Origin of the sequence: uncultured Shimia sp. (assembly GCF_947493595.1) — a bacterium.
Lineage (GTDB): Bacteria > Pseudomonadota > Alphaproteobacteria > Rhodobacterales > Rhodobacteraceae > Shimia.
Genome location: NZ_CANLRL010000002.1, coordinates 569,608 through 626,082, shown reverse-complemented (window position 1 = coordinate 626,082; position 56,475 = coordinate 569,608). Strand labels below are relative to the sequence as shown.

Annotated in this window: 57 protein-coding genes (2 of these 57 cut by a window edge); 19 read left to right on the top strand and 38 right to left on the bottom strand. The window is 58.1% G+C overall.

All coding sequences use genetic code 11. The annotated features are described in order from the left end of the window. Positions 1-453, top strand: partial view of a 4Fe-4S dicluster domain-containing protein gene (locus Q0955_RS08545; protein ID WP_299423030.1) — the 3' portion only. 309 nt of this gene lie to the left of the window's left edge; 453 of the gene's 762 nt are visible here — the last part of the coding sequence; the start codon falls outside the window, past its left edge; its stop codon occupies positions 451-453. Further along, positions 453-1,325 (top strand): DmsC/YnfH family molybdoenzyme membrane anchor subunit, encoded by an 873-nt coding sequence (locus tag Q0955_RS08540; protein WP_299423027.1) that lies wholly within the window; start codon positions 453-455, stop codon positions 1,323-1,325. The genes Q0955_RS08545 and Q0955_RS08540 overlap by 1 nt, the downstream gene beginning before the upstream one ends. On the opposite strand, the gene Q0955_RS08535 is transcribed toward Q0955_RS08540, so the two are convergent. From Q0955_RS08535 to Q0955_RS08480, 12 genes are all read right to left on the bottom strand, one after another. Then, complete coding sequence (locus Q0955_RS08535) at positions 1,322-1,972, bottom strand: DUF1523 family protein (RefSeq protein WP_299423025.1); 651 nt, start codon at positions 1,970-1,972, stop codon at positions 1,322-1,324. The two genes, Q0955_RS08540 and Q0955_RS08535, sit on opposite strands and share 4 nt — an antisense overlap. Before the next feature lie 14 nt (positions 1,973-1,986). Then, positions 1,987-2,253, bottom strand: coding sequence for a hypothetical protein (locus Q0955_RS08530; RefSeq protein ID WP_299423022.1), 267 nt, complete (start codon positions 2,251-2,253; stop codon positions 1,987-1,989). Between the two features lie 3 nt (positions 2,254-2,256). Beyond that, on the bottom strand, positions 2,257-3,606 hold the full coding sequence (locus Q0955_RS08525; RefSeq protein WP_299423020.1) for a DUF6638 family protein: 1,350 nt from the start codon (positions 3,604-3,606) through the stop codon (positions 2,257-2,259). Beyond that, a complete protein-coding gene (locus Q0955_RS08520) occupies positions 3,607-4,236 on the bottom strand; it encodes a hypothetical protein (RefSeq protein ID WP_299423017.1) in 630 nt (209 codons plus the stop codon). Next, a complete protein-coding gene (locus Q0955_RS08515; protein WP_299423014.1) occupies positions 4,237-4,488 on the bottom strand; it encodes a hypothetical protein in 252 nt (83 codons plus the stop codon). It lies immediately after the preceding gene. A 2-nt stretch (positions 4,489-4,490) separates the two neighbouring features. Next, entirely contained in the window at positions 4,491-4,871 is a 381-nt protein-coding gene (locus tag Q0955_RS08510) for a hypothetical protein (protein WP_299423012.1), read from the bottom strand. Further along, positions 4,868-6,808, bottom strand: coding sequence for an ATP-binding protein (locus tag Q0955_RS08505; protein ID WP_299423009.1), 1,941 nt, complete (start codon positions 6,806-6,808; stop codon positions 4,868-4,870). The genes Q0955_RS08510 and Q0955_RS08505 overlap by 4 nt, the downstream gene beginning before the upstream one ends. A gap of 66 nt (positions 6,809-6,874) precedes the next feature. Next, complete coding sequence (locus Q0955_RS08500; protein WP_299423007.1) at positions 6,875-7,222, bottom strand: hypothetical protein; 348 nt, start codon at positions 7,220-7,222, stop codon at positions 6,875-6,877. Between the two features lie 128 nt (positions 7,223-7,350). Next, a complete protein-coding gene (locus Q0955_RS08495) occupies positions 7,351-8,472 on the bottom strand; it encodes a hypothetical protein (protein ID WP_299423004.1) in 1,122 nt (373 codons plus the stop codon). Between the two features lie 271 nt (positions 8,473-8,743). Next, the gene (locus Q0955_RS08490; protein ID WP_299423002.1) at positions 8,744-9,073 is read right to left on the bottom strand and encodes a hypothetical protein; all 330 of its coding nucleotides are present in this window, start codon (positions 9,071-9,073) and stop codon (positions 8,744-8,746) included. A gap of 54 nt (positions 9,074-9,127) precedes the next feature. Continuing rightward, positions 9,128-10,204 carry a hypothetical protein gene (locus Q0955_RS08485; RefSeq protein WP_299423000.1) on the bottom strand — a complete coding sequence of 359 codons (1,077 nt, stop codon included), beginning with the start codon at positions 10,202-10,204 and terminating at the stop codon, positions 9,128-9,130. Between the two features lie 196 nt (positions 10,205-10,400). After that, a complete protein-coding gene (locus Q0955_RS08480) occupies positions 10,401-11,609 on the bottom strand; it encodes an aminopeptidase P family protein (RefSeq protein ID WP_299422999.1) in 1,209 nt (402 codons plus the stop codon). Between the two features lie 210 nt (positions 11,610-11,819). Here Q0955_RS08480 and Q0955_RS08475 point away from each other — a divergent pair, with 210 nt between their 5' ends. Then, positions 11,820-12,791: a P1 family peptidase gene (locus Q0955_RS08475; protein ID WP_299422997.1), complete on the top strand. Its 972-nt coding sequence runs from the start codon at positions 11,820-11,822 to the stop codon at positions 12,789-12,791. Here the strand turns inward: Q0955_RS08475 and Q0955_RS08470 are convergent. The 8 genes from Q0955_RS08470 to Q0955_RS08435 all read right to left on the bottom strand — a co-directional run bounded on the left by Q0955_RS08470 (position 12,788) and on the right by Q0955_RS08435 (position 21,325). Next, complete coding sequence (locus Q0955_RS08470) at positions 12,788-13,567, bottom strand: alpha/beta hydrolase (RefSeq protein ID WP_299422996.1); 780 nt, start codon at positions 13,565-13,567, stop codon at positions 12,788-12,790. The genes Q0955_RS08475 and Q0955_RS08470 overlap by 4 nt on opposite strands. Before the next feature lie 80 nt (positions 13,568-13,647). Then, entirely contained in the window at positions 13,648-14,850 is a 1,203-nt protein-coding gene (locus tag Q0955_RS08465; RefSeq protein WP_299422993.1) for an MFS transporter, read from the bottom strand. 140 nt (positions 14,851-14,990) lie between these two features. Then, positions 14,991-15,464 carry an Hsp20 family protein gene (locus tag Q0955_RS08460; RefSeq protein ID WP_299422991.1) on the bottom strand — a complete coding sequence of 158 codons (474 nt, stop codon included), beginning with the start codon at positions 15,462-15,464 and terminating at the stop codon, positions 14,991-14,993. A 135-nt stretch (positions 15,465-15,599) separates the two neighbouring features. Then, positions 15,600-16,418, bottom strand: a complete 819-nt coding sequence (locus Q0955_RS08455; RefSeq protein ID WP_299422988.1) for a trypsin-like peptidase domain-containing protein — start codon at positions 16,416-16,418, stop codon at positions 15,600-15,602. Positions 16,419-16,446: 28 nt separating this feature from the next. Beyond that, positions 16,447-17,217, bottom strand: a complete 771-nt coding sequence (locus Q0955_RS08450) for a trypsin-like serine protease (RefSeq protein WP_299422986.1) — start codon at positions 17,215-17,217, stop codon at positions 16,447-16,449. A gap of 126 nt (positions 17,218-17,343) precedes the next feature. Then, a complete protein-coding gene (gene glcF, locus Q0955_RS08445; RefSeq protein WP_299422983.1) occupies positions 17,344-18,666 on the bottom strand; it encodes a glycolate oxidase subunit GlcF in 1,323 nt (440 codons plus the stop codon). Position 18,667: 1 nt separating this feature from the next. After that, positions 18,668-19,807: an FAD-binding protein gene (locus Q0955_RS08440; protein WP_299422981.1), complete on the bottom strand. Its 1,140-nt coding sequence runs from the start codon at positions 19,805-19,807 to the stop codon at positions 18,668-18,670. A 78-nt stretch (positions 19,808-19,885) separates the two neighbouring features. Then, on the bottom strand, positions 19,886-21,325 hold the full coding sequence (locus tag Q0955_RS08435; protein ID WP_299422978.1) for an FAD-linked oxidase C-terminal domain-containing protein: 1,440 nt from the start codon (positions 21,323-21,325) through the stop codon (positions 19,886-19,888). Positions 21,326-21,409: 84 nt separating this feature from the next. On the opposite strand from Q0955_RS08435, the gene Q0955_RS08430 reads away from it, so the two are divergent. Then, a complete protein-coding gene (locus Q0955_RS08430) occupies positions 21,410-22,108 on the top strand; it encodes a DUF599 domain-containing protein (protein WP_299422976.1) in 699 nt (232 codons plus the stop codon). A gap of 110 nt (positions 22,109-22,218) precedes the next feature. On the opposite strand, the gene rlmH is transcribed toward Q0955_RS08430, so the two are convergent. The 3 genes from rlmH to Q0955_RS08415 form a co-directional block, all read right to left on the bottom strand. After that, the gene (gene rlmH / locus Q0955_RS08425) at positions 22,219-22,689 is read right to left on the bottom strand and encodes a 23S rRNA (pseudouridine(1915)-N(3))-methyltransferase RlmH (RefSeq protein WP_299423229.1); all 471 of its coding nucleotides are present in this window, start codon (positions 22,687-22,689) and stop codon (positions 22,219-22,221) included. A gap of 50 nt (positions 22,690-22,739) precedes the next feature. Beyond that, entirely contained in the window at positions 22,740-23,093 is a 354-nt protein-coding gene (rsfS, locus tag Q0955_RS08420) for a ribosome silencing factor (RefSeq protein WP_299423226.1), read from the bottom strand. Positions 23,094-23,358: 265 nt separating this feature from the next. Beyond that, positions 23,359-24,780: a mechanosensitive ion channel domain-containing protein gene (locus Q0955_RS08415; protein ID WP_299422973.1), complete on the bottom strand. Its 1,422-nt coding sequence runs from the start codon at positions 24,778-24,780 to the stop codon at positions 23,359-23,361. Between the two features lie 260 nt (positions 24,781-25,040). On the opposite strand from Q0955_RS08415, the gene leuC reads away from it, so the two are divergent. From leuC to Q0955_RS08400, 3 genes are all read left to right on the top strand, one after another. After that, the gene (gene leuC, locus Q0955_RS08410; RefSeq protein ID WP_299422971.1) at positions 25,041-26,447 is read left to right on the top strand and encodes a 3-isopropylmalate dehydratase large subunit; all 1,407 of its coding nucleotides are present in this window, start codon (positions 25,041-25,043) and stop codon (positions 26,445-26,447) included. A 12-nt stretch (positions 26,448-26,459) separates the two neighbouring features. Beyond that, positions 26,460-27,065, top strand: a complete 606-nt coding sequence (leuD, locus tag Q0955_RS08405) for a 3-isopropylmalate dehydratase small subunit (RefSeq protein ID WP_299422969.1) — start codon at positions 26,460-26,462, stop codon at positions 27,063-27,065. A gap of 160 nt (positions 27,066-27,225) precedes the next feature. Beyond that, positions 27,226-27,516 carry a hypothetical protein gene (locus tag Q0955_RS08400; RefSeq protein ID WP_299422966.1) on the top strand — a complete coding sequence of 97 codons (291 nt, stop codon included), beginning with the start codon at positions 27,226-27,228 and terminating at the stop codon, positions 27,514-27,516. A 127-nt stretch (positions 27,517-27,643) separates the two neighbouring features. Here the strand turns inward: Q0955_RS08400 and Q0955_RS08395 are convergent, their stop codons facing one another. Continuing rightward, complete coding sequence (locus Q0955_RS08395) at positions 27,644-28,858, bottom strand: hypothetical protein (protein WP_299422964.1); 1,215 nt, start codon at positions 28,856-28,858, stop codon at positions 27,644-27,646. A 428-nt stretch (positions 28,859-29,286) separates the two neighbouring features. On the opposite strand from Q0955_RS08395, the gene Q0955_RS08390 reads away from it, so the two are divergent. Both Q0955_RS08390 and Q0955_RS08385 read left to right on the top strand, forming a co-directional pair. Further along, positions 29,287-30,132: a hypothetical protein gene (locus Q0955_RS08390; protein ID WP_283424190.1), complete on the top strand. Its 846-nt coding sequence runs from the start codon at positions 29,287-29,289 to the stop codon at positions 30,130-30,132. A 92-nt stretch (positions 30,133-30,224) separates the two neighbouring features. Continuing rightward, positions 30,225-31,145, top strand: a complete 921-nt coding sequence (locus Q0955_RS08385) for an endonuclease/exonuclease/phosphatase family protein (protein ID WP_366140667.1) — start codon at positions 30,225-30,227, stop codon at positions 31,143-31,145. Here Q0955_RS08385 and Q0955_RS08380 read toward each other — a convergent pair. Then, on the bottom strand, positions 31,115-32,011 hold the full coding sequence (locus Q0955_RS08380; RefSeq protein ID WP_299422958.1) for a sugar nucleotide-binding protein: 897 nt from the start codon (positions 32,009-32,011) through the stop codon (positions 31,115-31,117). The two genes, Q0955_RS08385 and Q0955_RS08380, sit on opposite strands and share 31 nt — an antisense overlap. Before the next feature lie 97 nt (positions 32,012-32,108). Between Q0955_RS08380 and Q0955_RS08375 the strand changes: the two genes are divergently transcribed. The 3 genes from Q0955_RS08375 (at position 32,109) to Q0955_RS08365 (ending at position 34,931) form a co-directional block, all read left to right on the top strand. Continuing rightward, positions 32,109-33,005, top strand: coding sequence for a LysR family transcriptional regulator (locus Q0955_RS08375; RefSeq protein ID WP_299422956.1), 897 nt, complete (start codon positions 32,109-32,111; stop codon positions 33,003-33,005). Positions 33,006-33,063: 58 nt separating this feature from the next. Further along, positions 33,064-34,167 (top strand): 3-isopropylmalate dehydrogenase, encoded by a 1,104-nt coding sequence (gene leuB / locus Q0955_RS08370; RefSeq protein ID WP_299422953.1) that lies wholly within the window; start codon positions 33,064-33,066, stop codon positions 34,165-34,167. Positions 34,168-34,292: 125 nt separating this feature from the next. Then, on the top strand, positions 34,293-34,931 hold the full coding sequence (locus tag Q0955_RS08365) for a PEBP family protein (protein ID WP_299422951.1): 639 nt from the start codon (positions 34,293-34,295) through the stop codon (positions 34,929-34,931). On the opposite strand, the gene Q0955_RS08360 is transcribed toward Q0955_RS08365, so the two are convergent. From Q0955_RS08360 to Q0955_RS08340, 5 genes are all read right to left on the bottom strand, one after another. Beyond that, positions 34,928-35,590, bottom strand: coding sequence for an ABC-type transport auxiliary lipoprotein family protein (locus Q0955_RS08360; RefSeq protein WP_299422948.1), 663 nt, complete (start codon positions 35,588-35,590; stop codon positions 34,928-34,930). The genes Q0955_RS08365 and Q0955_RS08360 overlap by 4 nt on opposite strands. Beyond that, the gene (locus Q0955_RS08355) at positions 35,587-37,701 is read right to left on the bottom strand and encodes an MlaD family protein (protein ID WP_299422946.1); all 2,115 of its coding nucleotides are present in this window, start codon (positions 37,699-37,701) and stop codon (positions 35,587-35,589) included. Before Q0955_RS08355 ends, Q0955_RS08360 begins: the two co-directional genes overlap by 4 nt. 3 nt (positions 37,702-37,704) lie before the next feature. After that, entirely contained in the window at positions 37,705-38,508 is an 804-nt protein-coding gene (locus tag Q0955_RS08350) for an ATP-binding cassette domain-containing protein (protein WP_299422943.1), read from the bottom strand. Positions 38,509-38,510: 2 nt separating this feature from the next. Next, positions 38,511-39,641 carry an MlaE family lipid ABC transporter permease subunit gene (locus tag Q0955_RS08345; RefSeq protein WP_299422941.1) on the bottom strand — a complete coding sequence of 377 codons (1,131 nt, stop codon included), beginning with the start codon at positions 39,639-39,641 and terminating at the stop codon, positions 38,511-38,513. An 87-nt stretch (positions 39,642-39,728) separates the two neighbouring features. Beyond that, positions 39,729-40,517, bottom strand: a complete 789-nt coding sequence (locus tag Q0955_RS08340; protein ID WP_299422938.1) for a PaaX family transcriptional regulator C-terminal domain-containing protein — start codon at positions 40,515-40,517, stop codon at positions 39,729-39,731. A 134-nt stretch (positions 40,518-40,651) separates the two neighbouring features. On the opposite strand from Q0955_RS08340, the gene Q0955_RS08335 reads away from it, so the two are divergent. From Q0955_RS08335 to Q0955_RS08310, 6 genes are read left to right on the top strand one after another with little or no spacing between them, the layout of a single operon-like run. After that, positions 40,652-42,271, top strand: a complete 1,620-nt coding sequence (locus Q0955_RS08335; protein WP_299422936.1) for a carboxyl transferase domain-containing protein — start codon at positions 40,652-40,654, stop codon at positions 42,269-42,271. A 2-nt stretch (positions 42,272-42,273) separates the two neighbouring features. Then, entirely contained in the window at positions 42,274-44,229 is a 1,956-nt protein-coding gene (locus Q0955_RS08330) for an acetyl-CoA carboxylase biotin carboxylase subunit (protein WP_299422933.1), read from the top strand. Beyond that, positions 44,226-45,026, top strand: a complete 801-nt coding sequence (locus Q0955_RS08325; RefSeq protein ID WP_299422931.1) for a TIGR03084 family metal-binding protein — start codon at positions 44,226-44,228, stop codon at positions 45,024-45,026. The genes Q0955_RS08330 and Q0955_RS08325 overlap by 4 nt, the downstream gene beginning before the upstream one ends. A 1-nt stretch (position 45,027) precedes the next feature. After that, positions 45,028-45,885, top strand: coding sequence for a 3-keto-5-aminohexanoate cleavage protein (locus Q0955_RS08320; protein WP_299422928.1), 858 nt, complete (start codon positions 45,028-45,030; stop codon positions 45,883-45,885). 39 nt (positions 45,886-45,924) lie between these two features. After that, positions 45,925-46,671 carry a sulfite exporter TauE/SafE family protein gene (locus tag Q0955_RS08315; RefSeq protein WP_299422925.1) on the top strand — a complete coding sequence of 249 codons (747 nt, stop codon included), beginning with the start codon at positions 45,925-45,927 and terminating at the stop codon, positions 46,669-46,671. Between the two features lie 59 nt (positions 46,672-46,730). Further along, positions 46,731-47,639 carry a rhodanese-related sulfurtransferase gene (locus Q0955_RS08310; protein WP_299422923.1) on the top strand — a complete coding sequence of 303 codons (909 nt, stop codon included), beginning with the start codon at positions 46,731-46,733 and terminating at the stop codon, positions 47,637-47,639. A gap of 53 nt (positions 47,640-47,692) precedes the next feature. Here Q0955_RS08310 and Q0955_RS08305 read toward each other — a convergent pair whose 3' ends face one another. From Q0955_RS08305 to Q0955_RS08270, 8 genes are read right to left on the bottom strand one after another with little or no spacing between them, the layout of a single operon-like run. Next, entirely contained in the window at positions 47,693-48,169 is a 477-nt protein-coding gene (locus tag Q0955_RS08305; RefSeq protein ID WP_299422920.1) for a class I SAM-dependent methyltransferase, read from the bottom strand. After that, positions 48,166-48,921, bottom strand: a complete 756-nt coding sequence (locus Q0955_RS08300; protein WP_299422918.1) for a polysaccharide deacetylase family protein — start codon at positions 48,919-48,921, stop codon at positions 48,166-48,168. Before Q0955_RS08300 ends, Q0955_RS08305 begins: the two co-directional genes overlap by 4 nt. Then, positions 48,918-50,060 (bottom strand): glycosyltransferase, encoded by a 1,143-nt coding sequence (locus Q0955_RS08295; protein ID WP_299422915.1) that lies wholly within the window; start codon positions 50,058-50,060, stop codon positions 48,918-48,920. Before Q0955_RS08295 ends, Q0955_RS08300 begins: the two co-directional genes overlap by 4 nt. Continuing rightward, positions 50,057-50,644 carry a histidine phosphatase family protein gene (locus Q0955_RS08290; RefSeq protein ID WP_299422912.1) on the bottom strand — a complete coding sequence of 196 codons (588 nt, stop codon included), beginning with the start codon at positions 50,642-50,644 and terminating at the stop codon, positions 50,057-50,059. Before Q0955_RS08290 ends, Q0955_RS08295 begins: the two co-directional genes overlap by 4 nt. Beyond that, a complete protein-coding gene (locus tag Q0955_RS08285) occupies positions 50,641-51,720 on the bottom strand; it encodes a glycosyltransferase family 4 protein (RefSeq protein WP_299422910.1) in 1,080 nt (359 codons plus the stop codon). Before Q0955_RS08285 ends, Q0955_RS08290 begins: the two co-directional genes overlap by 4 nt. 4 nt (positions 51,721-51,724) lie before the next feature. After that, positions 51,725-52,963 carry a glycosyltransferase family 4 protein gene (locus Q0955_RS08280; protein WP_299422907.1) on the bottom strand — a complete coding sequence of 413 codons (1,239 nt, stop codon included), beginning with the start codon at positions 52,961-52,963 and terminating at the stop codon, positions 51,725-51,727. After that, positions 52,960-54,165, bottom strand: coding sequence for a glycosyltransferase (locus tag Q0955_RS08275; protein WP_299422904.1), 1,206 nt, complete (start codon positions 54,163-54,165; stop codon positions 52,960-52,962). Before Q0955_RS08275 ends, Q0955_RS08280 begins: the two co-directional genes overlap by 4 nt. 33 nt (positions 54,166-54,198) lie before the next feature. Beyond that, complete coding sequence (locus Q0955_RS08270) at positions 54,199-55,470, bottom strand: nucleotide sugar dehydrogenase (protein WP_299423221.1); 1,272 nt, start codon at positions 55,468-55,470, stop codon at positions 54,199-54,201. A gap of 202 nt (positions 55,471-55,672) precedes the next feature. Between Q0955_RS08270 and Q0955_RS08265 the strand changes: the two genes are divergently transcribed. Beyond that, positions 55,673-56,475, top strand: partial view of a mechanosensitive ion channel domain-containing protein gene (locus Q0955_RS08265; RefSeq protein WP_299422902.1) — the start only. 1,549 nt of this gene lie beyond the right edge of the window; the window shows 803 of its 2,352 coding nt (coding positions 1-803); the start codon lies at positions 55,673-55,675; the stop codon falls past the right edge of the window.

Genomic DNA, 56,475 nt, shown 5'->3' with positions numbered 1-56,475 from the left:
GAGGACGGCATTGTGCTTGTCAACGAAGACCACTGCATCGGCTGCGGCCTTTGCGCCTGGGCCTGTCCCTATGGCGCGCGCGAGCTGGACCAAGCGGAAGGGGTGATGAAAAAGTGCACCCTCTGCGTGGACCGCATCTACAACGAAAACCTGCCCGAAGAGGATCAAATCCCCTCCTGCGTCCGCACCTGCCCCGCCGGCGCCAGACACTTTGGCGATCTCTCTGATCCCAACTCAGATGTCAGTCAACTTGTTGAAACCAGAGGCGGATTTGACCTTATGCCAGAAATGGGCACGCTTCCCGTGAACAAATACCTCCCGCCACGTCTCAAAGATTCGTGGGACGACCAAAGCCTGTTGGCCCCACTACTGGAACCCGTCGCCGAAGAACCTCAAGGCTTCCTTGGCTGGCTTGACAAAGCCCTCGACAAACTGCCTGGAGGGACCACCTGATGCATCCAGCCCCATCTGTCATTGTCTTCTCAACCCTCTCCGGCCTCGGCTTCGGTCTGCTGTTCTGGCTCGGCATTGACACCAATCCACCAACTGGCTTGCCAGCTTTCATTTTCTTTGCAGTGGCTTACGCGCTCTCTGTGGGCGGCCTGATCTCCTCAACTTTCCACCTCGGCCACCCAGAACGCGCCTGGCGCGCGTTCACCCAATGGCGCAGCAGTTGGCTATCACGCGAAGGTGTCAGCGCAGTTTTTGCTCTGCTCACCATGGGCATCTACGCCATCGACCTGATTTTCTTACAAATCCATGCCACAGCTTTGGGCCTGATCGGTGCCGCCCTGGCGCTGTTCACCGTCTTCACCACCTCAATGATTTACGCCCAGCTCGACACTGTGCCACGCTGGAAAACCCCTTTTACACCAGCGCTTTACCTCAGCCTCTCTCTGGCTGGTGGAGCCTTACTTTCGGGTCGTGTAAACATGGCCATCCTGCTGCTTGTGATCGCCGCGATCTTCCAATTCATCTGGTGGCAACGTGGTGATGCAGCCCTGTCCGACAGCGGAACCGACCTGGGCACAGCTACCGGTCTGGGCGAACGCGGCACCGTTCGCTCCATGGCACATCCCCACACCGCACCGAACTATTTGGTAAAAGAGTTCATCTTTGTGATCGGGCGAAAACACGCGCAAAAACTGCGCCGCATCGCCTTCGGCCTCACATTCGTGCTGCCCATCATCTGCCTGCTGTTACCCTTCAGCCACGTTTTGGCGATCATCGCAGTCCTCAGCCACGTTGCGGGTGTCGCAACTTCACGCTGGCTGTTTTTTGCTGAGGCCGAGCACGTGGTCGGCCTCTACTACGGCATGCGTTAACGTGCTTTTCCGCGCCAGGTGTCCAGCCAGGCGCGGAACCGTCCGCGCTTCTCTGCCAGATTGTCCCCGGCCGCTTCAAAGCTGTCCCCCATGTCTTCCAATACAGGATCAATCCGCGCCTGACGGAACCGACGCCAGCGCACATAAATTGCCCAAACAAAAGCGAAAAACACGGTCAGGATCAGGATGTTCAACCATGGAATGAACGTCACATCCGGACCATCTACAGGCTTCACACCCACCGCGTTTGGATAGATCGACAGGAACTTATTGCGCCAGCCGTAGTGCATGACCGCCACCCATTGCGGTGCATCGGCGGATGATTTCATATCCGCAGCCTCGGCCTGCAAATTCGCCGTGTCATATTTGAAGTAGGGAGGCCAGCCAGCCGAAGTATCTTCGTTGCGATAGACCATCACCTTTTCACTTGGCGATTTGGTCTGAATGAAGAACACATCGCGGTTCACATTGCCGGTTGCATTGCCGCTGTCTTCTTTCGCCCAGAAGATCGAGTTCTCGCCAAAATCGATCCGCTTTTCATAGGTATCTGTAATACGCACCACATCATGCTGCGGCAGCGTGTAGTGAAAGAACGCCGCCACAAACAGCCAGAACAGCGTCCAAAAACCCCATTTCACATAGACCATGTCTTTAGGTCCCCCTAGTGGAAATTCATAAAGTAGATCAACGCGATCACGATGGTCACAGGGATGATATAGACACCCCAGATCAATTTGCGACGCAATGAGCCGTCATAGTCCTGCAACCCCTGCTCGATAAACGCATCGCGATCGCCGCTCATGCCTTCATTGTCCCATTCCGCTTCCAGCTTGTCCCGCCGTTTGGCACGGGAATAAAGCGAGAGACAAATGTAAAAGATCGTAAGCACGACAAAGCCTACAACCCCCAATCGCCACAATCCGCCCATAGTCTACCTCCTCACCGCGCCCCACGGGCCAACCCGTGAGATCATATCCTCTGACGCCTGCCGCGTCACACGGGGCATTTCCAGCGGCGCGTCAAAGCCAAACAACGCCTCGCGCGCCCCCGCCTTATCGACCTGATACTCCCGTTCCAGAAAATCCGCCACAAAGCTTTTCTTGGTCTCCGACCAGCCTTGATAGAGGCGATAGAACACCTCCTTGTGACAGATAAACAGCTGCCGAATGTCCTTGGGCGCTAGTTCAGACAACAACATATTCACCAAGTCGCGCTGATCCGTGTCCGTGGCGCGTAGCGTGTAGAAATAGGCCGGATGGTCGCTGGTAATCTTCGGCCATTTGCCATCACTCTCCGCCCAATCCACCATCTTGCGCAGCTCATGGTATTCGGGGGGCAACTGCTCTGCATGGTTGCGGGCCAAACGGCGGATATCACTGCGCGTCGCGCCGGTCAGGTCCACGCCCGCTTCCTGCGCCGCATCCACGACGATAAAATCCATCTTCTGGCGCAGGATCGCCGCGCCATCCACGCCGCGCGCTTTCACAATTGGTTCGGCCAGATCGTTGTAGTCCAGAAACTTCGCGATCTGATTTCGGTCTTTGAAATCAAACGTGTACTTGATCGGCAGCTTGCCCAGCTCCGCCTTGTCGCCCGCCGTAATCACCGCCGGATGCGCCAAGCCGCGGAACAGGTAGACCCCGCCAAAATGCGCGGTCCAGTAGTCCTGCTGATCAAACTCCATATGTTTGAGTTTCACCGGATTGCGCGTCACATCGCCGGTGCGTTTGGCGAGCGTGATCATGTCGGCAATCAGCACATCGTCAAACCAGCCGTCTTCCTCCTGTTTGAACCGATCCGCCAACGCGCCGAGCTTCTCCGCATCGCGCAGCGTGCCTTCGGTGGTGTCCGCCTCAATTGTGACCTTGCGAATGTCCATCAGTTTTCTGGGCTGGCTCACCGAAAACACCGAGTTCACCAACTCGCCCGCCACCGCATCCCGCGCGGTCAGGGCAAAGAGCTGCGGCTCGTTTTCCTCAATGAAATGCCGCAAAATATCGCGGCTGGTGGAGAACTTGATGTTCAGAAGCGGAGCGGATTTCTGATCCGTGGTCAGCAAAATAAACTGCCGGTTGCAGCCCCCGTGGTTGAGGTAGAGATGATCGTCCAGCTCATCGCCGATCTCCGGCGAATAGCCCGAGATATCGATGTGAAAATCGGTGAGAGTGGTGGTCTTACCGGTCAAGTGTTTGAGCGCACGGTTATAGCGCTCCACCAATACCGGCGAGGCCACCTCGATCAGGTTGCCAAACATCAAGCCGCGTTGGATCAATCTATGCATTTAGTACCTCGCAGCTATATCTAGCGGAAAGCTATAGGAAAACTTGAGGATACGGCAATCCAACTTAGGACCACCAGAAACACCGAATTTGGCGAACCAACAGGTCAAAGACCCTCTTCGAAGTTGTCGGTATGCTGTAAGTTCCACCAATTCTCCGTTTTCCTTTGATCTTAAACGGAAGTAGTAATCCCCGTCTGTAGAATAGCCTTCTGTCTCGTTCGACGCGCGGATTTCGTTCATCTGAACCTCAGGATCGAGGCTCGCACTCAGAATGCAATCATCTTCGTTCGTCGCCTGAACTTTGAACAGTTGCCAGTCCCTCTCACCGGATTTGCCATCCCACTTTGGAATGAATGCTTCAGTGCGTCTAATCCCTGCGCAAAACTCTGTTGTCGTTTTGATGCTCTCCAGTTGGCGATCCAAGTCAATTATTACCCCAGTTGATGTTAGAAATGGCCTGCTAAGCTGGAACCTAGTGGCAAGTGTGCCGGACCCTCGTAGTTCAAGTATTTTTTCTTCGATGCCTCGGTATTCCTTGGAAAGTTCGGCGCGTGAAATCTGCTCTCCCGTTTGGGCACGACAAGAGATGAGAAACAACAATGCTAACAGCAGGCTGAAAATTCTGAACATTCACGCCTTCCACACATTACCCGCGACAGCTGGGTGACAGTCGTCAATTCTCTCCCGCCCGGCCTCAAGCCGGGCCGCGCCCCGCTGCACCGACAGGGTCTCGCGCAGCGAGATCCCGAGAGGTGACCTCCCCCCGGAGGGCGCGTTTGCACCGTCAGTCACACACACCAACACCTGCGCTCTTTGCACCAAACCACCAATTCCAAACCAATCCAAAGCGCCCACCAGATCGGGCACGGTCCTCATCGCCATCCTCACCGTTCCCCCGCCGCAAGGTCCTGCCCACGCCTCGCTTCCACGCCCTGCGCATGGCCAAACCAGACCAGCCCCAAAATCGGCGCCCAGACAATCGCTGCCATCAGCGACAGCCGGAGGTGCATCCAAAAGGCTGTGCCAAGTTCCGGCGAGGACCCAAGCGCCAACGCATGCACGCCGCGAGTGTAGGTCAACACATACGACATCAAAAATCCGAGGCTCAGCAAAGATATCGCCGTCCTGCAGATCCCACGAAACACGTCGCCATGCGACCTTGTCTCCCGATCAATCACAAGCCGCGGGATCAGCACGGCAAGAATGCCAAGCACAATCAATGGCAGCCCTGTGTTCACAAAACCGATGCTGTCGAGAACAATCACTTAGCTTTGCCCTCCAGATACCGCCGCTTCGCCGCCTCGGACCGCTGCATATCGCGCACCATACTGGAGATCGCGACCTCATCGGATTTGTCGGCATAGCGGAACTCGCTGTCCGCATAGCGGTTGATCTCCTGCACCACCATGTCGGTGGTGATCGGCACCCGCAGCTCGTTAATCATGGCCTTCTTGGTGTCGTAATCTTTTGCCAAGAATAGCTCCGGATTTTCCATCCATGCGTCCGGCAATTCAAAGTCCATTGCGCGCACTTTCACAGCGTCAGTGATGTTCTTGATCGCGCGGCCCGTAAAGCGCGGGTCGGCCTCCTGAATGGCTTTCAGATAGGTGCCCATCTTCGCAATCGTATCCAGTTCGCCAACTTGCGAGTGCACCTTGTCAAAGACGTTGAGCAGGCCCTCTTCATGCGGCCGGTTGTGGCTTTCAAAGCTCGCCGCCACGGCTTTCTGAATCGCCTGTGCTTCAAACAACTCGTGTTCGCCCAACGCGATGTCGTGGTTTTTGCCCATCAACAGCGCGAGAATGTCGATGTAATCCTCCCGCGTCTGTGGTCCATCCACCAAAAACCGCGCCCCGGCCCGCTGGCGCAGCGCATCGTCCACGTTTTCGGGATAGTTGGAGAACATGCCAAAGGTACAGTTGCCGCGCACCACGGTGTTGGCGCCCGCAAAGGCCTCCATGAACACCGCCGTGACCTCCTGCTGCCCCGCCGAGCTCTGCCGATCCCCACGCTTGCCGGCGATCTGATCGATGTCGTCAATGGTGCCAAAGCCAATCACCTGCGGGTCCAGAACGTTCTGCACAAAGGCCTTGGCGTTCTGCCCCGATTTACCCTGATAGCTGTCGATATTGTCGATGCCAAAGTTCTGATAGCGGAAGGCATAACCCGCGACCTGACAATAGTCGTTGATCAGCCCCGCCATCATCTGAATGAGCGTGGTTTTCCCGGTCCCTGGCGCGCCGTCGCCCATAAAGGTGAAAATGAATCCGCCCAGCTCCGCAAACGGGTTTAGACGCCGGTCAAAATCATAGGCCATCAGCATTTTGGCCAGTTTCATCGCCTGGTATTTGGCGATATGGTTGCCCACCACCTCGTTGGGTTTCTTGAAGGTCATGGTCAGCGTAGAGCCCTTCGCTGCCCGCGCTGGCGAAAAGCCGTTGATGGTCAGATCGTCGGCCTCAACCTTCCAACTCGCCCCAACAAAGGCCCCCAGTTGCGGCGCGTTCTGCGCCCGCAACGCGACCTTCTCCATCAACTGCTCAGCAAAGGCACAGACACAAGCAACCAGCCGATCCTCGTCGCTGACCAGCGCGGCAATGTCCTGATCCAACTCCCACAACGCGCCATGCAGCGCCAGCTGCGCATTGTCGGTCAGCACCTCCTCAACTTCGCCAACCTCAACCTGCGTCTCGCCCAGCAAGGGGGCCAACAGAAACGACGTCGCATTGGCAAAGACATAGGAGACCGCCAAAGCCTCTGCCGCCAACAACTCCGAAAACGCAATTTTCTTATCCGCGCCCAGAGCCCCGGCGAGATTCTCCCGCTTCAAATCTGCCAAACCGGAGGCTTCGGCGAAGTTTTCGCCCACCGCCAAAGCAATCGCCAAGGCCCGCCGCATGCCGTGCAGCACGTTGGCCTGCACCGGAGACACCAGCGGATCTTCCCCGCCCGCGCCTTCGATGCGCTCTACCAAATGCACACCTTCCGGCCGCGCAGTCGAGCGTGTCACCAACCCCGGTGTGGTACTGCGAAACCGCCGCCGCGTGCCAATCCCGCTGGAACGTTCCGGCACGGCCACTGGATCTTTGCCCTTGGCAATCCGCGGCGTGTGATCAAAGCCATCCAGCATTCCCACAGCCGCATCATAATGCTTGCGAATATCCTCTTCGCGCAGCTCCATCTGATCACTTGTCAGGCTCATCTAAATCTCCACCCCAAACTTCTTTCTTGCAAAAATACGCGCCGCAGGCTGCGTACTTTTGGCCATTTAACTCTGCTTCGCGGTATCAAAAACGCACCACTTCTGTTCATTATAGTCTTCAGGCAACAAAGCGCCTTCCCACGTTCCGGCGGGCCAGTCTTTGTCTACATGCGCAATTGCGAGGTTGTCATATCGCTGCTCAGAACGGGACAGGCAGACCAAAAGCACCTCGCCCATGTTGCGCGATCCAGTACCAACAGCGCGCTCGAAACAATCAACGCGGTCAGACTTTTCAAGCATCCAGTCAATAGGTTGCATCGAACAGGGCAGGCGCCAGCCTGCTTGCGCTTCATCATAGAACTCATTTGCGAGTTCAAATTCGTTCTCCACCGCCCAGCTCTCAAATTCCGTCACTGAGTACGTGTTGGCAAAAGCGAAAACGACATCCAACCGCAACCTTTGAACTTTTTTGCCAGACCAAAAAACCATACCACCAACGGCAATTGCCAATACAGACAGGCCTGTTATCCACTTAGACCGTCTCAATACCGCAACACCCGCCCCTGCGGGCTCACCACATATTTGGTCACACTGCCAAACCCCGGTGGGTTGAGCTCTTCAAGGGCCTGAAACGGCCGCTGTGGCAGGATAATTGACCGCTCCATACTCGTCGCCCCTGTGTCCGCGCCGTGCCCCGCAAAGGGATCCAAAGCAAAGACCTGCCGCTCCACCGTGCCAAACCAGCCAGAACGCTCATCGGTGACACGTTCACTCACCAGGTCTTCGCTGGTCCAGGCCAAGGTCCAATCCTCGCCATCCGGCGCCCGCGCGGCCTCCAACACCTCGCGGATCGGCCCCGACTGCCGCGTAAACGCACTCGAATACATCGGCCCCACATGAATGCGCCGCAGCCGTTTGGGGTGCAGGTCGTCAAAACTCTCGTCAAAGCCTTTGGCAATGGTCACCAGCTTCAAGCCGCCCACCGCCTGCGCCATGAGATGCGCCTGCACTTCCGGCCAGCGCCGCTCGTCTTTAGGCAAAGCCCGTCGCCCGGTGTCTTCCAGATCCATGAGGTAAATCGTCGGCAGGTTCACTTGACTGTCGTAGACCGCCCAATGCACCAAATACTGGCGCCGCCGCTCCGATAGATTGCCCTGCCAGCGCACCTCCGGATGGTTCTGCGCCCAGAACAGCTCGCCTTTGAGCAGCTCCTCATAGTAAAGCCGCTGGCTCAGCGCGAATTGCAGCTTCGTCGGGATCTCCTGATCGCCAATGATGGCGCGCAGCATGTCGTCCTTGAGCTGGTCTGTACTGGGCATATTGCGCAAATGGCTTTCCGCCTGCTGTGCGTCATTGGCCATCACGAGCAGCTCGTTGAACACCGGAAAGCCGCTCTCAACCGCGTCCATTGCAAGACTGCCAAAGAATTGGCCGGTCTGCCGACCAACCAGCAGATACTTCATGCTCAGCGCTTTGAAGGTGTAGCCAATCGACGCCAGATAGCGCGTGAGGATTTCCACCTCATTTTGGCCAATTGCGCCTTCCGCCGCCCGCGCCGCTGCCACCTGTGTCAGATGCTCGGTGATGCGCTCAAACTTCTGAAAATACCGCCGCGACGCGCGGGTCTCCATCAGAGCGGTGTGGTCTTTAGTTGTGTCGTTCATTTTCCTCCTCCGGGACACGCTGTGTCACGGATCGTGCCCGACCCCGCCCCCGTCAAACCAAAGGTTTGCCTTCGGCAAAACGGCGGGCGCGATTTTGCTAGGTTAGCCACGTTTTCACCCCCCAGAAATTGTGTCAAAGCCTGCGCCAGCACCTCGGCCGCCCTCAGGATCGGGCGCGCTCCTGTGTTGCATTCATATGTCGTAGCCAAACCAAATCCTTCGCCAGCCATATCCCAATCCAAAGTGCCCAGTTCGCCCAACACCAGCGACATTAGTGTTTAGCCTGCTCTGTCTCTGGAACTGGCGGCAAATCAAGCAGCCAAACCATCAAGCGACGAGAGAATCCATTCTCGAACATGCGCCATTTACTCTGGTTCAAGCGGTCCCAAAACCGGGGAGCGCTCCAAATCTTCAGCATGTTAGCCCGACAAAAGACCCCAAAAGCGCCCCCTATAAAGAACTGGACAAAAATTATGAGAGCAAAGAACAACTGACCATTACGTGTCGAGTTACCGGTAAACTGAATAGGCGCTCGCTCACCTAGCTCTGTAATCGTGAGTTCCCCCGAAAGCAGCCCATAGACCGCCATGGCGAAACCCATGATTACTGCCAGCGTTCCCCACCTTAGGAAAACACGAGACACCATCAACTAGCCTCAAGCCCCATACAGGTTTTTATCGTGCTTCTCGACAATCTTCTGGAACCGCCGGGCAAAGCGTTCATCCGCCTTGGCCTTCGCTTCCAGCACATCGCGGGCAAACACCATGTGCTCCTCATGGGCTTCCATCATGTCGGCCATCTTCTGATTCGTGGCAGTCCCAATCGCTGCCATCGACGCCTGTGCCTCTTTGTCGGTCTCCACACCAATCTCGTTGATCCGATGGGCCACATCCTGCTGTTGCGCGGTCTTCAATGATTTGGTCAGCGCATCATACAGCACCACACGCTGTTTGGTGTCTGTCTGCAACTTGTTGATCAGCACCATCTGTGTCGCTGCTTGGTTTTGCAGCGAGTCGACCCAGGTCTTGCCCTTCTCGATGTAGCGCTCGAGCGTCTGGCTCTTGGACAGTTTTACCTGCTCCTGCTGCACCAGCGCGTTGTAGGCTTTGTTCAGGTCCGCCAGCTCGGTTTCCAGCTTGGTCCGCGCCGCCGCGTCCTGCTCCACGGCAATCTTGTTCTCGATCTCGATAATCTTGGGATCCATACCCAAAATCTCTGCCCGCAGGCTTTCGAGCTCACCCACGGTGAACTCGCGCTCATCCAGCGTCTCACTCAGGTTCTGCTCCACCTTCACTTTCTGTTCTTCCAGCACAGCCAATTGGCTTTCGAGCAGCTTGGTGATCACGTCGGATTTCGCAATCAAGTCCTGCAGCTTGTCATCAATGTTGGCGGTCTTGATCCGCTCCGCCCGCATGGACTCAGATTTCCCACGGCTAAAAACACCAACAAAGCTCTCCCAGCCGGTCTTGTCTCGCATCTGGTCAAAGTCTTTGGAAAACGCTGCGGTGACGTCATCCAGCCCCATGATCAATTCAGCGATATTGGCATTCATCACGTCCGTGTGCGCGTGCACATCGTCCAGCGTCGCGTTCTCAATATCGATCGCAACATCGTCGCCGGTTTTCATCTTCGCCCGCGCCGCATCAATGCGCCCGGTCAGCTCAGCAATCTTGTTTTGTGCTTCGGCCACCTGCGCTTGAGACTCACGCACTTGGGTTTCAAAATCCGCCATAAAACACTCCCTATTTCCAATATGTTGAGACTGATATGGGGAATGTTACGCCCATTCACATCGATCTCAGATCCAATTTGGGCAGAGTGTTGCAAATGTGCACGGCAAAAGAAAGGGCTTGCTGAAGCGCACCCGCATTTCGCGAGGTTTTGGCCACGTAATCACGCAGCCAAAACCCAAGTTTTCTCACATCACCTTAACCGACGACATTGAACTCCGGCCCATAAGGGTAGCCTGTGATGTTCTCATTGCCATCTTCGTTGATCACCAGGATGTCATGCTCTCGGTAACCGCCGGCGCCGGGCTGCCCATCTGCAATGGTCAGCATCGGTTCCATGGAAATCACCATGCCCGGTTCCAGCACCGTCGGAATGTCTTCGCGCAGTTCCAACCCAGCTTCGCGGCCATAGTAATGGCTCAGCACGCCAAAGCTGTGGCCATAGCCAAAGGTGCGGTATTGCAGCAGGTCGCGCTCTGCGAAGAAATCATTGATCTGCTCCGTCACTTCGGCACAGCTCGCACCGGGCTTCAGCAGGGAAATCCCCAACTCATGTGCGCCAACGTTGGCCTCCCAGATTTTCAGGCTGGCATCATCCACCTCGCCCACAAAAAGCGTGCGCTCCAGGGCTGTGTAATATCCGGAGATCATCGGGAAGGTGTTCAGCGACAGAATATCGCCCCGCTGCAGTTTGCGCGCGGTCACCGGATTGTGAGCCCCATCGGTGTTGATGCCGGATTGGAACCAGACCCAAGTGTCACGATATTCGGCATCCGGAAAGCGCTTCGCAATCTCCAGTTCCATCGCATCGCGACCGGCCATGGCCACGTCAATCTCGCGCACGCCTTCTTTAATGGCATCCCGGATCGCATAACCGCCGACATCCGCCACCGCTGCACCAGCCCGGATCATCTCGATCTCCACCGCGCTCTTATGCATCCGCTGGCGCATGGTGGGTTCATAAAGATCAACCACTTTAGACGGTGCCAAGAAGCTCTCCAGCTTGCCCTGCTGCTTCACAGTCAGGTGATCGCCTTCAATGCCAATCACCGCGCCACCGCCCGTGATCGACTTGATCGCCCGCCAGTAATTGTCGCGCTGCCAATCGGTGTAGGTGATGTTGTCACCATAACACCGCCGCCACGGCTGCCCTGCGTCGATACCGGCCGAAATGGTCACACATTCGCTTGGCGTCACCACCACCGCATAGGGCCGACCAAAGGCGCAGTAAGTGAAGCCCGAATAGTAGGACACATTGTGCATGGATGTGAACACAGCCGCGTCGACACCATGCTCAACCATAATGGCCCGCAGACCGGCCACGCGGCTGGCATATTCAGCCTCGGCAAATTGCAACGGCGCTTTTTCGCCATTGTGGAAACGATAGAATTCTGGACGTGCAGTCATTTTGACCTCCGATAAAAGAGGTCCCGGCGTTCAGGACTGGAAAGATTTAGGCGCATTCCGGTTGGGAATGTGGCGACGCCATCGCCAGTGCTGCGGGTATTTTGCCAAAACAGACATGACTGCGACAAGCAGAATCCGACACAGATGTTTCAACCGCGACCTTGCGCTTAAGTTTTACGCACCTACTGTGACGACAACAGGAGACAATCCATGCAGACCGGACCCAAAAACCTGATCACTGATGTCGCTGGCTTGCGCGTCGGCAATGCGCAGGACGATCACATCAAAACCGGCACCACGGTGCTGATCGGCGATGCGCCTTTTACCTGTGGCGTCTCTGTGATGGGCGGTGCGCCCGGCACCCGCGAAACTGATCTTTTGGCCCCAGACAAAACTGTGCAGCAAGTGGACGCCCTCACCTTGTCCGGCGGTTCTGCCTTTGGTTTAGACGCCCCATCCGGCGTCGCAGATGCCCTCCGCACCCAAGGCCGGGGGTTCCCCGTCGGGGATCAAACGGTCCCAATAGTGCCCGGCGCAATCTTGTTTGATCTCCTAAATGGGGGAGATAAAAACTGGAATGAAAACCCCTACAAGACCCTTGGAGCAATGGCGCTGGCTAACGCCAGTGCGGATTTTGAATTGGGCTCAATTGGCGCAGGCACGGGCGGAACACTCGCCACCCACAAAGGTGGGCTTGGCTCCGCCTCGATAGTGCTTCCGTCCGGCCACTCTGTTGGTGCATTGGTCGCGGTAAATGCACTTGGTGACGCCTCGCCGGATGGCACACACTTCTGGGCTGCACCATGGGAAATAGACAATGAGTTTGGCGGCAATGGCCTCCTGCCATCCGCCCCATCTGCATTGCCCAACACCAAACTCTCCAGCCACAACACCACCATCGCCATTGTCGCAACGGACGCAGATCTCACGCAAGCTCAGTGTACGCGTATGGCAACCGCTGCGCATGACGGCATGGCCCGCGCATTGGTACCGTCACACACCCCCATGGATGGCGATCTCATCTTTGGTGTCAGCACAAGTGCCAAGCCGCTTGCCGATGAAATCTCGGACACGCTCTGGCTTGGTCACGCCGCCGCCACCTGTCTGGCCCGTGCCATTGCCCGCGGTGTTTGGCACGCCACCCCAAAAGAAGGGGACACGTTGCCCTGCTTCCAATCCTAGGAAAACAGCATCCGCGCCATGTCACTGTCCGGATCGGCAAAAGCATCAATAACATCAAAGTGATGCTTTCCGCCCGTCACAACTAAGTCACACTCCCAGGCCTCCGACAGCCAGCGCGCCTGATTCAAAAACACAGGCCGCTCATTCGCGCCCACCAAAACGGTCACAGAAACGCCCGCGCGCGGCGCTTGCCACATCGGGCTTTCCACGTCCGCTTCCGCCGCATCCAGTCGCAGCTTGTCATTCATCGCAGTCTTCATCAGCGGGCGCAGATCAGCCAACGGTGAGATCGGCACCACGCGAGACACCCGCGCAGCCACCTCTTCCGGTAGCACCCCGTCACAAATCATGCGCGCCACAAGATGCCCGCCAGCCGAGTGCCCTGCCAGCACAATTGACCCGCCAACCATCTCAGAGGCCCTAGTCACAGCCGCAGCAATCTGTTTGGTGATGTCCGAAATTCGCACTTCAGGCGCGAGGTCATAAGACGGGAGTGCCACTGCCCAGCCGTGCGCAACCGCGGCCTTCGCAAACTGGCTCCAGTAGGACTTGTCAAACGCCATCCAATAGCCACCGTGTACAAACACCAACAGCCCCTTGGCGTCGCAGTTTGGCTGGATCAGGTCAAATTTGTGCCGCTCACCATCCCCATAAGCAATATCTTCTTCGGCGTTAGACGCAGCTCGAAATGCCGCCGCTTCACTTGCCCAGCGCGGTGGATAGGCCTCCGCGCCCTCAATATAGGCTCCGTTGGAATATGCGTCGTCCCAATCCATAACTCTCTCCCCAGCGTTTCAAGGCACTCTGGGCGAAACTATTTCAAACCTCAAACATCTTTTGTGACCGATATCTGGGCTTAGGCTTTGAACCGCACCGTCAAGAGGTAGGCAGCAACGCTCAACGCCGCCACACTTCCGGTCCAAATCAATGCGGTCTGATAGCCCAGCCAATCCGCCAATAGCCCCATGGCGCCTGCGCCCAGCGCCGAACCACCAGCGGCAATCACCGCCCACAAACTCATCACGCGCCCCCGCATATCGTCCTCCAGATCAAGCTGAATGGCTGTCTGCGTAGAAATGGCCGTTATCGTGGTGACAAAAGACATACCTGCAGCCACAGCAAGCGCAACCTCCCACGTTGGTGACAGTCCCAGCATTGCGACCAGTATCAATCCAAAAACAATCGCCATCCGGGTGGTCAATGGTAGGCGTCCCGGCTCCTGAGGCCGCATTATCGCTTGTGAAAACCCGCCCAGGATCGCCCCAAACCCTGTCACACTCATCAGAATACCAAGCCCCTCCGCGCCGCGTTCGTATACCCCGTCAGCCAATGGCGGCAACACCTCAAGCGCCCCACGCGCCACCAACGCCAACACGCCCGCAATAAGCATTGCCTCTCGCACGGTTTGAGAGTGCCAAACATATCTGACGCCGGCCCCCAGTGCGCGAAGAAACGGTTCTTGCGCACTCCCGCTATCGCGCCGGGGTCGCAACGACAGCCGAGTGATGACAAACAGATAGGGCGCAAACAACATCGTCTGCACAAACAAGGTTTCAGCCACGCCAATTGTCGCAATCAGTACTCCGCCCAACGCCGGTCCAACCATCCGAGCGATATTGAAATTGATTGCCACAATTGTGACCACCGAACCCACTTGATGACGCCGCACAAGCCGGGGTGTCAGTGCCATCCGCACCGGATGATTGGCGGCAATCACCATGCCAATCATAAGGGTGATCAGAGCAATTAAGAACGGTGTTGCCCATCCCAGCGCCACCACCGCCCAAAGCACAGCACTGAGCGTCGCATTGATGCTTTGCAGAACCAACATAGTCTGCTTCACACGCCACCGATCCACCCAGACGCCAAACAATGGCGACAACACAATAGACGGCGCAAACAACAAAAACGCAACCGCACCTACAAAACTGGCGGAATCGGTCATGTCCCAGGCCAACCAGCCAATCGTGATGCGCTGCATCCAGATCCCCAACAGGCCAAAGGCAGAGCCAAAGACATAGGTGCGGAAATTACCCGACTTCAAAGCGCCCAGATTCACGCGCCACTCCCGATGTTGGAAAACACGCCAGCACCATGCCCTTCACAGGTTAAGAACACAACCAAACAAAAACGCGCGTTCCATGTGGAACGCGCGCCTGACAACAAGGGAAGATTTGTAGGCCAGTTTATGTTTGGGAGTCAGTTGACGGCTTTGGCGTCGACCACATCCTGCTCAACGGCAGTAGTTGCACCGCTGGAAATTTCAATCCGGCGCGGCTTCAACGCCTCGGGGATTTCACGTTCCAAGTTGATGTGCAGCATGCCGTCCTCATGGCTTGCGCCGGTTACACGAACATGGTCCGCCAAATGGAAGCGGCGCTCAAACGCGCGGGTGGCAATGCCACGGTGCAAATAGGTTTTGTCCGAAGCTTCGTCGCCTTTTTTGGCGGTGACAACCAAAGCGTTCTGCTTGACTTCGATGTTCAGATCATCAGCCGAAAAACCGGCCACAGCCAGCGAGATGCGATAGGCGTCATCAGCGGTTTTTTCGATGTTGTACGGGGGGTAGCTCGGCTGGGCGACGTCGTTGGACAAAACGCGGTCCATCATGTTTGCCAATTGGTCAAAACCAACGGTCGACCGGTACAGCGGAGCGAGATCAAAAGTGCGCATGGGTTATCCTCCATTGAGCGACAACGATATGTAGGTGCCTTCCAATTGGACAGGCGATGAATGTGTGAGACCCGATCATCGGCGCCTTACGCATACAGACCTATGATGGCAAAACACGGTTTCAACCCCTGCGCATCAGGGCTTCACAAATTTTGCGCCACCGCCGCTGCGGGTGCCAACTTGAATGCGTGTCACACCTGTGGCGGTTTTCACTGCCGGACGGTCACCCACACGCATCCGATGTTTGAGCTGCGCGACAACTTCCGGAAGTTCCATGCCAAACGCCACCTTCTGCCCATCCCCGTTGTCACCCGTCGCAGACACCACGGACAAAATCCGCACGCGGTTGCCATAGCGCACAAACACCGGCGCTCCAGACGAGCCAAAGGTCACGTTGCAATCAAAAGTCAGAATGCCCCATCCGCGCTCCAAAATGGAGCAATCGCGCTGCCAAGAAAGGTGCTCGCTACGACCACGACCATAACTCAGCACAGACACTTTCTCCCCTTCCTGAGGATCAACATGAATAGCAAACGGATCTGCCTCTCCCGAGGAAATGGGCGATTCCAGCCGCAACAAAGCCACGTCATGCGGGATCATCCGACCGCTGATTTTCCCATTGCCAGCATCTCGGTAACCACTGTCCACCACAACGCGATCAACCCGCCGCTCTGCTAGTGCCTCACCAGAAACATAGCCCGCCCGAAAGGTGATCTGTTCCGGCGGCACCGGCGCGCCACTGCTGTCAAACACACAATGGGCGGCAGTCAGCACCTGATCCGGCGCAATCAAAGCGCCTGAACAAAAGCCTGTGCCGCTCATATCAAGCCGTCCCAGGGCTTCCCAGCCCAACAGGTCACCGCGGCTGGTCAAAGGCTGCAACCGCTCGCCGGCCATCGCCTGCCCCGAACAAAGAACAGCCATAAGGAGACCTAATAATCTCGGAAAACGCATGATAAAACTTCCTCAACCCACCCGCAAATTAGGGGCGTACAAATTTCGCTCCGGTGCTGTTGCGCTTTTGTAATGACATCAATCCACCCGCTGTCGCCGACGACTTACCGCGCTCAGCAAACAACTCCGGCAAGGTGTGATCCAAGGCCGCGCCCAAGGCCACTTTTGCGCCTTTCACCTCTGCTTTTGCGGCAACCACAGATGCGATCCGCACCTCGCCATCTTCAAAAACAAAGACCGGCGCACCGCTGCTGCCAAAATCAATGTTGCAGGACAACACGTAGACGCCGCGCTGGCGCCCCATCACCTGACATACTTCTTGAAAAGAAGGGGCTTCTTCGCGGCCAACCGCATAAGACACCACGCCAATCTGCGACCCTTTGCGCAATCCAACGGCCGTTTCAAATGGCGCAACCGTGGTGTTCCGAATGGGGTGATGCAGCTCCAATAGAGCCAGATCATTCTGCACGTTCTCGATCTTGGCCTCGGGGCTGTAGCTATACTTGGGGTGTACGACGGCCCGACGCACCGACCTGTAAGCTTCTGCACGCCCATTGCGCCATCCCGCACGGAACTCAATTTGCCGCGCGTCATAAGCCGCACCGCTCGATTTCTCATAAAGACAATGCGCCGCAGTCAACACCAGATCGGGCGCCACCAATGCACCGGTGCAAAACCCACGACCGTCGATTTCCAGCCGCCCAACAGCCCCCCAATCGCGGCTGTCTTCTCCCGTATCTAAGCGCTGCAGCGCGGTGTCTTGAGCTGTTGCGATGCCCGCCCAAAATATCACGCTCAAAAATGTCAGTAGCCGCACCACGATCCGGGCCTCCACGCTCAGGTTTCCTCTGCTCTACCGCCCACCTACGGCGGAAATAGGGCGCGACCTTGTCACGCCTTTGATCAGAAGAACAAGCAGGGCAGCTTAGCGCAAAATGGGAATCTCAGGAACCTGCTTACCAGACTCGGGGAGCGCACGCGGCTGAGGCCCGCCAGTGGCCCAATCCAACAGCTCCACAGTGTGCACAATTGGCACCTCGGTGGCACTGCCAATCTGCATCATGCAGCCAATATTGCCTGCCGCAATGATGTCCGGATTTTTGGCTTCAAGCGTACGCACCTTGCGCGCCTTTAGCTGCCCGGAAATCTCGGGCTGCATCAGATTGTAAGTGCCAGCAGACCCGCAACACAAATGGCTATCCGCAGGCTCCACAACCGTAAATCCAACCTTCTTCAGCAACTCCTTGGGGTATGTTTTGATCTTCTGCCCATGCTGCAAGGAACAGGCCGCGTGATAGGCCACAACGGTTTCCTTTTCCGCACCTTCTGGCAGATCCAACTTCATCAGAATCTCAGACACATCCATCGCAATACCACTTACCCGCGCCGCATCGGCAGCGAGCGCATCATTGCGGAACATATGCCCGTAATCCTTGACTGTTGTGCCACAGCCCGACGTGTTGATCACAATCGCATCCAGCCCGTCACCATCCATCTCCGCACACCAGGCTTTGATATTTTTGGCGGCTGTCGCATGGCTCTCACTGGTCTTGCCCATGTGATGCGTTAGAGCCCCACAACAGCCTGCGCCTTCAGCCACCACAACCTCACAGCCCAACCGTGTCAGCAGGCGAATGGTGGCGTCATTGATGTCGGTGTTAAGTGCTTTCTGGGCACAGCCCGTCATCAAGGCCACGCGCATCTTTTTCTCAGCCACCGGCACGAAGCTTTGCGGATCGTCGTTCCGGCTCACCGGCGGGATCGACCTTGGCGCCATGTCCAGCATCGCGCGCAACCGCGCATCCGGCATCAAAAACCGAAACGGGCGGCCAAGCTTGGCCCCTATCAAAGCCCACCGAAACCGCATCGGATAGGGCAAAATCTGCGCCAGAACCCAGCGCAGCACCCGATCACTCAGCGGACGTTTGTAGGTGTTTTCAATGTATTCCCGCGCATGATCCACCAGATGCATGTAATGCACCCCACTGGGACAGGTGGTCATGCAGGCCAGACAGCTCAGACATCGGTCGATGTGTTTAACCGTCTTAGCATCCGGCACACGCTCGTTTTCCAACATGTCTTTGATCTGATAAATCCGCCCACGAGGGCTGTCGAGTTCATCACCCAGGACCTGATAGGTCGGACAGGTGGCGGTGCAAAACCCGCAATGCACACAGGCGCGCAAGATCTCATTTGCCCGCTGAATGCCGGGATCTTGCAGTTGGTCTTCGGTAAAGGTTGTCTGCATGTTACGCCCCCATCAATCCCGGGTTCAGAATGCCACGTGGGTCAAACTTCGCCCGCAACCCACGGGACAATGTGGCCAAGGGTGCCGGTTCCGGCTGAAACACAGACACCGTCGAGCGCGTCACATCCCCAGCCCCAATCAACGTCGCATGCCCTTGCAACGGCATCAGCCGCACATCTGTACCTTCAGGCACCTGTACCCAAACCAGCCCGCCACCCCAGTCATAGAGCACGGTAGCATCGGCAAAGACGGCGCGAAGTTGCGCCACAAGTTTTGGCCCATCACTTGGCTTCACGGAGATCCGCCAAACGTCTCCGCCACCGCCCTGCAAAACAGCCGCATCACGCACCCAAGCCCAACCAGCCGCGACTTTATTCGCATCGCGCTCGACAACCATGTCTCCGCCAAACTTGGCCAGTTCCTCCTTCAATTTTGCGGCCCGGTAGGCGACAGATGCCTCCAGCCCCTCAATCCGGATCATTGTCACCGGATGACCATCCACGCCACAGGGCGCATGCGCCGCGCCGCTTACATCATAGGGCGACCCAAGTGCCGCACTCATCGCTGCCACAGCATCCTCGTCGGACAATCCATTGACCAAAACACAGCCAACTGCCTCCGGCATCGCCTGCACCTTGAGACTCACTTCAGTCAGCACACCCAGCGTGCCCCAACTCCCAGCCATCAATTTGACCAGATCATAGCCGGTGACATTTTTCATCACCCGTCCGCCATTCTTCAGCACACGCCCCACGCCATCAACAAAGCGCACCCCCAACAGGCTGTCGCGACACGCACCAACTTGAATGCGCCGCGGACCGCTGATGTTACCAGCGACAACGCCACCAATTGTCGAGACACCTGTGGTGCCCAAAAGGCCCCGATGATCCATCGGCTCAAACGCCAATCTCTGGCCCTCTGCCGCCAAGGTTGCTTCGACGTCTGCCAGTGGGGTGCCGGCCCCAGCCACCACAGTCAACGCCCCCGGCTCGTACAACGACACGCCTGACAAACCGGCTGTGCTCAAAACCGCGCCCTGCACCGGCGTGCCAATATCCCGGGTACCGCCGCCTCGAATCCACAACGGATCCCGCGCATGTGCAATCAATTCCGCCAGCTCTGCTTCAGTTGTTGGTGTCATCATCTTCTCTTGGCCTTCAAATATCCCGGGGTGAATTGGCAGCTGGCTGCCAAGAGGGGCTGGCCCCTTCCTTATTTGTCACTCAGCAGCCATTCGGCGCGTTTCGCTGGCCGCCAAAGGAAACACCTTGGCAGGATTCAGCAACCATTTGGGATCAAACACATCTTTCACCGCCATCTGAATATCCAAGTCTTCAGGCAAATACTGATCCACCATCAAATCACGCTTCTCGATGCCCACCCCGTGTTCACCGGTAAGGCAGCCACCGACCTCCACGCAAAGCCGCAGAATATCCGCGCCAAAAGCTTCACATTTCTCCAAATCGCCCGGCTTGTTGGCATCAAACAGGATCAGCGGATGCATGTTGCCGTCGCCTGCGTGAAACACATTGCCGACGTCCAAACCGTAGTCTTTGCTAAGCTCCCCAATCCGGCGCAGCACATAGGGCAGTTGGCTTACCGGAATGGTTCCGTCCAAACACATGTAATCATTGATCTGCCCCATTGCGCCAAAAGCGGACTTCCGCCCCAACCAAATCCGAGCACTTTCATCCGCGCTTGTACTTTCGCGCAACTCAACCGGGTTATGCGTCCGCGCAATCGCCAGAATGCGCTCCAATTGCGCATCAATTTCCTCGTCTGAGCCCTCGACTTCAACAATCAACAACGCCTCGCAATCGGGATACCCCGCGCCGGCAAAGGCTTCAGTCGCACGAATACAGGGCCGGTCCATAAACTCAATCGCCACAGGCAAAATGCCTGCTTTGATGATGTCGGACACGCACTGGCCAGCCACTTCGTTGCTGTCAAAGCCCATCAACACAGGCCGTGCACCTTCCGGCATATGCAATATGCGCAGGGTCGCTTCGGTCACAACACCAAGCTGGCCTTCGCTGCCACAGATCACACCCAACAAATCCAACCCGCCTGCATCCAAATACGCGCCGCCAATTTCAACCACCTCGCCCTCCATGGTCACTATGGTCACGCCCATCAGGTTGTTGGTGGTCACGCCATATTTCAGGCAATGCGCCCCGCCGGAATTCATCGCTATATTACCCGCAATCGCACAGGCCAACTGGCTGGAAGGATCGGGAGCATAGAAGAACCCTTCCTCCTCCACGGCGCCAGAAACACTCAAATTGGTGCGGCCGGTTTGCACGCGGATGAAGCGGTTTTCATAATCTGTTTCAAGAACTTCACTCATACGCGCCACACCAAGGATCACGGAATCTGCCGTAGGCATCGATCCACCCGCTAATGAGGTGCCCGCGCCGCGCGGCACCACAGGGACATGCTCCGCGTGACAGATTTTTAGAACCGCAGCGACCTCCTCGGTAGAGGCCGGCAAGACCGCCGCCAATGGTGGGCAGCGGTAGGCGGTCAGTGCGTCGCACTCGTAAGCGCGGACTTCGACTTCGTCGGAGATCACCGCATCAGCGGGCAAGACCTCTTTCAGGCGCGCGACAATGCGGGCTTTTTTGGCAAGCACCTCGGGGTTTGGGGTTGGCATGTCCATGGCTGACCTCCGTTACAATTGGTAAACTAATATAACCAATAATCAAGACTGGCAAGCATCTCGGGTTCACGTTAGGGTACAGACATGACTACAAACATGCTTCTCGCCCAGTTTTCCACCCTCGATTTCATCGCTGTACTGACGATCCTGGCGGCCTGGGCACTGGCTACGCATCTCATTGAAAACCCGCCCAAAAACAGACCTTCTGTATCGCGCCTGATGGCGTTTTACCGACAAGAATGGATGGTGCATTATGTGCAACGCGAGACACGGGTTTTTGATGCACAGATCATGGGAAACTTGCGCCAAAGCACGGCGTTTTTTGCCTCGTCGTCAATGATCGCCATTGGCGGCCTGGTGGCATTGATCGGGAATACCGACCAAATTGCCGGGGTGACCAAAGACCTCACCCAAACCGCGGAACCGGCTTCGGTTCTGGAACTCAAACTGGTGCTGGTGCTTTTGTTCATCGGCAACGCGTTTCTGAAATTTGTGTGGTCTCACAGGCTCTTCGGCTATTGCTCGGTGCTGATGGCGGCTGTGCCAAACGACGCCAGCGACCCCACGGCACTATCGCGTGCCAAGAAGGCAGGGACGATCAACATCACCGCCTCGCGCAGCTTTAACCGGGGGATTCGGGCGATCTATTTTGGCCTTGCCGCAGCGGCCTGGATTTTAGGGCCTGTGATGTTGCTGTTGGGGGTTTTGGTAACAGTAATTGTCCTCGGACGGCGTGAGTTTGCCTCCCAATCTCGGGCTGCTTTGCTGCAGGAACCGCGATGAGTTAACCCCTCAAAATCCACGTCGGTATTGTGTCGGTATCACGACTGTTTTGCAGAGGTGCGCTTTCGCAGCACCAACCCACGTTAACGCTTCAAAAGATGAAGAGAAATTTAGACGCGATGGTAAGGTGCGCCGGCCAAAATGCTGGCCGCGCGATAGAGCTGCTCGCTTAACATAACCCGCGCCAGCATGTGTGGCCAAACCATTTTACCAAAGCTCAGCTTGGCATCGGCGCGCGCCCGCAGGGTTGGATCAATGCCATCCGCGCCGCCAATCACAAAGGCCAGATCGCCGCGCCCATCATCACGCCAGCCGCCCAGCATATTGGCAAAGTCAGGGCTGCTCATCAGCTTGCCGCGCTCATCCAGCGCGCAGATCACCGCGCCTTTGGGAATGACACCTTCCAGTAGGCCGGCCTCCGCCCCCATGCCGCCACCTTTGCGATCCTCTACCTCATGCACCACCACCGGACCAAGCCCCAAGGCCCGTCCGGTGCGGTCAAATCGTGTCAGGTAGTCGTCGAGAAGGTCACGTTCAGGACCAGACCGCAGCCGCCCAACGGCGCAGATGTGCACTTTCAGTGCCATGTCATGCCCTCCGGCCCGCAACACATCGCAGGCCGTCTGAAATCTTATGCGTCGCCGCCTGGCACCCACATTTTTTCAAGCTGGTAGAACTCGCGCACTTCCGGGCGGAAGATGTGCAAGATCACATCGCCGGTGTCGACCAGAACCCAGTCACCTGTGTCCTTACCTTCCACCTTGGCGCCGCGTCCAAACTCAGCTTTCAGCCGCTCGACCAGCTTTTCGGCAATCGCGGTCACCTGACGCGAGGAGCGCCCGGTGCAGATCACCATGTAGTCGCCAATAGAGGTTTTGCCGCGCAGATCGATCTGCACCACATCTTCGGCTTTGTCTTCATCCAGAGAGGTGAGGATACGGGCAAGCAGTGCCTCGCTTGTCGCATCTGATGAGTCCGACGTCACAATCGAACCGGAGTCAGTAGCATTGGCCACGTCGTTGTTCAGAGACAGAAGTCTGTCCTCCTTAAATCGCACCCGTAAGCCCCGGTGCCGAGCATAATGTCAAGATAGCACCGGTTGGCGCTTTTCTCAACGAAAGGCAAGGGGGATTCGCCAAGATTGGCCTCCAGGCGGGCGTAATTGCATGGTTTTGGGTGGAAAGGGGGCCAGCCCCCTCGCTTGGCTGCGCCAAGCTCAGCCCTAGTACATTTGAAGACTATGAATGTAGTTAAGCGGACGTGGTGTCGCCATCGCCTTCCAGCATACGCACCTCACGCTGTGGGAACGGCAGGGAAATACCATGCTCATGAAACGCATCCCACAACGCCAGATAGACATTGCCGCGAATGTTGGTCAGCCCGCCGGTGGGGTCTTCGATCCAGAAGCGCAGGATGTAATCCACACTGCTGTCGCCAAATCCAACGATGTGACAGACTGGCGTGTTGGGATAATGCAGCACGCGACCCACCGATTTTGCCGCCTCAATGGCCACCTTGCGCACCAGATGCGGATCATCGCCATAGGCGGTGCCAAAAAAGATATCGAGCCGCACATAGCTGTCAGAATGCGACCAGTTCACCACCTGATTGGTGATCAGGTCTTCGTTGGGGATCAGGAACTCTTTGCCGTCCCGCGTGACCACCGAGATGTAGCGCGCGCCGAGCGAATTGATCCAACCAAAGGTCTCCCCCAGGGAGATCACGTCACCGGGCTTGATCGATTTGTCCATCACAATGATCAGGCCAGAGACCAGATTGGACACCACTTTTTGCAGGCCAAAGCCAAGCCCAACGCCAATGAAGCCGGTCAGGAACGCCAGGCCTTTGAGGTCAAAACCAATGATGCGCAGCCCCACAAAGAAAGCGGCGGTGTACAAAAACACCTGCAACAGCTTGCCAAACAGCACCCGCATGGAGGGCGAGATGTCTTCACTGCGCTTCAGGCGGGCGTCCGCCTGGCGCGACAGAAGGCGGGTGATGGCGAAGGTGAGCCCAAGCAACACAAGCGCCTGTGCGATCATCCAAAGAGACAAGCGGGATTCGCCAAACACCAATGCCATGCTGTCCATCAGCTGCACCGCATCGTCGCGCAAACCGGTCAAAACCAGCGTGACCCAAATCCAAGCGCCATAGCGCAAGAAAGCCCGCAAGGTTGTGTTTTGCACCACGCGCAGCACCGCAACCACAACCAGCCAGGCCAATGCCAAGTTGGCCAACCCCACCAGCAGGTAAGACCGGCTCGGCCAGGTCACCGCCTGCATCAGCCAGACGGTGAACCAGATCAACAGGTTGAACACAAACAGCGGCATGCGCCGATGCACCATCATGGCATACCGGTAGCGCAGCTTGGACCAGCCTTCGCGTGATTTTAGCCAAGCGTAGAACCGTGGCTTGAGAAAGGCCGCAATGGCAAAGGCCAGCCCCAACAAACCCAGCGCGATGACCACCTGATAAAACGCCCAGGGCCGCAGCAGGCTTTCGCCAAACGCCACCAGCTGCTCCCAAATGCCCAGGGCAATTTCTGTGGTTTCGGTTGTGTCCTCTGTAGGCGGCTGGGACGCAACCTCGCGCTCGGCACCCGCGATGCGGTCCAACTCGGATTCTTGCGTGTCGCCAACGCTTTGGGTCTCTGCGGTGTTCTCCTCAGCCATAGGCGTATCCTTGCACGTTCCATGGCCTTGCGGCAACGCGACTGTTCCGGAGTGTGTGCTTCTGCTTGAAGGAATCTGTGCGACCCTGTAGGGGAGAGGCATGAAACGCATCTATGACATTGCTGACCGCGCCTTTTTGCCTTGGCGCTTCTTTGGTCAGAGCAAATCCGTCATCGCCGCGCTATGAGCTTTTGGCGCAGCTGAGCTGTGCCCGTTAGTCAGCCATAACTTCAGCTATCCAAACAGAATGGAGAGGACCTATGTCCCCCAAAACGCTCTATGATAAGATCTGGGATGCCCATGTTGCGCATGAAGCCGACGATGGCACCTGCCTTTTGTATATTGACCGTCACCTCGTACACGAAGTGACAAGCGCCCAGGCGTTTGAAGGCCTGCGTATGGCAGGCCGCAAAGTGCGTGCGCCGGAAAAAACCATCGCCGTGCCGGACCACAACGTGCCGACAACAGAAGGTCGGGATGACCCGGCGCAGATGACCGAAGAATCACGCATTCAGGTTGAGGCGCTAGACACCAACGCCAAGGAGTTTGGCGTGCATTACTATCCGGTGTCTGACGTGCGTCAGGGCATTGTGCACATTGTTGGCCCGGAGCAGGGCTGGACCTTGCCCGGCATGACTGTGGTCTGTGGTGACAGCCACACTGCGACCCATGGTGCCTTTGGCGCATTGGCGCATGGTATTGGTACTTCTGAAGTGGAGCACGTGCTCGCCACGCAGACGCTGATCCAGAAGAAGTCCAAAAACATGAAGGTGGAGATCACCGGTAAGTTGAAGCCGGGTGTGACCGCCAAAGACATCACTCTGGCGGTGATTGGCGAAACCGGCACCGGTGGTGGCACTGGTTATGTCATCGAGTATTGCGGGGAAGCGATCCGCGATCTGTCGATGGAAGGCCGCATGACCGTGTGTAACATGGCGATTGAAGGCGGTGCGCGCGCCGGTTTAATTGCGCCGGATGAGACCACCTATGCCTACGTCAAAGGCCGTCCCCATGCGCCAAAAGCCGGTGCATTTGAACAGGCGCTGGAGTACTGGAAGACGCTCTTCACCGACGAAGGCGCGCATTTTGACAAAGTGGTCACACTGAAAGGCGAAGACATTCAGCCGGTTGTGACATGGGGCACCAGCCCTGAGGATGTGCTGCCGATCACCGGTGTGGTGCCAAACCCGGAAGATTTCGAGGGCGGCAAGGTTGATGCCGCGCGGCGTTCGATTGAATACATGGGTCTGACGCCTGGTCAGAAACTGACCGACATCGAGATCGACACCGTGTTCATCGGCTCCTGCACCAACGGCCGGATCGAAGATTTCCGCGCTGTGGCCGAAGTGGTCAAAGGCAAGAAGATCAAAGACGGCATGCGGGCGATGATTGTACCGGGCTCTGGCCTTGTGCGCGCACAGGCCGAGGAAGAAGGTCTGGCGGATATCTTCCGTGAGGCCGGCTTTGAGTGGCGTCTGGCTGGATGCTCCATGTGTCTGGCGATGAACCCGGATCAGCTGAGCGAAGGCGAGCGGTGCGCGGCAACGTCGAACCGCAACTTCGAAGGCCGTCAGGGCTATAAGGGCCGCACACACCTTGTATCCCCTGCCATGGCTGCCGCCGCTGCCCTCACCGGCAAGCTGACTGATATTCGCGAGCTGATGTAAGGAGCCAGCGTTATGGAAAAATTCGAAACCTTCTCTGGTATCGCCGCGCCTATGCCGCTGGTGAATATCGACACCGACATGATCATCCCAAAGGTGTTCTTGAAATCCATTGCCCGCACCGGCTTTGGCGCCAATCTGTTTGATGAGATGCGGTTTAACCGTGACGGCACCGAGATCCCTGATTTTGTGTTGAACAAACCGCAGTACCGCAGCGCGCAGATCCTGATTGCAGGCGACAACTTTGGCTGTGGCTCTTCGCGGGAACACGCCCCTTGGGCGCTGGACGATTTTGGCATCAAGGTGATTGTGTCCACCTCCTTTGCCGACATCTTCTTCAACAACAGCTTTAAGAACGGCATGTTGCCCATCGTGCTGCCGCAAGAGCAGGTTGATGTGCTGATGGCGGACGCGGAAAAAGGCGAAAACGCCCGCATGACCGTGGATCTGGAAGCGCAGGAGATCACCACTTCGGATGGTGACGTGATCAAATTCGAGGTGGATGCCTTCAAAAAGCACTGCCTGTTGAACGGTCTGGATGACATTGGCCTGACCATGGAGAAAGAAGCCTCCATCGACGCCTTTGAAGCCAAAGCGGGTGCCGCGCGTCCGTGGGTGTAAGCGCACAATCGTTTAATTGACATGACCCCGCACAACCGCTCAGGCTGTGCGGGGTTTTCTTTTTGCTGGGAACGCGGGATGGGAAATCTCAATCGAGCCAATTAACCGCTTGGCGTTAGAGCCAGCGAATGGGCTCGTAAGAGGAAACCAAAGGAATACGATGTCGGAACTCAAGTGGTATGACGGACCAGACTTACAAACCGCAAACGAGGTCATTTCGCTGGTGGGAAGCTATAGGACGGGCTCGTTGCTTACCTCATATGCTCAATTCCTTGAGACACAAGAACTCGCGACCCTGAATGACTTTGAAAAAACAGTTGTGGGCGTTGAGGTTTTCCAAAGAGAGATCAACGTAGGTGGCTTTGACGCTTTGGATCAGGCCTATTTGGGACTGGGCTTGGATTTGTCGGATGACTTGCTTTTGTTTTTGGTTGCTGCACGGGATGGCTGAATTCAGTCGGTAGGAGGCTTCCCCAGCGACCGAACCGAGGGGCGGAAGCAAAGCGCCCGCCCCGTGGGGGCGGTTCGGGCGCTAGCCAAAGCTCCGCTTTGGCTTCTTGCTTTCAAACTGAAGCGGCCTACTCCGCAGGCACAGCCACCTGACGATCCGTGCCGCCCATATGCTTGGCGTTGAGCTTCAGCACCAGCCAGATCATCGTGACCTGTAAGGCAATCGCCACAGCGGAAATCAACAGATAGGCCAGCGAGAACTTGTCGACCAAGCCGCTCGCCACCAACCCTTTGTTGAGCCAGAAGTGCAGCATCACCGACAGCGCCACACCGGGGCAAACCAGCGCGTAGGAGCCTGCGGATTTCTCCGGTCCGGTCACAAATTTGGACACATAGCCAAAACGGCGCAACACGGTCAGGCCAAGCGCAAACACAGCCAACTGCACCATCAGCAAAGTTGTCAGCATGGAGAGCGTTTCGCCCGCGCCGCCGTGCACATCAAAATGCACATGCAAGCCGTGGTTCTGCCGCATCCAGGCGATGGTGATCACCGTGATCATCGGCACGATAATCAGCAATGTTGGCGCACTTTCGGTGTTGGCGCCGTTTTCCATCATCGAGCGCAAACCAAGGATCACATTTGCCACGGCCAACAGAATCGCAACCACGATGAAAAAGCTCGACAGGATGAAAGACAGGCCTGCGATCATGGCTGACCCGCTCATCGCGGACGGCGCTGCGAGACCAACACCCACCATGGCAAAGGCGAAGGCGGGAAGCACCTGCGCAAAACTGTTGTTTTTGGCGCAGTCAAAGCCGCCGTTGATCAACACGCGGCCAAAGAAGTCCCGCATGATCATCAAGCCGTAACCGCCGATTAAAACAAAGGCGATCATCGCCAGCGGGAAAAGGAATTCAACCACGGTCCACAGGCCAGGCACAAATACCAGACCAACGATAAAACCGCCGTTCACAACCATCGCCAGCGCAAGCGGGATCGCCATGAGTTGTGTTTCGGCATTGGTAGCGCGCAGCGCGGCATAGGCGTCGGTTGTTTTAAAGGCAGACAGCCCACGCAAGTTCCAGATCAGCGACTTGATCAGCAGATAGGTTAACCCGGCAATCCCCAGCATGGCCACGACGATGGCTGCCTTAAGTGGCAGCGCACCCCCCGCAAAAGCGGACATGATGTCCTCAAAGATTGGCACCGGGCGACCCGGATGAGGCACCCAAAACATCAGAAACATAAAGAAGGTCACCATCAGGCCACCGGAGCCCAAGGTGGAGAGAAAATAAAGCGGGGAGTAGGACGCAACATCGCGTGTAGCAGAGGGGGTTGGCATGGCATTTCCTTTCACATTCCATAAATAGAATATGAAAATCACCTTGAGCCACCTTGACCTAAATCAATAACATTCTATTTTCCGAATGCGTTGAGGATTGAAATGGGGCGAAATTGTGGCGCGCACTCTGCCTCACCGCCTCATTCCCCAACATCCTTGTGGCGTCACCGAAGCACCCCACCAGATTTAGTATCATCCTGAAAAACAGCGCTTTTTTCGAGCGCACATTGATGCATTCGCGCACCAGTCCCGATTTGAGCCCCCCGTTCGCGGCCAAAAGCCAAACAAAACCTTGAGACTTGCCAGCATCCGATGCCACAATAAGGCATAAATGAGGCACCCCGTCGCAAAGACGGGATCAAGTTGGAACAAGATCGCACGGCCATAGAGCCACAAAACGCGACATCCGGTTTGAAGGGATACGAGCTGTGATAGGCAGAATCATTGGCGCGGCAACGCGCGCAGGACTGGTGGCATTGCTGTTTGCCTTGCCAGCGATCATCTTGCCATCGGTGAGCGAAGACGTGGTGCATATCGTGCTGCTGTTTGCCATCTTCTCCTCGTTGCTGGTGTTTATAGAGTATGTGACCACCGCGCCGTCTTTCATCGAATTCCGCCACGCCCCGCCGTTCAATCGGCTGCGGTTTTTGGCCATCTTTTTCACCGTCTTTGCGCTCTCTGTGATTGCGCGCGGCGAAGTGGCACCCAATGCCTTCACCGCTTTCCTGCATGCGCTTGGCATCATTGTGGGTGACGCGATTGATTTCCCCTACTCCCCAGTGCGCCTGATGGTGATCATGCTGCCAGAGGACGCCACACGGGAATTGATTACCGAGGTGCGGACGGCGTCTGGCCTCAGCTATTTGATCTCGCTGATGACTCTGGCGGTGTTCTATTTCTTTGTCCGCGTGCTGGAATGGCCCGCACGCAATGGGGCGTTTAACGTCTGGATCAACCTGCCGCTGTTTGACCCGACCGCGGGCGGCGATGTGCTGCCACGGCTGCAGCGGGATGGCCGTCTTAACATTGCGTTAGGGTTTCTTATGCCATTCTTAATCCCGGCGATCATTCAGATGATGTCGGACCTGATTGATCCAATCTACTTAAGTGATCCGATGACAATGATTTGGACCATCAGCGCATGGGCATTCATTCCCGCCAGCATGATCATGCGCGGCATCGCGATGACCCGCGTGGCCACCATGATCGACGAGAACCGCCGTCGCGCCTATGCCGCGTCGCGTGGCGCACATCCGGTGTCCTCAGCCGCCTGATCGGCCTTCTGTTACTTGCCAGTATTGCCCATGCGGAAACGATCCGCGTGGCCACTTATGATGTAGAGCTGTCCCGTAAGGGGCCAGGGCTGATGCTGCGCGATATCACGCGGGATGACCCGCAAGTTGTGGCGATTTCACAGGTGGTGACACATCTCGCACCCGACATCCTGTTTCTGCAAGGTGTGGACTATGACGCCGATCTGCTTGGAGCCAAGGCACTGCGCGATCACTTTGGCAAAGGCGGGTTGGACTATCGGCATGTCTTTGCACTGCCCCCTAATACCGGCGTCCCTACGGGCTTGGATATGAACGGCGACGGGCGATTGCACACACCTGCGGATGCGCAAGGCTATGGCAAGTTTCGCGGGGCGGGCGGTATGGTGGTGCTGTCGCGCTGGCCCTTTGGCGAGGCGACAGATTTCTCTGCGCTGCTGTGGCGCGACTTGCCTGGTGGGCAACTGCCCGAGGTTGATGGCGTGCCGTTCCCGTCGGAGGCCGCGCAAGCCGTCCAGCGCCTGTCAACCAACGGCCATTGGGTTGTGCCGGTGCTGCATCCGGATGGCCCAGTGACGTTGATGCTCTTTGCGGCGGGACCGCCGGTGTTTGACGGGCCGGAGGATCAAAACGGATTGCGCAATGCCGACGAAATCCGGCTGTGGTCTCATCTACTGAACGGTAAACTTGGCCCCACGCCCGAGCCGCCGTTTGTCTTGATGGGGGGCGCGAACCTTGATCCGCAAGAAGGCGAAGGGCGGCATGAAGCCATTCAAGCTTTGCTCAACGATCCACGTTTGCAAGACCCGCTGGTACAGGCTGGCCCAACTGTGGATTGGCGTGAGCCGACGCCGGGAGATTTGCGAGTAGACTATGTCCTGCCCAGCGCCGATCTAAAGGTGATCGACGCTGGGGTGTTTTGGCCCAAGCCTGATAACCCGAGCCATGAGTTGCTGTCCGTAAAAGACATCATCGCCAGTCGTCATCATATGGTTTGGGTTGACATCGCGTTCTGAGGCATCGCTGTCTCAGGCAGCGCAGAGGACAAAGCCCTGTGCAACTCAGTGGGCTCAAACTCCGGCAGCAGTTCCTCGAAACGGGCGCCATCCAACTGATGCGGCGTATTCCACAGGTAGCGCATTTCCAGCAAATGCGGCGCCAGTTTCCACACTGGCGAGGCCAACTGGATCGCCCACCACGCCATGGACTTCACTTTCAGAGACCGCCCCAAAACCTGCTCCAATGCCTGCACCAGTACGTTGCCGGTCAGCGTGTAGCCGGAGAAAGGTACGTCTTCGAAGCGGTTCAACTGGTCCCGCTTTTCCGCCAGCATCACGGCCGCGCGGCAAAGGTCTGGCAGATAGGCCCAAGCGTGATCTACGTCGCGCTTACCCGGATAGGTCATCACGCCACGGCCAATCTTCGGCGTCATGATCATGTCAAACCAATTGCCCGAGGCTTCGGTATCTATAAAATCCCCGGCGCGCAGAATGATCGTGCGCACTTCGCTAAAGCGATAGGCCCGTTCCATGTCACGACGGATTTGGCCAAGGGGGTTTTGCGCCTGATGCGGGGTGGTCACACCCCAAGGGCTTGGCGTGTCTTTGCCGTAAACATAGACGTTACCCGGTACAATCACCGTAGCATCGACCATCTTGGCGGCCGCAATCACCTCATCGTGCAGTTTGGGCACCTGCGTGGCCCAGTCAAAATACTGCGGGTTCCAAGCGTTCACGATCACCTGAACCCCATGCACCGCCTCACGCAGCCGATCTTTGCTGCGATCAAAGCTGCGCACATCCCAACCCGCCTTGGCAAACGCCTGCGCGGCGTTGCGTCCAAACCGGCCATTTGCGCCAAGTATCAAAACCGTCTGTGCCATGAACTCTCTCCTACTGTCTGGCGTCTTGAGACAAACATGCGACATTCGGAGACAGTTAGGTATTGGCGAAATTCGCAGCCGTGCTATTCATAAATGAATGGAAAAATCCCTCTCAAACCTCGACTGGTCCTTAATCCAGTCCTTTCTGGCCGTGGCGGAAACCGGCTCTTTGTCTGGCGCAGCGCGGCAACTCAATGCCTCCCAACCCACGCTGGGGCGCCATATCAAAACGCTCGAGGACACACTAAAGGTTGAGGTCTTCCACCGCCACGCGCGGGGCTTTGAGTTGACGGACACAGGCCAAGCCCTGCTCGCGCCCGCCCAACGTATGGCCAGCGCCATGGCCGATCTGTCGCTGGCGGCCGCGGGCGGGGAAACCAATCTTGCGGGCACCGTGCGCATCGCGACCTCTGTCTTTATGGCGCATCATGTCATGCCCGACATTCTGGCCGACCTGCGCCAGCACGAACCGCAAATCCAGATTGAACTGGTGCCATCAGATCAATCGCAGAATCTGCTGTTCCGGGAGGCCGACATTGCGGTGCGCATGTACCGCCCTGAACAACTCGACATGATAACCAAACATCTGGGCGACATCACTCTTGGTATGTTTGCCGCCGAAAGCTACATCGCCCGCAAAGGCCGTCCCACCGGGGCCGAGGATCTACCACACCACGATATTGTTGGCTATGACGCGAATGACGACATCATTCGCGAAATGCGCCGCATGGGCATCCCCGCCAACCGCGATTGGTTTCCGGTACGCTGTGACCACCAAACCACCTATTGGGAGCTGGTGCGCGCGGGTTGCGGATTGGGGTTTTGCCAGAGCCATATTGCGCGGCAAACACCGGGAATCGAAGAGATCAAAATCGACTTTCCACTCCCGCATTTGCCGGTCTGGCTCACCGCCCATGAAAGCCTGCGACACACCCCGCGCATTTCCCGCGTCTGGAGCCTGCTGGAGAGCGCATTAAAGCCCTTTGTTTCTTGATCTTTTGCACGTGGATCGGTAACCCGTAGCGAACCTATTTGATCAAGGACGCACCGCAATGAGCACCCCTTCGCTTCTCATCCTCGCCGGCGACGGCATCGGCCCCGAAGTCATGACCCAAGTCCAGCGCGTAATTGGCTGGTTTGGCGACAAACGTGGCCTGAAATTTGACGTGAGCGAAGACCTTGTTGGCGGCGCAGCGTATGACAAGCACGGCGTGCCACTGCATGATGACACCATGGCGAAGGCGCAGGAAGTGGACGCGGTTCTGCTGGGCGCCGTGGGTGGCCCAAAATACGACGATCTGGACTTCTCCGTAAAACCAGAGCGCGGTCTGCTGCGCCTGCGCAAAGAGATGGACCTTTACGCCAACCTGCGCCCTGCACAGTGTTTTGACGCGCTGGCGGATTTCTCCTCTCTGAAGACCCACATCGTGTCCGGTCTGGACATCATGATCGTGCGTGAGCTGACTGGGGGCGTCTATTTTGGCGAGCCACGTGGCATCTTTGAAGAAGGCAACGAGCGTGTGGGCATCAACACCCAGCGTTACACCGAATCCGAAATCGAACGCGGTGCACGCTCTGCGTTTGAACTGGCGATGAAGCGCGACAAACGTCTGTGCTCCATGGAAAAAGCCAACGTGATGGAAAGCGGCATCCTGTGGCGCGAAGTGGTGAACGAAGTGGCGAAGGACTACCCGGAAGTGGAAGTCTCCCACATGTATGCCGACAACGGCGCGATGCAGCTGGTACGCGCGCCAAAGCAGTTTGACGTGATCTACACCGACAACCTGTTTGGTGACATCCTGTCCGACTGTGCCGCAATGCTGACCGGCTCGCTGGGCATGTTGCCGTCCGCCTCCCTTGGTGCGCCAATGGAGAACGGCCGCCCCAAAGCGCTTTATGAACCGGTACACGGCTCCGCACCTGACATCGCGGGTCAAGCCAAAGCCAACCCATGTGCCTGTGTGCTCTCCTTTGCGATGGCGCTGCGCTATTCCTTCAACGAAGGTGCCGAAGCGGATCGTCTGGAAGCGGCTGTGGAGAAGGTTCTGGCGGATGGCGTACGCACCGCAGACCTGATGCAGGCAGACGGTGGCACGCCGGTGTCCACGTCTGAAATGGGTGACGCTTTGCTGGCAGCCCTGGACGCCAGCCTGTAAGCGCAAGCTACAGCTTAAAAAATTGCGAAGGCGTCCTTAGGGGCGCCTTTACCTTTTTGGCAATTTGTTTTCCGCGGACTTCTGCAAGCTGCTACCACTAGGACAGGCAAGTTTTGGAGGTCGACATGAAACATGTCCTCGGGGGCGCCCTCACGCTGGTTCTAAGTACCGCCGCTACCGCAGAAACCTTCAAGGCGGACGTCTGGGCCGACAATTGGTTTGCGCTTTATGCCAATGGATCATTGGTGGGAGAGGACCGCATCTCCATTGCCACAGAACGCTCGTTTAACGCCGAGAGCTTCACCTTCCGCGCCGAGCGTCCGTTTATGCTGGCGCTTGTGGCCAAAGACTTCAAAGAGAACGACACCGGGCTGGAATACATCGGCACCAATCGGCAGCAGATGGGCGATGGCGGCGTGATCCTGCAGATCAAAGATGCCGCCGGTGATATTGTGGCAGTGTCTAACAAAGACTGGCGCTGCAAGGTGCTCCATGAGGCGCCGCTCGACAAATCCTGCGCCAAGGAGCGTAACCCGCGTGTGGGCGAAGGGCCGTGTGGGTTTGAGGCGAGCAAGCCGCCGCGGGGCTGGACGGCCGAGTATTTTGACGATTCAAACTGGCCACGTGCAACGGAATACAAGAAACGTCAGGTGCGCCCGAAAGACGGTTACAACGATATCAAATGGGACCGGCAGGCGGAGTTCATCTGGGGGCCGGATCTGGAAACCAACAACACGTTGATTTGCCGCCTAAAGGTTGACTAGCGGATGGCCGGACGCGGGTTGCGTTGACCGTGGCTGTAGATGGTTTTTACGCTCCATTCCACCGCGCGGCGCATGGTTTTGCCTAGCGCATCGTCAAAGGCCACAACCACATCAGACATCTCGTCACTTGGCGACATCATCACCTTTTCAAAGGATTTTGAGCCAATGATGTGGTCGTCATAGGCGTCCACAATCTTGAGGTTCATGCGCACGTGGATTTCCAGCGCATTGCTTTCGGTCTCCACCGCCGGAATGCGCGCCTGAAACTCGCGCAGGTCGGACACAATCAGAAAATCAGGGCGCAGGGCCACAGAAGAGCGGCCCACGGCGGCCACCTTGCCGCTGTTTTCAAAGCTCTCGATCAGCAGCGTCTGCACAATCACCGGCGCGCGGTCGACCCAACGCGCCACGGGCAGATACTCAAACTGATAGGGCGTCGGCTGCACCGCAATTTGATCGGTGTCGACAGCCGCATGAGCGGTCGGTTCCTCGATCACAATCTGATGGCTAAGCCGTGGCAGACCAGAGGAAAACGTGCTTTTGGGCGTCAGCGTGTAGAGATCCGTTGGCGCCGCAGCACGGTTTAATGTGCCTAGCCCGCTGCATCCAGACAGCGCAAGCGCGCCCATCAATACCGTTGCCCATCCCCATCGTGTCATCGGCTAAACTCCGATCCTTGCGTGCCGAGAAGAAACCGCGCCGGATCACGTTTGATCCGAGCCACCAGCCGGTCGAGATTGCCAACCAGATAACGGGATTCTTCCACAAATTTAACAGTTTGCGGCAGGCCCAGCCGCAAAAATTCGGACACCTGCCGCTCGTTGCGCTGCACAATGTCATTCACGGTGCCCAGCAAATCAGACGCGGATTGCGAGGCGGCCAACACTTCACCTGACGCCTTGCTGATGTCATCAGAGACGCCGGTTACAGTGCCAGAAACGGCCGCCACTGCGCCGCTGATGTCGGTCATGATCTGATCCACATCCTCATCGAGGATTTGGTTCACCCCACTGAATGTGTCGCCAGCCGTGGCCAGCGTTGCGTCAGCGGTTTCCATCGCCTGATAGATTGCCTCCAGGGTGCGGTTGGAGCGTTCAAACGTGTCAATCGCAGTCAGCAAGGCCTCACTGGCCTGCGGCGACAACGTCGCCATTTGCCCGGTCGCATCCACGGCCAGCGTGTCGATGCTGGCAATCATGGTGTTGGCAGCTTGTGCGGCTTCAGAAATGTTTTCCACCACCTCGGGCAACCGCTCGTCCACGGTCACGCGGATGGCATCCAAAGCACTGCGCGCACTGGCCGCTGCTTCGCGGGCGTCTTCGACCATCTCGGTTGCGCCACCACGTACCAGCGTATTCACCGCATCCGCCGTGTCATCCAGCGACCGCAGCATTTCGTCCGACAGCTCCAGAGCCTCGTTGAAGTTCGCGAGCGTGCCGCGCGCCTCCACCAAGCGTGCTGTGGCGGTTTCAAGCATCACCGCACCTTGGTCTGTGATCTCTTCCACACCGGTCTCAATGGCCACCAGCGTTTGGTTGGTTTGATCAATCAATGGCGAGACTTTGGTGGTCGCAATGTCTCGTACTGTGGAGAGCGCCGCCGTGGCCTCATCCGCCAGTGGTTGCAGGTCCGTGTTCATTACCGTAGTGGCCGTATCCGAGGCTACACGCACGGAATTGAGCGTGTCGGTCGCCGCATTTGTGGCCGTTTCGAAAGCCGATATGGCCGTCTGGGTCTGTTCAACGCGGGCCTGCACGCTGCTGCCGACCTCCTCATACCGCGCCATCAGGCTCGATGCATCGGTGCCAACCTGCGCGATCTGGCTTTCCATCACTTCCGCCGTGTCCTGCACCTGCTGCACCAAGGCCGGCAGGCGTTCGTCGATCAAAGCCTGCGCCGATTGCATCGCGGAAATCGCGGATGGTTCCAACACCTCAACCACATTCTCCAACGCCGCGGCCGCATCTGCACCACGTTGGATGAAGTCTTTGAGGTCTTCTTTCATCAAGCTGTCAGCCGTGGCAAAGGCGCTTTGTGCATTGTCCAACGTGCCTTTGGTACGCTCTGCGGCTTCCTTGATGGAACCCAGCGCGCCAGTGGCCTCGACTAATGTCACTTCTGCGGTGTCAGACAGGGCTTCCAGCCGCGTGGTAAACGCCGCAATTTCCCGTGCCGCGCTGCCGACATCTTCGGACAGTTCCTCAAACTCCGCCAACGTGCGATCCAGGCGCCCTGAAGCGCTGGCCAAATTGCCCAGCAGCTCGTTCACAGCTGCGGTGTTCTCTTCGCTCACCACACCTTGCAGGTTTTCCAGCAAGCCAATCGCCTTTTCCATCAACTGCGGCGCGCCTTCGACCACCGATTGCAGGGCGCTCTTCTCGGTGGTGATTTCGCCATATTGGGGCAAGGCAGCCGCCTCTAGTGTGCCACCAGACAGCGCCACAAAGCTCACGCCCGTCACCCCCTGCCCTTGCAGCTTCGCAATGGTGTCGACCTTCACCGGCGTGTCCGCGCCCACCTCGATACGCACCCGCACAAGCGAAGGGTTCTCGTCATCCAGTTCCAGCATCACAACTTGTCCCACCGGCAGGCCGTTGTAGCGCACGCTGCCCGCCATCCCGAGGCCACCGACGTTGTCAAACAGCACGTCGTAATAGGCGTATTGTTTTTCCAGATCGATCTTGGCGAGCCAGAGCACAAACAGAAACGAGCCGATCAGGCCGACCAGCGCGAACACCCCAATCAGGAGGTAGTTTGCCCGTGTCTCCATGCCCTAAGTGCCCCCAGTTTCGTTGCCCGTGCCTTTGACCTGCGCCGCCCGCGCACGTGGGCCGGTGAAATACTCCTGTACCCACGGATGATCGACATCGGTCATTGTTTCTATTGGACCTTCTACCAGAACACGCTTCTCGGCAAGCACCGCAATGCGATCACAAATCGCATAGAGGCTGTCCAAATCATGCGTCACCATAAAGACGGTGATGCCCAGACTGCGCTGCAACTCGCCAATCAGATCGTCATAAGCCGCCGCCCCCACCGGATCGAGGCCCGCTGTGGGTTCATCCAGAAACACAATCTGCGGGTCGAGTGCCAAAGCCCGTGCGAGAGCCGCGCGTTTGCGCATCCCACCCGACAGCTCGCTGGGCAGCTTTTCACAGGCCAGTTGCGGCAGGCCGACAAGGCTAATCTTGAGCGCGCCGAGCTCTTTCATCAGATTGGTCGACAGTTTCAGATGCTCGCGCATCGGGGCCATCACGTTTTGTAAAACCGTGAGTGAGGAAAACAACGCCCCGTCCTGAAAGGCCACACCCCAGCGGGTTTCGACCTTGCGCCGCTCCTCTTCGGGCGCGGTGAGCACATTGGTGCCGAGCACCTCAATGGTGCCCGCCGCCGGTTTGTTCAGGCCGACAATGGTGCGCAACAACACCGATTTGCCGGTGCCCGAGCCGCCGACAATGCCCAGCACTTCGCCGCGCCAGACATCCAGATCGAGATTGTCATGCACCACCTGCGGCCCAAACTGATTGCGCAACCCGCGGACCTTGATGATGGCGTCACGCTCTGGGGTATCGCTCATGCTCACACCCCCAACTGCGCAAAGAAGATCGAGAACAGAGCATCCAGGGCGATCACCAGAAAGATACCCTGCACCACGCTGGAGGTGGTACGCTGGCCCACGCTGGTGGAGCTGCCCTTCACCTGGAAAGCTTGCCAACAAGCCACCACGCCAATCACCAGCGCAAAAAACGGCGCTTTCACCATGCCGACCAGCAGGTGTTTCACGGCGATGTTGTCATGCAGGCGGGTGAGGAACATGCCGGGGTTCACATCCAAGCTCACCCAGCTCATCAGCGCGCCGCCAAACAGGCCAAACAGATTGGCCACAAACCCCAAAAGTGGCAACATAATCAGCAGCGCCAGCACCCGTGGCACCACCAGCACCCGCACTGGATCAAGGCCCAGCGTTTGCATCGCGTCAATTTCCTGCTGCACTTTCATCGATCCAACCGAGGCAGTGAAGGCGGATCCAGAACGACCGGCAACGATGATCGCGGTCAGCAGGATGCCCAGCTCGCGCAGCACCGAAATGCCGATCAGTTCGACCACAAACACCTCTGCGCCAAACTGCTGCAACTGACTTGCGCCCTGAAAACCCAGCACCACGCCGATCAAAAACCCCATAAGGGCAATGATCGGCACCGCATTGAAGCCCACATCCTGCATGTGCGTGACCAAACTGGCCCAGCGCACCTTGTGAGGTCGCACAACCACATCCGCCAGTCCAGAAAGTGTTTGCCCCAAAAAACTCACCAGAGACAGCGCGTCACCCCAACCGGACACGAGTGTGCGGCCAATGTTGGCCACCCATTCCCAGCGTCCGTGTTCCGGCAGCTCATGTGGTGTTTTCTCTGGAGAAGCGGCGGTCACGGTTGTGAGAAGCGCCAGATGATCCGCTGCGCCGGCGATCTGCACCTCGGCTCCCTGTGCCTGCAACCGCGTGCGCAGTTGAGAGACCAGCCAGGCTCCGCCGGTATCAAAAGCGGTGAGTGGTGAGAGGTCTATGTCGACGTTTGTCTCAGAGGGCGCAGCCTGCGCAAAAGGCCCCTCCATATCGGCGAGAAACTCGGTCAGCAAAGCCCCAGACACGCGGACAGTGGCACGCCCGCCTTGGGCCTCGACCCGCAGGTTTGGCGCCGTCAGAGCGCTCATGCGCTGCGTACTCCGCATTCCGTAGTATCCGTCAAACCCCGGATCATCCTGCCCTAAATCTGTTGCCTCAAACCGTTTCCCAGAAGCCTAGCCCAGCGCCACTTGCCGCTCAAGCTCTGCCACATCTGGACGCTCCAGCCGCGTGAGTGCCTGCATCACCAACCGCTGCGCCCGCGCCCCGGGCCAGTCGGACGGTAGAACCGCATCCTGCACCGCGCCGTGGCGCAACCGCAGCCGCCGCCAGTGGTGCAAGATTACCAAGCGCAAAGCGGTGCGGTCCAGCGTGCCGTCCGGTGTATTATGGGCCAACACAAGCCCCACCGCAGCTGACAACGCATCATACTCCGCGGCCAGCTCCGCCGGTGCCAATGCGCATACAGCCCATTCCGGCACCCGCTCCGGTGTGAAACGGGTCAGCAAGAGATTGTCACTTGGCCGAATGGCCCCCGCCACCAACGCGCTGCGCGCAGACAGGGACACCGCCTGCGCCGGCAGCAACTCAAGAAACTCAACCGCCGTCAGACTTGGACCACCTACCGCCAGCCAGACGGCCTCTGGCGTGTCTGCCAAACCGTAGATCTGGGCCCGCACAGCCTCCGTTTCTGCCCAGCCTTTGGCCGAGAGTTGATGTGCAGACAGCCGCCCGCGTTTTTCCGAGGTGATCCAGCCATCGCGGCGCAGACGATGCAGCGCCACCCGCAACGCCTGATTGTTGATCCCCAGCCGGCTGACCAAAGCATCCAACACCGGCCCCGACAGCCAGGCATCCTCGCTTTGCAGCAGGTCACCCAAGATGGTGACTACAACCGACCAGACTTTAAGTGGGCCGCAGTCAGCGACAACATTGATATCTTCTTGCAGATCAACAGTTTGCATGCGCCAATCTTACGCCTCTCAGACCCCAACAACAAGCTTTGGCCGCAGCGTCACGTTCACGCTGTCTTGAAGCGCCCGCGCGCCCGGCTCACAGTGGTTTCAAAATTCGGGACCGCTCAGGAGGAGGAGCCCCCATGTCTTTTGAGACTCAGATCACGCCCACCGCGCCTGCGTTTGGCCAAAACCGGGATGCGATGTTGGCCGCCGTGGCGGAGCTGCGTGCGCTGGAAACCCGAACAGCGGAGAAATCCGAACAACGCCGGGAGCGCTTTGCGGCGCGGGGGCAAATCACCCCACGCGAACGTCTTGCCCGCTTGCTGGACCCCGGCTTGCCGTTCCTGCGCCTGCACAGCCTCGCGGGCTATTTACAAGACAGCGATGACCCTGAAAAGTCGCTGCCGGGCAGCACCTTTCTGATGGGGATTGGGTTTGTCTCCGGCGTACGCTGCATGATTGTGGTGGATGACAGCGGTATCAACGCCGGCGCGCTCTCGCCAATGTCCTTGCAAGCCATGCTGTCCGCGCAAGATATTGCCCTGCGCCAGAAACTACCGTTTGTGCATCTGGTCGAGAGCGCAGGCGCCAACCTGATGAACTACCGCGTCGAAGACTGGGCGTTGGGCGGGGGCGTGTTCCGCAATCTCGCGCGTCTTTCGGCGGCCGGTTTGCCCACGATTGCGGTTTTGCACGGCCCTTCCACCGCTGGCGGCGCCTATATGCCGGGCCTGTCCGACTATGTGATTGGCGTGAAGAAAAACGGCATGGCGGCGCTGGCCGGTGCTGCGCTGGTGAATGCCGCCACCGGCGAGGTTGCCAAAGACGCCGATCTGGGCGGCGCAGAAATGCACGCGACCACCTCCGGTTTGGTGGAATACCTCGCCGAAGACGATGTGCACGCCATCGCAATGGCCCGCCGTGTCATGGCGCGGCTGGATTGGAACCGTGACATGCCCAAACCCGAGGCGCGCGCCTTTAACGAACCGCGTTTTGACGTGAATGAAATCGCAGGCGTGGTGCCCGCGGACTGGTCCACGCCCTATGACGCGCGCGAGTTGATTGCTCGGCTTGTCGACGGTTCTGATTTTGACGAATTCAAGCCGGATTTCGGCCCCGCAACCCTCTGTATTCAAGCGCAAATCCACGGTCACACCATTGGCATCCTCGCCAACAATGGCCCGATTGATCCGGCAGGCGCCAACAAGGCCACGCATTTCATTCAGGCCTGCGATCAGGCGGGCACGCCGCTTGTGTTCCTCAACAACACCACCGGCTACATGGTTGGCACGGCGTATGAACAGGCCGGGATGATCAAGCACGGCTCCAAAATGATCCAAGCCGTGTCCAACGCCCGCGTGCCCAAGATCACGCTCTACTGCGGGGCCAGCTTTGGCGCGGGCAACTACGGCATGTGCGGCATCGCCTATCAGCCTGATTTCCTGTTTGCTTGGCCCACGTCGCGCTCCGGCGTGATGGGCGGCACCCAAGCCGCCAAAACCATGAGTCACGTCGCCCGCGCCGGTGCTGCCCGCAAAGGCATCGAGGTGGACGAGGCCCGCATGGCCAAACAAGAAGCCGCCATTCAAGGATTGTTTGACGCGCAATCCTCGCCGTTTTTCACCTCCGGAAAAATTCTCGACCACGGCGTGATTGATCCGCGTGACAGTCGCAAGGTGATTGCTTTCTGCCTTGGCACCGTGGCCGAAGCGCGCCGTCGTCCCCTCAACCCCAACAGCTTTGGCGTGGCGAGGATGTGAGCATGCGCAAATTCGACACCCTTCTGATTGCCAACCGCGGTGAAATCGCCTGCCGCATCATCCGCACCGCGCGCGACCTCGGGCTGCGCACGATTGCGGTCTATTCGGACGCTGATGCAGAGGCGCTGCATGTGTCCATGGCGGATGAGGCGCACCCCATCGGCCCCGCCTCTGCCGCAGACAGCTATCTCAACGTTGACGTCATTTTGGCGGCCGCCAAAGCCTCCGGTGCTGGGGCGATCCATCCCGGCTATGGCTTCCTGTCAGAAAACGCAGATTTTGCCCGCGCAGTTGAACGCGCAGGTCTCGTCTTTGTCGGACCATCCGCCAAGGCCATCGAGATCATGGGCGACAAAGCCATCGCCAACACGCATATGCTGGACGCCGGGGTGCCCTGCGTTCCCGGCTTTCAAGGCGATGACCAAACTGATGCGACACTGCTGTCTCACGCGCAGGACATCGGCGTGCCGCTCATGGTCAAAGCCGCAGCGGGTGGCGGCGGCAAAGGGATGCGGCTGGTCGCAAACTTGGACGACCTGCTAGAGGCGCTCACCTTGGCCCGCGCGGAAGCCAGCGCGGCTTTTGGCAATGACACGCTGATCCTGGAACGCGCCGTGCAAAACGCCCGCCATATCGAAATTCAGGTCTTTGCGGATCATGCCGGCAACACAATTGCCTTGGGCGAGCGGGACTGCTCTGTGCAGCGCCGCCATCAAAAGGTGATTGAGGAAGCCCCCGCGCCTGGAATGCCTCAAACCATACGCAAGCGTATGGAAAAAGCCGCCATTGCTGCGGCCAAATCGGTAAGCTACGTCGGCGCGGGCACGGTTGAGTTTCTGCTCGATGAAAACGGAGAGGATTTCTATTTCCTTGAGATGAACACCCGCCTTCAGGTCGAGCATCCAGTGACCGAGATGGTCACGGGCCTGGACCTCGTGGCGCTGCAAATCGCCGTCGCGCAGGGCAGGCCACTGCCTGTCTCCCAAGAGGACGTCACACTCACGGGACACGCCATTGAAGTCCGACTCTATGCCGAAGATCCCGCCAATGGCTTTCTGCCGTCCATTGGAAAAATTCATAAGTTTGAAATGGATAACACCCTTCGCATCGACACTGGGGTGCGCAACGGTGACGAGGTCACTCCATACTATGACCCGATGCTGGCCAAGCTCATTGCCTATGGGGACACCCGCGATGAAGCGCTGCGCACGCTGACCAAGGCACTGGACAATGCGGCAGTTCTGGGCGTGACCACCAACGTGGCGTTCTTACGTGACCTGCTCGATCACGCCGAGGTGCAGGACGGCATCGCCACGACATCATTTTTGGACGCCACGTATCCTGAAGGTCCACCGCAGACAGCCCTCACGTCGCAATCCATTACCCTTGCGGCCGAACTTTTGCTGCGCAGCGAAGGGGACGCCGCACAGGCGCAAAGCCTGCTGCCCGACACCACTCTCGCAGGATTTTCCAGCGACGGCGGCTTGCCCATTCCGCTAGACCTCTCGCTTTATGATGAAACGTATCCGCTCACCGCAACGGGCGTTGGAACGGATCACATCACGGTTTCTGGCGACGGCTGGACCCACACGGTCTCAAGCGATTTCCGCGTCGATGGGTTGCGAGCCACCGCACATCACGCGCCTGACGGAACGAGCGGTCTCTACCTGCAAACCGCAGGCCACCACCTGCATGTCACCCGCGCGCAGCCTTGGGCCACAACCAACGCGGCTTCAACCGGCGCACTCACCGCGCCGATGCCCGGCCTGTTGGTGTCGCTCAATGTGGCCGCAGGGGACACCGTCCTAAAAGGCGACACGCTGGCCGTGCTTGAAGCCATGAAAATGCAACATCAATTGACCGCCAACACCGACGGCGTTGTCGCCGCGCTCCACATTGAGGCGGGACAACAGCTGTCCAAAGGCGCGCTGATCCTGACTATGGAAGACCCATCATGACCCTCACCCAAGCTGACGATTTTCTCACCGAATCCGAAGTGCTGCATGACGCCTTGTCTGGCTTGTCGGACGCGAAACTGCGCACCCAAACCCAGTTCAAAGGCTGGACCATCGAAGACGTGCTGGTGCACCTGCATTTCTGGAACACCGGCGCGGACCTCTCTGCCTCCGACGAAGCCGCCTTTATGGCGCGCATGGGCGAGGCGATGGCCTCGCTCAAGGCCACGGGTTCTCTGCGCAGCTATGAAAATGAAACCATAATGGAGCGCGGTGCAGAGTTGCGCGCCGTTTGGATCGAGACGGCGCGCGACATCGCAACCCGCTGGCGGGATATGGACCCCAAGGCGCGTCTGCCGTGGGTTGGTCCGTCGATGTCGGCACGCTCGTCTATGACAGCTCGACAAATGGAAACCTGGGCGCATGGGTTTGAGGTGTTTGATCTGCTGGGCAGGACCCGCGCGGACAGCGACCGCATCAAAAACATCGTGATCCTTGGCGTGAACACCTTCGGTTGGTCCCATCAGGTGCACGGCCTGCCGGTGCCCGAGACCATGCCCAAGCTTACGCTGACCGCACCGTCTGGGGCTGTCTGGGAATTTGGTGAGGACAACAGCGACAGCATCACTGGCCCCGCCACAGATTTTGCGGCCGTTGTCACCCAAACCCGCGCCTTTGGGGACACATCACTGACCGCCACCGGCGAAGTGGCGCAAACCTGGATGACCAACGCGCAGTGTTTTGCCGGTCCGCCAGAAACACCCCCTGCAAACGGCAGCCGCCACAAGCAGGAGGGGTAAGATGGACAAAGCCATCCTAACCTGTGCGCTCAACGGCGTTCTGACCGATCCAACGCAGCACCCCGTGCCGGTCACGCCCGCGGAGTGCGCCGCTTCAGCACGTGAGGCGATAGACGCGGGCGCCGCCGTGATCCACATCCACTTCCGCCAGCAGGACGCGGGCAAGGGCCACCTGCCAAGCTGGGACCCCAAGGTGGCGACGGAGATTGTCGACGCCATCCGCGACGCCTGCCCCGACATCCTAATCAACGCCACCACCGGCGTGGTGGGGCCGGATTATTCTTGTGCGCTCGACTGCATCCGTGCGCTCAAGCCCGAAATCGCCGCCTGCAACGCCGGCTCACTCAACTATCTCAAGCTGCGCAGCAATGGAGAGTGGGCTTGGCCCCCGATGCTGTTTGAGAACCAGCCCTCCAAAATTCAGGACCATCTCGATGTGATGGCAGAGACCAACACAATTCCAGAGCTTGAGTGCTTTGACACCGGCATCGTGCGCTCTGTGGCGATGTATGTGCAAAACGGCATGACCACCCGTGCGCAGTATAACCTTGTCATGGGTGTGGCTTCCGGCATGCCCGTGGACCCGACATTGCTGGAATTCCTGATGCCATACCTGCTGGAAGGTAGTTTCTGGCAAGCCACCCTGATTGGGCGCAGCGAGATTTGGGACACCCACCAAAAAGCCGCCGAGCTTGGCGGCATGTTGCGCACCGGGGTGGAGGACACGTTTTATTTGCCCAATGGCGAAAAAACCCGTTCGAACGGACAATTGATTGAAGCTTTGGTCACCTGCGCCACCAACACAGGGCGGGGCATTGCCAGCCCGGCGGAAGCGCGGGAGATGTTGGGGATCAGGTGAAGGTCTTGATCCCAAGCCATTTCACCGCATAGTGGCGGCATGATTGACCTACTCCCGCCAGACCTGTCCCAAGCCCATGCGATATTCCTTTTGGCGGTGAGCTTTGCCACCTCTTTGATGACCGCTGCGCTTGGCATTGGCGGTGGGGCGATCTTCCTGGCGGTGGCCGCCGTGATCCTCCCGCCAGCGGCGCTGATCCCTGTACATGGCGTGGTGCAGCTGGGCTCCAACGCCGTGCGCGCCACCATGTTCCGCAGCCACATCCTGCGCAGCGCTTTACCTGCCTTTACCATCGGTGCCCTCATCGGCGTGGCGATTGGCGGCAGTGTGGCGGTGAGCCTGCCCCCGGCTACTGTGCAAATTGGTATTGGCCTGTTCCTGCTGTGGGTTGTGCTCGGAAAAACGCCTGCGTGGATTGGCAAGTGGCCGATTGGGGCGGGCGCGTTTTCTTCATTTCTGACCATGTTCTTTGGCGCGACCGGACCGTTTGTGGCCGCTTACGTAAAAACCATGCAGCTTGACCGTCACACCCATGTGGCCACCCACGCTGCCCTGATGACGGTACAGCACGGCCTCAAGGTGGCTATGTTTGCCGCTCTGGGGTTTGGCTTTGCCCCCTGGGCGCTGTTCATCACCGGGCTGATCGCCTGTGGCGCGGCGGGCACCTGGGTGGGCAAACATGTGCTGGGCCGGATGAGTGACCACGGATTTCACAAAGTGCTCAACGTATTGCTGATCCTGATCGCCCTGCGCCTGCTCTGGGGTGGTATCAGCACATTCCTCTGACAAAACGCCACAGGGGGGTGAGGCTTGATAGACCTATAAAATAGGCGTAATGGGGCGTTATGTTTACAGTCTGCGCTCTCTATCACTTCACCACGTTTGACAACCACGAGGCCCTGCGGGCGCCTTTGCTGGACTTCTGTCAGAAGCACGAAATCACCGGCACTTTGCTGTTGGCCCATGAGGGCATCAACGGTACCATCGCTGGTCCGCGCGCTGGCATTGATGCGGTGATTGCCTACATTCAAAAACTGCCCGGCTGCGCCAACTTTGAGTGGAAGCTGAGCACCGCGGCGGAAAAACCGTTCCCGCGCATGAAGGTGAAACTCAAAAAAGAGATCGTGACGCTGGGCCAACCCAATGTCGATCCCACCGCGCATGTTGGCAACTACGTGAACCCGGAAGACTGGAACGAGTTGATCCAATCCCCTGACGTGGTCACCATCGACACGCGTAATGACTACGAAGTGGCCATTGGCACCTTCCAGGGCGCGATTGACCCGGAAACCGCGACGTTCCGTGAGTTCCCGGCGTGGTGGGAAGAAAACAAAGAGCGTTTTCACAACAAACGGGTGGCGATGTTCTGCACCGGCGGCATTCGCTGTGAGAAGTCCACCAACTTCCTGATGAGCCAGGGTGTGGAGGACGTCTATCACCTGAAAGGGGGCGTCCTGAAGTATCTCGAAGAGGTGCCGCAGGAAGAGAGCACCTGGGATGGTGAGTGTTTTGTGTTTGATGGCCGTGTGTCGGTTGGACATGGGCTGAAAGAAGGCCCGCACCTGCTGTGTCACGCTTGCCGTCGCCCGATCCTACCTGCGGATCAGGAACGTCCGGAATATGAAGCTGGAGTGAGCTGTCACCAATGTGTCGATGAATATTCCGAAGGTGACAAAGAACGGTTCCGGGAACGTCAGAAACAAATGACTCTGGCGCGTCAACGGGGCGAGCAGCACATCATCGGCTTGGACTAAGCCTTCAAGCACTGAGACAATGAAAAACGCCCGGTCACTGACCGGGCGCTTCTTTATGTTCTGTAGAAATAATACCGCTCTGGCGCCACGGTTTTTGGCCCCCGCACCTGCTCAAATCCAACCAGCGGCTGACCAGAGACCAGCACACCACCCGGCAACATGATCTCTTTGACCATGGCAGACAGCCGCGCCGCCTCGGCCACGTCTTTCTCTTTGTCGCCAAAGCCAAAGTCATAATGCGCCATGGCCACTTTGGTGCCGTCCGCCGCCATCTTTTTGAGCATCTCCTCGGCCTCACCCTGCAGGAAATCCTCCTCAGGTGGCACACAGGAATGGTGACAGTTCAACGCGCGGTCAATCACCCAGATGCGCCGCTCCGGCGCAATCTCGCGAATGTGGTCATAGGTGCGGCCATTGCCCAGCCCCATGTCGAGGAAATCGCCCTTGAGGCTGTCCACCATGGTGTTGCCCCACTCCAGCCCATCGGCCTGCGCTGCCAAACGCCGCATCATGCTGTTCAAACGGCTCATAGATTGCCCTTTCCATCGTGGCGATAGAGCCGCACCGGCCCCTCGCAAATTTCCAGCAAAAACTGCCGCGAAAACTCCCAGATATCGGCGTCATGCACAAGGTGGTGCGTGAGATATCCCAAGGGTTCTTGAATGTCCGTGAGGCCCGCGCGGCGGTCTTGCAACAGCGTGACTATTTGAGACACCAAAGTCTCCACATCCACCAAGCCTCTGTGTCCCCGCCAAAAAATCGGATCAATATGGGTGTTGATCTGCGCCACTCCGGGGGCGGCCAGTGCGGTTTTGCGCGGATTGTAGGTTGATACCGCGTCAAAACCCGCGTCGGCCAGCCCGGCCACAACATCGGGCGCAATCCGGTTCCACGGCGGCACAAACATCGGCGCCAACTTGACGCCAAACAGGGCGCGAAGTCGACCAAGACCTTGAGAGGCGTCCGCCAGTGCCCCGCTAGCTGGGCGCCCCACCCCAAACTCGGCGTTTTTGACGCCCTCCGGCGTGTGGCTGACATGCGCCCAGCCATGCACAACCGGCACAAAACACTCTGGCAGGTCTCGCGCCAAAGCCTCGGTTGCGTCTTTGGGTATGATCGCCAAATGCACCGGGACTTCTGTTGCCGTGCTCAATGACGCAAGCTGATCAAGCGCCTCAGTCGGGGCAACCGCGTCGTCATCCCGCCACCAAAAGGGCAGTTCCAGCCCGTCCGCGCGCCACTGCGCCAGTTCCGTCCGGAGCGGCGTCCAGTCAATCCTCACCTGCGCAGCTCCGCCAGCATGTCTTGGGCGATGCGCACGCTCTCCGTCGCGCCGTTCATGCGCAGGCCGGACGGGCTGCGCCGGTCCTTGACGGCCACACGCTTGATCTCCGCCATCAGGCTTTGTGGGGTCAGATCGGTGGCGCTGAGCACCTCGATGCCTGGCTGCACGGACAAGGCCCGCGCGCGTAGGGTTTGCTCAACTTCGCCACCATCATCAAACGGCACAAACACCGCTGGCACGCCGGTTTGCAGCACGTCGAGCGCGGTGTTGTAGCCGCACATGCTGACCGAGGCGGTCACATGGTGCAGCATTTGCCGGAAATCAGACCGCACCGGTTCAATCTTGATCATCGGATCACCCGCCAGCGTTTTAAGCTCCGCAATCCGCGCCTCGGCATTGGCGCCGCCCACCAACAGACGCCAGCGCAACGGGCTGCGCTTGGCGGCTTTGATCGCACATTCAAACAATGTCTGCCCGACAGCACCACCCCCGGCGCTGACCACAATTTCACCGGCGCCAACATTGTCCGGATGCGGTTGTGGCGCAGGCGGCGCCACATAGCCGGTGTAGCGCAACATCGCGGTCACATCGCTGGTTAGGGGCCAGCTCAACTCCAGCTTGGTCAGATCGGGATCAGCATGCACCAGAATGCCATCGTAATACTGCTTGATCACCTCGCGGGCGCGAACGGCTTTGGAGGCTTTGGACGGCGGTGCCAGAATGTCCCGCACCGACGCCAAAACCAACGCACGCTGAGGCAAAGCATGGGCCGCTTCCAACAAGGCCTCAAACTCAGCCGTCAGACTGCGCCGCCCAAAAGGGAACAGCTCGGTGATCACCACATCCGGTGCCATATCTTCCACCGCCTTGACCATCATGGCTTGCCGTTTTGCACGGTAGGCGGCGTCCGCTTCAACACCCAATTCGGTCAACAGCTTGGTGAAATCCACACCATTTGAGGCCAGTGGCGGCAACTGCACCAGCGCAACACCTTTGCTGTCCAAATGCGGCGCAGGCATACCACCTGACAGGACCACCGCTTCATGCCCATCCCGCATAAAGGCACGGGCAAGTGTGAGCGCGCGCGAAAGATGCCCGGTGCCCAGAAGATGGGTGACAGCGATCAAAACTTTCATGCGCTGCGCCTTTCCAACCGCACAATATCAGGGTTTGCCACTTTAACCGTATCCCCCTCAATTTCCACCACAAACAGCCGGTTGCGTTTCACGGCAAAAGGGGCGGGTCCGTCAAAATCCCAGCCGTGTGCTTTGGCCAAAATCATCCGCATGATGCCGATGTGACAGACCGCAATGCAATCGCGCTGCAACCCAAACAGCCAAGGGGCTAAGCGGTCCCAGACCATCTGCGGACTTTCCCCACCGGGTGGCTGATAATCCCAGCCCCAGTGCTCAATGTCGCGAAATCCGTTGCTGGGATCGGCCTTGAGTTCAACGCCCTTTTTGCCCTCCCAGTCACCCCAATCCATCTCGATCAGGGCGTCTACTACCGCAGGCTTGCGCCCGGTGACAATTTCGCCGGTCTCTTGCGCGCGCAGTAGAGGGCTCGCCACCAGATCGGTATTTTCCCAGCCCGCTGGCAGCTTGAACTCCGCCAAGATTTCACGCGCTTCATCGTCCAAAGGAATGTCGGTGCGCCCCTGAATTTGTCCGGCACGGTTCCAATGGGTGTGTCCGTGCCGCAGCATGGCCAATCGGATCATAATGTCTCTTTCATCAATGGGTTCAGCACATCCCACACGGTCCGCCGCGCCGCTTCCAGTAGGTGGCGCTGTTGCACCAGCTCCTGCGCGCCCTGCGCCCGTTGCGTGTGGGTTTCGGCGTCATTCAACACCGACCAAAGCGCCGCTGCAAGCGCCTCCGGTGAGTCATCTGCCACAAGCCCTACTGACGCCACAACATCGCGCACGCCGGGGCGGTTTTGTGCCACTACCGGCACGCCATGTGCCTGTGCCTCAAGATAGACCATGCCAAAGGCTTCGTTCACGCCAGGCCAGAAAAAGACACCTGCGCGGCTGTATGCTTCCGCCATGCCTTCTGCGTCGAGTTGGCCCAAGAACTGCACACGCCCGCCTAATGGCGCCATCAGCGCCTCGACTTCAGCGCGACACGGGCCGTCGCCGGCAATCTCGACCTGCCAATCACCTGTCAGATGCCCCAAAGCCTCCGCGATGATGCTGTATGACGCCAGTTTGTCGCCCTTGCGCATCATGCCTGCCACCAGAACGGTCGGCTGATCTGGCTGCGCTTGGGTTGGCAACGCTTCCTGCGCCAAAAACGGCGGCAGATGGATCAGCTGCTGCCCCTGTTTCAGGTGATCCTGCAACGCCACCGCATCACGCCCCGTGAAGTGAAACAACACATCCGCCGCATCACAGGCCGCCTGTGCTTTTTGCTCAAAGCCATCCCAAGGCCCGCCCAAGCGCTTGCTCGCCCGCGTCGCCTCAAACGACACATAGGGAATTTTCAGGGCCGCGCTCACGGTTGGGCCCAGTAGGTCCGGCGCTTTGTAGTAGCTGTGATAGGTCGCCCACAGGGCCCAGCCCTCGGCCCGCCCCCGCGCAATCAGCGACGGTATCTCCGCCTCTGCTTGTGCCAGCAGTTCCGCCTGCACCGCTGCATCGCCGTATTTGTCGAAGCTGCGCAGCTCAGAGACCAATGTGGGCGCGATGCCAGACCGCCTCAGCAATTGCATCAGATTGCGCGCCATCTGGCGCTCGCCAGATGGCACCGGATGATGCGGTGATTTGAGTGGGGCGTAGAATGCAACCTGCCCCATGAGATTAGGCCTTCGCCGCAGCCGCTTGTAGGCGCGCGTCCAGCTGGGCAATACCCGGCTGCATCAGGAAATGCGCCGTCAACCGTCCATAAGCCGCCTCTGTTAGGCGCTCCCGTAGCCCCGCATCCCGCGCCAATCGCTCCATCGCGGCCGCCAGTGCTTCCGGCGCATCGCTGGACAACACGCCATGTTCGCCATCGGTGATGAATTCCGGGATCGCAGACACCGGCGTGGACAGCAGGCAGAGCTTCTGACTGGCCGCTTCCATCAACACGTTGGGCAACCCGTCACGATCGCCGTCTTCGGCAATCCGGCTGGGCAGCACAAACACATCCGACTGGCGCATGGCCTCAATCACCTCCGGCTGATCACACGCGCCGCGCCAGGTAATCCGATCGGCAACGCCAAGGGTCTCGGCTTGCACCTTCAAAAGGCTGCCATCCCCACCGCCACCAATGTGCTCCCAATGCCAGTCCAGATCATTGGGCAAGAGCGCCAGAGCAGAGATCAGCCGATCAAAGCCTTTCTTCTCCACCAACCGCCCTACGGACAGGAACCGCACACTGTCTTCTTCACGCCGCTGGATGGGCGGCTCCGGAAAGCGGGTCAGGTCCAAGCCGTGATAAACCAGTTCAACTCGATCCGGCCGATCCGCCAGTTCAGCCAAGTGATCCGCGCCCACTTTGGTACAGGTCGCCAGGAACGCGGCACCATAGGTACTCTCCTGCAACTTCTCGCGTTTTTCCCAATCAGGCGACGTCCAGATGTCTTTGGCGTGGGCCGAGACTGACCATGGCATATCGCGCATAATCGCCGCATAACGGGTCACCGAGGCTGGCGTGTGCATGAAATGCGCATAGAGCAGGTCAATGTCGTCCGGCAATTCCCGTGCCAGCACGCAGGCCTGCCCAAAACGGCGCACGCGGTTGCGGGTCAGGTCGCGGCTTAGATCTTTCAGCCAAGCGCCAACAGCGGTCCAGAAACGCGGTTTGAACAGCCCTGCCAACACGCCTTTCAGAACGCGCAGGGGTTCCTGATGCAGATACTCTGGCAGATAATGTACCGGTGCTTGCAGGCGCTCATGTAACGGGTGGCGTTTCTTGTCGGTTGGGAACCGCAGGGACCACATCGACAGGTCATATCCCGTCTCCTCCAGGGCCACAATTTCCTGCGCGATAAATGTCTCAGACAGGCGGGGCCAGCCTTTGACCACCACCGCCACCTTAGGTCTTTCAGAAGTCATGCAGCGCCTTGAGATCGGGCAACGCCAAGCATTGCCAAAGTACGTTCGGAAACCACGTCCAACCCGTCCAGAAGACCGGGCACAAAGGCGTGGCTTGGTTTTGGCTGATCCGGCAGCGCGCGAATGGCGGCGATCATCGCCTGTGGTGTAAAGCCGTCGCGTTGCTCATCCAACATGCGTACAAGGCCAAGGCTTTCCGCACGGCTGGCACGGATGTGTTGCTCCATGCGCGGACGTGTGCGCGGCACAATCACCACCGGTTTATCAAAGGACAGCACCTCGCAGAAGGTGTTGTAGCCGCCCATTGAGACAATCCCCATTGCGCCTTTCATCAGAGTTTCCATGCGGCTGTCAAAGCCCACGGCCTGCACGCGGCCATTGAGTTTGGCCACACGCGCCTCAAACTCAGCACGGACCTCACCGCTCAGAAACGGGCCGTAGACCAACATGGCGCGTGGGGACAAATCTGAGTCCTGCTCATAGGCAGACAACACCAAATCCACCATACCAGCGCCGTCTCCGCCACCGCCCGGCGTGACCAGCACGTAGGGCTGTTCCGGCGTTTCACCTTCACTGAGCGCTTCGCGATGCAGATAGCCGGTGAATTTCATTCGTGACCGGAAGCTTTGCGACAGGTTCAAACCCGCCACCGGATCATAGATCGAACGCAGCCCGTAAACCCAGGTCTCGTCGTAATACGTTTCCGCCGCTTCCAAGGCCCCTTTGCGGTCCCATTCTGCCGCCAGAACGTCGGGATCATCCAGCACATCACGCAAACCCAGCACCAAATGCGCCTTGCGCTTGGCCTTCAGCCATTCCAGCGCGGGCAACAGCTCGCCGCGAAAGCCGGTCGGCTCTTTGTCCACGATCAGAATATCGGGATCAAAATGCTCCACGGTGGCTTTAATCAACCCGGCGCGCAATGCAGTGGTTTCATCAATATGCAGGCCCAGTCGCTCGCTCTCATAATCACCGTCTGGCGTTTTGGTCACGCCTGGTAGGCGAATGTGGTCAACATTGTCCGGAAACGGAAAGCGGCCAGCTACCGGTGAACCAGTCAGGATCAACGCGGAAATTCGGCTGTCAGCCTGTGTGATTGCGGTTGCCAGCGCGCGCGAGCGGCGCAGATGGCCCAGACCATAGGTGTCGTGGCTGTAAAACAGCACGCGCGGCGACGCATTGGCCGCCAGATCACCCGTCATAGAAATCGCCTCGGACACGTCACCCGCCTCGCTCTATAGCCGCCAGTCCGACTCGGACTTCGGCAAAACCCCTTTGATATCGTAAAGCAAAGCATCCGGCTTTCCGAGGGCTCTTATCGCCATGCTGTCCATCTCGCGGAACTGGCGATGCGCAACGGCAACGACTACGGCATCATAAGTGGCATTTTGAGGCTGATCGACCAGCCCAAACCCGTATTCAGCCGCAACAACGTCGGGATCCACCCAAGGATCCCAAACGTCCACTTCTGCTGAATAGCTTTTCAATTCTTCCACGATATCCACCACCCGAGAGTTGCGGGTATCTGCACAGTTTTCCTTAAACGCCAGCCCCATAACCAGCACCCGTGCACCGGAGGCATTGGTGCCCTTGGCCAGCAAGCCTTTGATCAGCTCCTGCGCCACATGGCGCCCCATGGTGTCATTGATGCGCCGACCCGCGAGGATCACCTCCGGACGATAGCCCAGCTGTTCCGCGCGATAAGTCAGGTAGTAAGGATCCACGCCAATGCAGTGCCCGCCCACAAGACCCGGCGTAAACGGCAGGAAATTCCACTTGGTGCCCGCGGCTTCCAACACTTCCAGCGTATCCAAACCCATGCGGGAGAAAATCAGCGAGAACTCATTCACCAGTGCAATGTTCAAATCCCGCTGGGTGTTCTCAATTACTTTGGCCGCTTCGGCGGTTTTGATCGAGCTGGCGCGATGCAGCCCCGCCTTGATCACCGGGCGATAGATTGCATCCACACGGTCCAGTGTCTCGGCGTCCTGTGCCGCAACCACCTTCACAACATGTTCCAGCGTGTGTTCCGCATCTCCGGGGTTCACCCGCTCCGGCGAATAGCCCAGCTTGATGTCCTTGCCCGCCTCAAGCCCGCTGGCCTCCGCTAGGGCCGGTCCGCAGACATCTTCGGTCACACCCGGATACACCGTGCTTTCCAAAATCACCAAGGCACCGGATGTCAGATACGGCGCAATTGTGCTGCACGCGCCCAAAACAGGACCAAGGTCCGGCTCTTTGGCGTCGGTGATCGGCGTTGGCACACCCAGAATAAAGGCCGTACAGCCTGCCAAATCAGATGGGTCGTGGCTAAAAACGGCAGTGCTTTTGGCCAAGGTTTCCGTCGAAACCTCCCCATTTGGGTCACGCCCCATAAGCAGGCGTTCAACCAGCGTGGCATTGGTGTCAAAGCCCACCACATCAAAGCCCGCACGCGCCAGCCCCAAGGCCAGCGGCAGACCTACATATCCCAGCCCCAGAACGGCTATTTTTTCTGTCTTTGTCAGGCTCACGTCGCTCGTGCCTTTGTGAGAATGCGCGTTAATTCCTTGTCAACTCGCGCTATCCGGTTTCCCCGAGAATGTCACCCCCAAAGCGATGCAAGGCAAGCCTGAGACGCGCCTAAATCGCAACGCTCTCTGCTTAACTGTTTTGCGGCACCGGTCACTTCCTGTAAGACCAAGAGACGACGACAGGAAAGACCACCTCATGATCCGACTACTGCTTGCCGTTCTTTCGGTATGTCTCTTTTTGCCTCTCGCGGGACTGCATGCGCAAGACGCGGACGACGGCACCACAAACGACGCCATGTCCCAGCTTGTGCAGCAAGCCAATGAAAACGGCATGACCGTCATCATTCTGGACGGCAACGGCACATCCAAAATGTCCGAGGAGGCAAGCGAAGCCGTGGAGGAGGTCAATGAAACCACTACCATGACCACCGTGATGCGCCTTCAGTGGGAGCTCGAAGGGTTCAACAAGGTGCTGCAGGATCGTATTCAACACCTGCCCGTGGCCATCAATGAAGTGCTGTTTATCCTGCGCGCCTCAAGCCCGGACGGCAGCATTCTGTTCTTTGCAAAACAACTGCTCATCACCCTTGCCTTGCTGGGCGTCGGCATTGTCTTTGAACGGCAGATTTACGGCCGCAGATTAGCTGCGCGCTTTGTCATACCGTTGGTAAAGGAAACCCCTGAAGGCTACACGCAGAAGCTTCCCTTCCTTGTGGTGCGCTTTGCCGCCGGTGTCTTGGGTGTGTTTGTCAGCATGGCGTTTGCCGTGCTGCTTGGCTTCCTGATCTTTGGCACCTCTGACGATACAGCCGTCCGTTTCACCAATGCATCCATTTTTGCGGCCTACGCTCTGTCGCGAATGATCGCGTTGATATGGCGGATGATCTTGTCGCCATATTTGCCGCAATACCGCATCCCACCGTTCTCGACCCCTGACGCAAAGAAACTGCACAGGTGGGTCATGGGCCTGGGCATTGTTGACGTTGTCACCATGATCTT

Excerpts from the sequence above, each read along its gene's own strand:
- Q0955_RS08540 (WP_299423027.1), top strand. The coding sequence starts at position 453 with ATGCATCCAGCCCCATCTGTCATTGTCTTCTCAACCCTCTCCGGCCTC.
- Q0955_RS08535 (WP_299423025.1), bottom strand. The coding sequence starts at position 1,972 with ATGGTCTATGTGAAATGGGGTTTTTGGACGCTGTTCTGGCTGTTTGTG.
- Q0955_RS08530 (WP_299423022.1), bottom strand. The coding sequence starts at position 2,253 with ATGGGCGGATTGTGGCGATTGGGGGTTGTAGGCTTTGTCGTGCTTACG.
- Q0955_RS08525 (WP_299423020.1), bottom strand. The coding sequence starts at position 3,606 with ATGCATAGATTGATCCAACGCGGCTTGATGTTTGGCAACCTGATCGAG.
- Q0955_RS08520 (WP_299423017.1), bottom strand. The coding sequence starts at position 4,236 with ATGTTCAGAATTTTCAGCCTGCTGTTAGCATTGTTGTTTCTCATCTCT.
- Q0955_RS08515 (WP_299423014.1), bottom strand. The coding sequence starts at position 4,488 with ATGGCGATGAGGACCGTGCCCGATCTGGTGGGCGCTTTGGATTGGTTT.
- Q0955_RS08505 (WP_299423009.1), bottom strand. The coding sequence starts at position 6,808 with ATGAGCCTGACAAGTGATCAGATGGAGCTGCGCGAAGAGGATATTCGC.
- Q0955_RS08495 (WP_299423004.1), bottom strand. The coding sequence starts at position 8,472 with ATGAACGACACAACTAAAGACCACACCGCTCTGATGGAGACCCGCGCG.
- Q0955_RS08490 (WP_299423002.1), bottom strand. The coding sequence starts at position 9,073 with ATGGGTTTCGCCATGGCGGTCTATGGGCTGCTTTCGGGGGAACTCACG.
- Q0955_RS08485 (WP_299423000.1), bottom strand. The coding sequence starts at position 10,204 with ATGGCGGATTTTGAAACCCAAGTGCGTGAGTCTCAAGCGCAGGTGGCC.
- Q0955_RS08480 (WP_299422999.1), bottom strand. The coding sequence starts at position 11,609 with ATGACTGCACGTCCAGAATTCTATCGTTTCCACAATGGCGAAAAAGCG.
- Q0955_RS08475 (WP_299422997.1), top strand. The coding sequence starts at position 11,820 with ATGCAGACCGGACCCAAAAACCTGATCACTGATGTCGCTGGCTTGCGC.
- Q0955_RS08470 (WP_299422996.1), bottom strand. The coding sequence starts at position 13,567 with ATGGATTGGGACGACGCATATTCCAACGGAGCCTATATTGAGGGCGCG.
- Q0955_RS08460 (WP_299422991.1), bottom strand. The coding sequence starts at position 15,464 with ATGCGCACTTTTGATCTCGCTCCGCTGTACCGGTCGACCGTTGGTTTT.
- Q0955_RS08455 (WP_299422988.1), bottom strand. The coding sequence starts at position 16,418 with ATGCGTTTTCCGAGATTATTAGGTCTCCTTATGGCTGTTCTTTGTTCG.
- glcF (WP_299422983.1), bottom strand. The coding sequence starts at position 18,666 with ATGCAGACAACCTTTACCGAAGACCAACTGCAAGATCCCGGCATTCAG.
- Q0955_RS08440 (WP_299422981.1), bottom strand. The coding sequence starts at position 19,807 with ATGACACCAACAACTGAAGCAGAGCTGGCGGAATTGATTGCACATGCG.
- Q0955_RS08435 (WP_299422978.1), bottom strand. The coding sequence starts at position 21,325 with ATGGACATGCCAACCCCAAACCCCGAGGTGCTTGCCAAAAAAGCCCGC.
- Q0955_RS08430 (WP_299422976.1), top strand. The coding sequence starts at position 21,410 with ATGACTACAAACATGCTTCTCGCCCAGTTTTCCACCCTCGATTTCATC.
- Q0955_RS08415 (WP_299422973.1), bottom strand. The coding sequence starts at position 24,780 with ATGGCTGAGGAGAACACCGCAGAGACCCAAAGCGTTGGCGACACGCAA.
- leuC (WP_299422971.1), top strand. The coding sequence starts at position 25,041 with ATGTCCCCCAAAACGCTCTATGATAAGATCTGGGATGCCCATGTTGCG.
- leuD (WP_299422969.1), top strand. The coding sequence starts at position 26,460 with ATGGAAAAATTCGAAACCTTCTCTGGTATCGCCGCGCCTATGCCGCTG.
- Q0955_RS08400 (WP_299422966.1), top strand. The coding sequence starts at position 27,226 with ATGTCGGAACTCAAGTGGTATGACGGACCAGACTTACAAACCGCAAAC.
- Q0955_RS08395 (WP_299422964.1), bottom strand. The coding sequence starts at position 28,858 with ATGCCAACCCCCTCTGCTACACGCGATGTTGCGTCCTACTCCCCGCTT.
- Q0955_RS08385 (WP_366140667.1), top strand. The coding sequence starts at position 30,225 with ATGCTGCGCGATATCACGCGGGATGACCCGCAAGTTGTGGCGATTTCA.
- Q0955_RS08380 (WP_299422958.1), bottom strand. The coding sequence starts at position 32,011 with ATGGCACAGACGGTTTTGATACTTGGCGCAAATGGCCGGTTTGGACGC.
- Q0955_RS08375 (WP_299422956.1), top strand. The coding sequence starts at position 32,109 with ATGGAAAAATCCCTCTCAAACCTCGACTGGTCCTTAATCCAGTCCTTT.
- leuB (WP_299422953.1), top strand. The coding sequence starts at position 33,064 with ATGAGCACCCCTTCGCTTCTCATCCTCGCCGGCGACGGCATCGGCCCC.
- Q0955_RS08365 (WP_299422951.1), top strand. The coding sequence starts at position 34,293 with ATGAAACATGTCCTCGGGGGCGCCCTCACGCTGGTTCTAAGTACCGCC.
- Q0955_RS08360 (WP_299422948.1), bottom strand. The coding sequence starts at position 35,590 with ATGACACGATGGGGATGGGCAACGGTATTGATGGGCGCGCTTGCGCTG.
- Q0955_RS08355 (WP_299422946.1), bottom strand. The coding sequence starts at position 37,701 with ATGGAGACACGGGCAAACTACCTCCTGATTGGGGTGTTCGCGCTGGTC.
- Q0955_RS08350 (WP_299422943.1), bottom strand. The coding sequence starts at position 38,508 with ATGAGCGATACCCCAGAGCGTGACGCCATCATCAAGGTCCGCGGGTTG.
- Q0955_RS08345 (WP_299422941.1), bottom strand. The coding sequence starts at position 39,641 with ATGAGCGCTCTGACGGCGCCAAACCTGCGGGTCGAGGCCCAAGGCGGG.
- Q0955_RS08340 (WP_299422938.1), bottom strand. The coding sequence starts at position 40,517 with ATGCAAACTGTTGATCTGCAAGAAGATATCAATGTTGTCGCTGACTGC.
- Q0955_RS08335 (WP_299422936.1), top strand. The coding sequence starts at position 40,652 with ATGTCTTTTGAGACTCAGATCACGCCCACCGCGCCTGCGTTTGGCCAA.
- Q0955_RS08330 (WP_299422933.1), top strand. The coding sequence starts at position 42,274 with ATGCGCAAATTCGACACCCTTCTGATTGCCAACCGCGGTGAAATCGCC.
- Q0955_RS08325 (WP_299422931.1), top strand. The coding sequence starts at position 44,226 with ATGACCCTCACCCAAGCTGACGATTTTCTCACCGAATCCGAAGTGCTG.
- Q0955_RS08320 (WP_299422928.1), top strand. The coding sequence starts at position 45,028 with ATGGACAAAGCCATCCTAACCTGTGCGCTCAACGGCGTTCTGACCGAT.
- Q0955_RS08315 (WP_299422925.1), top strand. The coding sequence starts at position 45,925 with ATGATTGACCTACTCCCGCCAGACCTGTCCCAAGCCCATGCGATATTC.
- Q0955_RS08310 (WP_299422923.1), top strand. The coding sequence starts at position 46,731 with ATGTTTACAGTCTGCGCTCTCTATCACTTCACCACGTTTGACAACCAC.
- Q0955_RS08305 (WP_299422920.1), bottom strand. The coding sequence starts at position 48,169 with ATGAGCCGTTTGAACAGCATGATGCGGCGTTTGGCAGCGCAGGCCGAT.
- Q0955_RS08295 (WP_299422915.1), bottom strand. The coding sequence starts at position 50,060 with ATGAAAGTTTTGATCGCTGTCACCCATCTTCTGGGCACCGGGCATCTT.
- Q0955_RS08290 (WP_299422912.1), bottom strand. The coding sequence starts at position 50,644 with ATGATCCGATTGGCCATGCTGCGGCACGGACACACCCATTGGAACCGT.
- Q0955_RS08285 (WP_299422910.1), bottom strand. The coding sequence starts at position 51,720 with ATGGGGCAGGTTGCATTCTACGCCCCACTCAAATCACCGCATCATCCG.
- Q0955_RS08280 (WP_299422907.1), bottom strand. The coding sequence starts at position 52,963 with ATGACTTCTGAAAGACCTAAGGTGGCGGTGGTGGTCAAAGGCTGGCCC.
- Q0955_RS08275 (WP_299422904.1), bottom strand. The coding sequence starts at position 54,165 with ATGACGGGTGATCTGGCGGCCAATGCGTCGCCGCGCGTGCTGTTTTAC.